Annotated in this window: 57 protein-coding genes, 3 tRNA genes and 1 riboswitch (1 of these 61 running past the window's edge); of the genes, 34 read left to right on the forward strand and 26 right to left on the reverse strand. The window is 69.3% G+C overall.

The window, feature by feature from the left end:
• Positions 1–915: methyl-accepting chemotaxis protein (locus AUL35_RS17540; RefSeq protein ID WP_156418055.1), on the reverse strand; the 915-nt coding region annotated here is incomplete at its 3' end.
• 243 nt (positions 916–1,158) lie between these two features.
• Between AUL35_RS17540 and AUL35_RS17545 the strand changes: the two genes are divergently transcribed.
• From AUL35_RS17545 to AUL35_RS17570, 6 genes are all read left to right on the forward strand, one after another.
• Positions 1,159–2,541 (forward strand): MFS transporter, encoded by a 1,383-nt coding sequence (locus tag AUL35_RS17545; RefSeq protein ID WP_062017115.1) that lies wholly within the window; start codon positions 1,159–1,161, stop codon positions 2,539–2,541.
• Positions 2,542–2,605: 64 nt separating this feature from the next.
• Complete coding sequence (locus tag AUL35_RS17550) at positions 2,606–4,531, forward strand: alpha-amylase family protein (RefSeq protein ID WP_062017118.1); 1,926 nt, start codon at positions 2,606–2,608, stop codon at positions 4,529–4,531.
• A gap of 254 nt (positions 4,532–4,785) precedes the next feature.
• Positions 4,786–5,715, forward strand: coding sequence for an enoyl-CoA hydratase-related protein (locus AUL35_RS17555; RefSeq protein ID WP_082666416.1), 930 nt, complete (start codon positions 4,786–4,788; stop codon positions 5,713–5,715).
• Positions 5,716–5,876: 161 nt separating this feature from the next.
• Positions 5,877–8,267, forward strand: a complete 2,391-nt coding sequence (locus tag AUL35_RS17560; protein ID WP_062017124.1) for a bifunctional diguanylate cyclase/phosphodiesterase — start codon at positions 5,877–5,879, stop codon at positions 8,265–8,267.
• An 85-nt stretch (positions 8,268–8,352) separates the two neighbouring features.
• Positions 8,353–8,428, forward strand: a tRNA-Phe gene (locus AUL35_RS17565).
• Positions 8,429–8,672: 244 nt separating this feature from the next.
• A complete protein-coding gene (locus tag AUL35_RS17570) occupies positions 8,673–9,932 on the forward strand; it encodes an MFS transporter (RefSeq protein ID WP_062017127.1) in 1,260 nt (419 codons plus the stop codon).
• Positions 9,933–9,941: 9 nt separating this feature from the next.
• Here AUL35_RS17570 and sthA read toward each other — a convergent pair whose 3' ends face one another.
• The 7 genes from sthA to hemC form a co-directional block, all read right to left on the reverse strand.
• On the reverse strand, positions 9,942–11,372 hold the full coding sequence (gene sthA / locus AUL35_RS17575) for a Si-specific NAD(P)(+) transhydrogenase (protein ID WP_062017130.1): 1,431 nt from the start codon (positions 11,370–11,372) through the stop codon (positions 9,942–9,944).
• 84 nt (positions 11,373–11,456) lie between these two features.
• Positions 11,457–12,179, reverse strand: coding sequence for a glutamine amidotransferase (locus AUL35_RS17580; RefSeq protein ID WP_062017269.1), 723 nt, complete (start codon positions 12,177–12,179; stop codon positions 11,457–11,459).
• A 61-nt stretch (positions 12,180–12,240) separates the two neighbouring features.
• Complete coding sequence (locus AUL35_RS17585) at positions 12,241–12,726, reverse strand: TerB family tellurite resistance protein (protein ID WP_062017133.1); 486 nt, start codon at positions 12,724–12,726, stop codon at positions 12,241–12,243.
• A 111-nt stretch (positions 12,727–12,837) separates the two neighbouring features.
• Positions 12,838–14,280 carry a heme biosynthesis protein HemY gene (locus tag AUL35_RS17590; RefSeq protein WP_082666419.1) on the reverse strand — a complete coding sequence of 481 codons (1,443 nt, stop codon included), beginning with the start codon at positions 14,278–14,280 and terminating at the stop codon, positions 12,838–12,840.
• 1 nt (position 14,281) lies between these two features.
• Positions 14,282–15,997 carry a COG4223 family protein gene (locus AUL35_RS17595; protein WP_062017136.1) on the reverse strand — a complete coding sequence of 572 codons (1,716 nt, stop codon included), beginning with the start codon at positions 15,995–15,997 and terminating at the stop codon, positions 14,282–14,284.
• A 98-nt stretch (positions 15,998–16,095) separates the two neighbouring features.
• Positions 16,096–16,806, reverse strand: a complete 711-nt coding sequence (locus AUL35_RS17600) for a uroporphyrinogen-III synthase (protein ID WP_062017139.1) — start codon at positions 16,804–16,806, stop codon at positions 16,096–16,098.
• A gap of 9 nt (positions 16,807–16,815) precedes the next feature.
• On the reverse strand, positions 16,816–17,742 hold the full coding sequence (hemC, locus tag AUL35_RS17605) for a hydroxymethylbilane synthase (protein ID WP_062017142.1): 927 nt from the start codon (positions 17,740–17,742) through the stop codon (positions 16,816–16,818).
• A 119-nt stretch (positions 17,743–17,861) separates the two neighbouring features.
• Between hemC and tsaD the strand changes: the two genes are divergently transcribed.
• The 6 genes from tsaD to AUL35_RS17635 all read left to right on the forward strand — a co-directional run bounded on the left by tsaD (position 17,862) and on the right by AUL35_RS17635 (position 21,896).
• A complete protein-coding gene (tsaD, locus tag AUL35_RS17610; RefSeq protein WP_244493814.1) occupies positions 17,862–18,968 on the forward strand; it encodes a tRNA (adenosine(37)-N6)-threonylcarbamoyltransferase complex transferase subunit TsaD in 1,107 nt (368 codons plus the stop codon).
• Complete coding sequence (locus AUL35_RS17615; RefSeq protein ID WP_062017145.1) at positions 18,965–19,945, forward strand: NAD(P)H-dependent glycerol-3-phosphate dehydrogenase; 981 nt, start codon at positions 18,965–18,967, stop codon at positions 19,943–19,945. Before tsaD ends, AUL35_RS17615 begins: the two co-directional genes overlap by 4 nt.
• A gap of 69 nt (positions 19,946–20,014) precedes the next feature.
• Entirely contained in the window at positions 20,015–20,305 is a 291-nt protein-coding gene (locus tag AUL35_RS17620; RefSeq protein WP_062017148.1) for a YciI family protein, read from the forward strand.
• Positions 20,305–20,730 (forward strand): EVE domain-containing protein, encoded by a 426-nt coding sequence (locus tag AUL35_RS17625; RefSeq protein WP_062017151.1) that lies wholly within the window; start codon positions 20,305–20,307, stop codon positions 20,728–20,730. Before AUL35_RS17620 ends, AUL35_RS17625 begins: the two co-directional genes overlap by 1 nt.
• 53 nt (positions 20,731–20,783) lie before the next feature.
• On the forward strand, positions 20,784–21,020 hold the full coding sequence (locus AUL35_RS17630) for a DUF3072 domain-containing protein (protein ID WP_062017154.1): 237 nt from the start codon (positions 20,784–20,786) through the stop codon (positions 21,018–21,020).
• Positions 21,021–21,209: 189 nt separating this feature from the next.
• Positions 21,210–21,896 (forward strand): methyltransferase, encoded by a 687-nt coding sequence (locus AUL35_RS17635; RefSeq protein ID WP_062017157.1) that lies wholly within the window; start codon positions 21,210–21,212, stop codon positions 21,894–21,896.
• Here the strand turns inward: AUL35_RS17635 and AUL35_RS17640 are convergent.
• Both AUL35_RS17640 and AUL35_RS17645 read right to left on the reverse strand, forming a co-directional pair.
• Positions 21,893–22,729, reverse strand: coding sequence for a type 1 glutamine amidotransferase (locus AUL35_RS17640; protein ID WP_062017161.1), 837 nt, complete (start codon positions 22,727–22,729; stop codon positions 21,893–21,895). The genes AUL35_RS17635 and AUL35_RS17640 overlap by 4 nt on opposite strands.
• Before the next feature lie 69 nt (positions 22,730–22,798).
• Positions 22,799–22,987, reverse strand: coding sequence for a hypothetical protein (locus AUL35_RS17645; protein ID WP_062017164.1), 189 nt, complete (start codon positions 22,985–22,987; stop codon positions 22,799–22,801).
• Positions 22,988–23,168: 181 nt separating this feature from the next.
• Here AUL35_RS17645 and AUL35_RS17650 point away from each other — a divergent pair, with 181 nt between their 5' ends.
• The gene (locus AUL35_RS17650) at positions 23,169–23,804 is read left to right on the forward strand and encodes a hypothetical protein (protein WP_062017167.1); all 636 of its coding nucleotides are present in this window, start codon (positions 23,169–23,171) and stop codon (positions 23,802–23,804) included.
• A gap of 4 nt (positions 23,805–23,808) precedes the next feature.
• On the opposite strand, the gene AUL35_RS17655 is transcribed toward AUL35_RS17650, so the two are convergent.
• The gene (locus AUL35_RS17655) at positions 23,809–24,990 is read right to left on the reverse strand and encodes a YihY/virulence factor BrkB family protein (RefSeq protein ID WP_062017170.1); all 1,182 of its coding nucleotides are present in this window, start codon (positions 24,988–24,990) and stop codon (positions 23,809–23,811) included.
• 127 nt (positions 24,991–25,117) lie between these two features.
• On the opposite strand from AUL35_RS17655, the gene AUL35_RS17660 reads away from it, so the two are divergent.
• Positions 25,118–25,540 (forward strand): metallopeptidase family protein, encoded by a 423-nt coding sequence (locus tag AUL35_RS17660; RefSeq protein WP_062017173.1) that lies wholly within the window; start codon positions 25,118–25,120, stop codon positions 25,538–25,540.
• 3 nt (positions 25,541–25,543) lie between these two features.
• Here AUL35_RS17660 and AUL35_RS17665 read toward each other — a convergent pair whose 3' ends face one another.
• Both AUL35_RS17665 and AUL35_RS17670 read right to left on the reverse strand, forming a co-directional pair.
• Positions 25,544–25,750, reverse strand: a complete 207-nt coding sequence (locus tag AUL35_RS17665) for a DUF1737 domain-containing protein (RefSeq protein WP_062017176.1) — start codon at positions 25,748–25,750, stop codon at positions 25,544–25,546.
• Positions 25,747–26,646 carry a CoA ester lyase gene (locus tag AUL35_RS17670; protein ID WP_062017275.1) on the reverse strand — a complete coding sequence of 300 codons (900 nt, stop codon included), beginning with the start codon at positions 26,644–26,646 and terminating at the stop codon, positions 25,747–25,749. Before AUL35_RS17670 ends, AUL35_RS17665 begins: the two co-directional genes overlap by 4 nt.
• Positions 26,647–26,781: 135 nt before the next feature.
• Between AUL35_RS17670 and leuD the strand changes: the two genes are divergently transcribed.
• Positions 26,782–27,387 carry a 3-isopropylmalate dehydratase small subunit gene (leuD, locus tag AUL35_RS17675; protein WP_062017179.1) on the forward strand — a complete coding sequence of 202 codons (606 nt, stop codon included), beginning with the start codon at positions 26,782–26,784 and terminating at the stop codon, positions 27,385–27,387.
• Positions 27,388–27,423: 36 nt separating this feature from the next.
• On the opposite strand, the gene AUL35_RS17680 is transcribed toward leuD, so the two are convergent.
• On the reverse strand, positions 27,424–29,481 hold the full coding sequence (locus tag AUL35_RS17680) for a methyl-accepting chemotaxis protein (RefSeq protein ID WP_062017182.1): 2,058 nt from the start codon (positions 29,479–29,481) through the stop codon (positions 27,424–27,426).
• A gap of 261 nt (positions 29,482–29,742) precedes the next feature.
• On the opposite strand from AUL35_RS17680, the gene leuB reads away from it, so the two are divergent.
• Positions 29,743–30,855: a 3-isopropylmalate dehydrogenase gene (leuB, locus tag AUL35_RS17685; RefSeq protein WP_062017185.1), complete on the forward strand. Its 1,113-nt coding sequence runs from the start codon at positions 29,743–29,745 to the stop codon at positions 30,853–30,855.
• Between the two features lie 82 nt (positions 30,856–30,937).
• Here leuB and AUL35_RS17690 read toward each other — a convergent pair whose 3' ends face one another.
• A complete protein-coding gene (locus tag AUL35_RS17690; RefSeq protein ID WP_062017187.1) occupies positions 30,938–32,593 on the reverse strand; it encodes an MFS transporter in 1,656 nt (551 codons plus the stop codon).
• A gap of 292 nt (positions 32,594–32,885) precedes the next feature.
• Between AUL35_RS17690 and AUL35_RS23075 the strand changes: the two genes are divergently transcribed.
• The 3 genes from AUL35_RS23075 (at position 32,886) to AUL35_RS17700 (ending at position 35,105) form a co-directional block, all read left to right on the forward strand.
• On the forward strand, positions 32,886–33,017 hold the full coding sequence (locus AUL35_RS23075) for a hypothetical protein (RefSeq protein ID WP_280137353.1): 132 nt from the start codon (positions 32,886–32,888) through the stop codon (positions 33,015–33,017).
• A gap of 256 nt (positions 33,018–33,273) precedes the next feature.
• Positions 33,274–34,305, forward strand: a complete 1,032-nt coding sequence (locus AUL35_RS17695) for an aspartate-semialdehyde dehydrogenase (protein ID WP_062017190.1) — start codon at positions 33,274–33,276, stop codon at positions 34,303–34,305.
• A 137-nt stretch (positions 34,306–34,442) separates the two neighbouring features.
• A complete protein-coding gene (locus AUL35_RS17700; RefSeq protein WP_062017193.1) occupies positions 34,443–35,105 on the forward strand; it encodes an OmpA family protein in 663 nt (220 codons plus the stop codon).
• A 30-nt stretch (positions 35,106–35,135) separates the two neighbouring features.
• Here the strand turns inward: AUL35_RS17700 and AUL35_RS17705 are convergent, their stop codons facing one another.
• A complete protein-coding gene (locus AUL35_RS17705; protein ID WP_082666422.1) occupies positions 35,136–36,347 on the reverse strand; it encodes an MFS transporter in 1,212 nt (403 codons plus the stop codon).
• Positions 36,348–36,456: 109 nt separating this feature from the next.
• Positions 36,457–36,810: a helix-turn-helix domain-containing protein gene (locus tag AUL35_RS17710; RefSeq protein WP_062017197.1), complete on the reverse strand. Its 354-nt coding sequence runs from the start codon at positions 36,808–36,810 to the stop codon at positions 36,457–36,459.
• 313 nt (positions 36,811–37,123) lie between these two features.
• Between AUL35_RS17710 and AUL35_RS17715 the strand changes: the two genes are divergently transcribed.
• Complete coding sequence (locus AUL35_RS17715) at positions 37,124–37,438, forward strand: hypothetical protein (protein WP_062017201.1); 315 nt, start codon at positions 37,124–37,126, stop codon at positions 37,436–37,438.
• A gap of 63 nt (positions 37,439–37,501) precedes the next feature.
• Here the strand turns inward: AUL35_RS17715 and AUL35_RS22640 are convergent, their stop codons facing one another.
• The 3 genes from AUL35_RS22640 to AUL35_RS17725 form a co-directional block, all read right to left on the reverse strand.
• Complete coding sequence (locus AUL35_RS22640) at positions 37,502–37,663, reverse strand: Thivi_2564 family membrane protein (protein ID WP_192847114.1); 162 nt, start codon at positions 37,661–37,663, stop codon at positions 37,502–37,504.
• Between the two features lie 156 nt (positions 37,664–37,819).
• Positions 37,820–37,896 (reverse strand) — tRNA-Met (locus AUL35_RS17720).
• Positions 37,897–38,006: 110 nt separating this feature from the next.
• Positions 38,007–39,665: an AMP-binding protein gene (locus tag AUL35_RS17725; RefSeq protein WP_062017204.1), complete on the reverse strand. Its 1,659-nt coding sequence runs from the start codon at positions 39,663–39,665 to the stop codon at positions 38,007–38,009.
• 273 nt (positions 39,666–39,938) lie between these two features.
• Here AUL35_RS17725 and AUL35_RS17730 point away from each other — a divergent pair, with 273 nt between their 5' ends.
• The 7 genes from AUL35_RS17730 to AUL35_RS17760 all read left to right on the forward strand — a co-directional run bounded on the left by AUL35_RS17730 (position 39,939) and on the right by AUL35_RS17760 (position 44,549).
• On the forward strand, positions 39,939–40,112 hold the full coding sequence (locus tag AUL35_RS17730; protein WP_244493815.1) for a DUF2934 domain-containing protein: 174 nt from the start codon (positions 39,939–39,941) through the stop codon (positions 40,110–40,112).
• A gap of 116 nt (positions 40,113–40,228) precedes the next feature.
• Positions 40,229–40,483 carry a DUF2171 domain-containing protein gene (locus AUL35_RS17735; RefSeq protein ID WP_062017210.1) on the forward strand — a complete coding sequence of 85 codons (255 nt, stop codon included), beginning with the start codon at positions 40,229–40,231 and terminating at the stop codon, positions 40,481–40,483.
• Positions 40,484–40,622: 139 nt separating this feature from the next.
• Positions 40,623–40,724: riboswitch (TPP riboswitch) on the forward strand.
• A gap of 186 nt (positions 40,725–40,910) precedes the next feature.
• The gene (locus AUL35_RS17740; RefSeq protein WP_082666425.1) at positions 40,911–41,585 is read left to right on the forward strand and encodes an ABC transporter permease; all 675 of its coding nucleotides are present in this window, start codon (positions 40,911–40,913) and stop codon (positions 41,583–41,585) included.
• A 14-nt stretch (positions 41,586–41,599) separates the two neighbouring features.
• Positions 41,600–42,550: an ABC transporter substrate-binding protein gene (locus tag AUL35_RS17745; protein WP_062017213.1), complete on the forward strand. Its 951-nt coding sequence runs from the start codon at positions 41,600–41,602 to the stop codon at positions 42,548–42,550.
• Positions 42,547–43,353: a bifunctional hydroxymethylpyrimidine kinase/phosphomethylpyrimidine kinase gene (gene thiD, locus AUL35_RS17750; protein WP_062017216.1), complete on the forward strand. Its 807-nt coding sequence runs from the start codon at positions 42,547–42,549 to the stop codon at positions 43,351–43,353. The genes AUL35_RS17745 and thiD overlap by 4 nt, the downstream gene beginning before the upstream one ends.
• Positions 43,354–43,434: 81 nt before the next feature.
• The gene (locus AUL35_RS17755) at positions 43,435–43,824 is read left to right on the forward strand and encodes a CidA/LrgA family protein (RefSeq protein ID WP_062017219.1); all 390 of its coding nucleotides are present in this window, start codon (positions 43,435–43,437) and stop codon (positions 43,822–43,824) included.
• A 5-nt stretch (positions 43,825–43,829) separates the two neighbouring features.
• Positions 43,830–44,549 carry an LrgB family protein gene (locus AUL35_RS17760; RefSeq protein WP_062017284.1) on the forward strand — a complete coding sequence of 240 codons (720 nt, stop codon included), beginning with the start codon at positions 43,830–43,832 and terminating at the stop codon, positions 44,547–44,549.
• 35 nt (positions 44,550–44,584) lie between these two features.
• Here AUL35_RS17760 and AUL35_RS22240 read toward each other — a convergent pair whose 3' ends face one another.
• The gene (locus AUL35_RS22240; RefSeq protein WP_156418056.1) at positions 44,585–44,731 is read right to left on the reverse strand and encodes a hypothetical protein; all 147 of its coding nucleotides are present in this window, start codon (positions 44,729–44,731) and stop codon (positions 44,585–44,587) included.
• Between the two features lie 237 nt (positions 44,732–44,968).
• Between AUL35_RS22240 and recQ the strand changes: the two genes are divergently transcribed.
• The 4 genes from recQ (at position 44,969) to AUL35_RS23080 (ending at position 47,700) form a co-directional block, all read left to right on the forward strand.
• Positions 44,969–46,816, forward strand: a complete 1,848-nt coding sequence (gene recQ / locus AUL35_RS17765) for a DNA helicase RecQ (protein WP_062017223.1) — start codon at positions 44,969–44,971, stop codon at positions 46,814–46,816.
• 83 nt (positions 46,817–46,899) lie between these two features.
• A tRNA-Arg gene (locus tag AUL35_RS17770) sits at positions 46,900–46,976 on the forward strand.
• A 132-nt stretch (positions 46,977–47,108) separates the two neighbouring features.
• On the forward strand, positions 47,109–47,471 hold the full coding sequence (locus AUL35_RS17775) for a hypothetical protein (RefSeq protein WP_192847115.1): 363 nt from the start codon (positions 47,109–47,111) through the stop codon (positions 47,469–47,471).
• A gap of 106 nt (positions 47,472–47,577) precedes the next feature.
• Positions 47,578–47,700, forward strand: a complete 123-nt coding sequence (locus tag AUL35_RS23080; RefSeq protein ID WP_280137354.1) for a hypothetical protein — start codon at positions 47,578–47,580, stop codon at positions 47,698–47,700.
• Positions 47,701–47,769: 69 nt separating this feature from the next.
• Here AUL35_RS23080 and AUL35_RS17780 read toward each other — a convergent pair whose 3' ends face one another.
• Positions 47,770–48,090 (reverse strand): hypothetical protein, encoded by a 321-nt coding sequence (locus AUL35_RS17780; protein ID WP_062017229.1) that lies wholly within the window; start codon positions 48,088–48,090, stop codon positions 47,770–47,772.
• Between the two features lie 83 nt (positions 48,091–48,173).
• On the opposite strand from AUL35_RS17780, the gene AUL35_RS17785 reads away from it, so the two are divergent.
• The 3 genes from AUL35_RS17785 to AUL35_RS22245 all read left to right on the forward strand — a co-directional run bounded on the left by AUL35_RS17785 (position 48,174) and on the right by AUL35_RS22245 (position 49,872).
• Positions 48,174–48,473: a hypothetical protein gene (locus AUL35_RS17785; protein WP_062017232.1), complete on the forward strand. Its 300-nt coding sequence runs from the start codon at positions 48,174–48,176 to the stop codon at positions 48,471–48,473.
• Between the two features lie 12 nt (positions 48,474–48,485).
• Positions 48,486–49,061: a hypothetical protein gene (locus AUL35_RS17790; RefSeq protein WP_062017235.1), complete on the forward strand. Its 576-nt coding sequence runs from the start codon at positions 48,486–48,488 to the stop codon at positions 49,059–49,061.
• A 481-nt stretch (positions 49,062–49,542) separates the two neighbouring features.
• Positions 49,543–49,872: a hypothetical protein gene (locus AUL35_RS22245; RefSeq protein ID WP_156418057.1), complete on the forward strand. Its 330-nt coding sequence runs from the start codon at positions 49,543–49,545 to the stop codon at positions 49,870–49,872.
• A 1,071-nt stretch (positions 49,873–50,943) separates the two neighbouring features.
• Here the strand turns inward: AUL35_RS22245 and AUL35_RS17795 are convergent.
• The 4 genes from AUL35_RS17795 to AUL35_RS17805 all read right to left on the reverse strand — a co-directional run.
• On the reverse strand, positions 50,944–51,480 hold the full coding sequence (locus AUL35_RS17795) for a hypothetical protein (protein WP_156418058.1): 537 nt from the start codon (positions 51,478–51,480) through the stop codon (positions 50,944–50,946).
• A 55-nt stretch (positions 51,481–51,535) separates the two neighbouring features.
• Complete coding sequence (locus tag AUL35_RS22250) at positions 51,536–52,084, reverse strand: hypothetical protein (RefSeq protein ID WP_156418059.1); 549 nt, start codon at positions 52,082–52,084, stop codon at positions 51,536–51,538.
• 201 nt (positions 52,085–52,285) lie between these two features.
• Positions 52,286–52,984, reverse strand: a complete 699-nt coding sequence (locus tag AUL35_RS17800) for a serine protease (RefSeq protein WP_062017240.1) — start codon at positions 52,982–52,984, stop codon at positions 52,286–52,288.
• 107 nt (positions 52,985–53,091) lie between these two features.
• A protein-coding gene (locus tag AUL35_RS17805) for an Ig-like domain-containing protein (protein ID WP_082666423.1) crosses the window boundary here: on the reverse strand, positions 53,092–53,897 show its final stretch. Its footprint extends 1,279 nt past the window's final position; only the last 806 of its 2,085 coding nucleotides appear in the window; the start codon falls outside the window, past its right edge — the gene reads right to left on this strand; it ends in the stop codon at positions 53,092–53,094.

The raw sequence follows: 53,897 nt of genomic DNA on the forward strand, positions 1-53,897 counted from the left end.
CGACGCCATCTCCTCGACCGCCGCCGACGCCTCCTCCGAGGCCGAGGCCTGCTCGCTCGAGCCGGACGACAGCTGCTCGGCGGTCGCCGCCGACTGCATGGAGCCGGCCGCGACCTGCGAGGACGAGGCGTTCACCTCGCTGACGATGGTGCGCAGGTGGCCGCGCATGGCGTTCATCGCGGCCAGGAGATCGCCGATCTCGTCGGCTCCGGCCCGGGCGTCGGCGCCCGACAGGTCGCCCCCGCCGATCTCGCGCGCCAGCGACACCGAGCGACCGAGACCCCGCCCGATCGTGATCGCGATCCAGACCGCCGTCGCCGCGCCCAGCGCGATCGCGCCGCCGATGATCGCCAGAAGCAGCTTCATCGCGCCGTCGTAGCGCGCCTTGGCCTCGGCCACCGTCGCCTGCGCCGCGCCGTCCTGGAGGGCGGACAGGGCGGCGATATCCCCGATCAGGTTCGCCATGTGCGGCGAGGCTTCCTTTTCCAGGACCGCGAGGGCCGCCTCTTCGGATCCGCCCGCATGCGCCTCGACCGCACGGCGCGTGGCGTCGCGATAGGATGTCATGCTGGTACCCAACGTCGCGACGCGGTCCAGCGCCAGCTGCGTGCGTCCCCGGTAGGTCTCGAGCTTGCGTACGCCCGCCTCCATGCTCGCCTCGGCCTCCTGGCGCAGCTGGGCGGCGCGCGCCGGGTCCGGGGTCAGGAGGGCCCGGTTCATCAGGCGCCCGCCGTTCATGACGTCGGACCGGATCTCGCCGAGCAGCTTGGCCTGCTGGAAAGGACGGTCAATGAAGGCCTCGAGGCGGGCCTGAGAGGCCTTGAGCTCCATCACGCCGAAATAGCCGACCAGTCCGGTCAGGGCGATCACCCCTGCGAAGCCGGCGATCAGTCGGGCCTTGATGGTGAAGCGCATCGCTCTCGTTCCACGGTTGGATATCGCCCGTACGATGCCACGGGTTTTGTTCTCCACACGTTAAGATTGCCGAACTTCGATATCCTCCCGAGGACGACTGTCCCGAAGCGCCGCGACAGCTGGGCATTTGCGCAGGCATCCATATATTCGGAGGCAGACGCGGATCGGCGGCGGGCCGGTCCGCCCTCCCCCTCGCCAGCCGAACCCGCTGGCGCCTTCCATCCCGCCGATCCGTGGCGCTTCATGTCCTCCACCTCCCATGACGGGCTGCCCCAGCCGGCCCGGTCCCTTGCCTTCGCGACGATCGCGCTCGCACTCTTCACCGCCGTGCTCGACGGGGCGATCGCCAACATTGCCCTCCCGCCCATCACGGCCCAGTTCGGCATCCATCCGGCCGACGCTGTGTGGGTCGTCAACGGCTACCAGCTCGCCATCACCATGGCGCTCCTGCCGCTGGCCTCGCTCGGCGAGATCCTCGGCTACAAGCGCGTCTACCTCAGCGGGCTCGCGCTCTTCACGCTGGGCTCGGGCCTTTGCGCGCTGGCGCCCGACCTCCATTGGCTGGTCGCCGCGCGCGCCATCCAGGGCCTCGGCGCCGCCGGCATCATGAGCATCAACATCGCGCTCGTACGGTTCGTCTTCCCGCAAAGCCAGCTCGGCCGGGCGGTGGGCAACGTGGCGGTCGTGGTGGGCGTCTCGGCGGCGGCCGGTCCGACGGTGGCGGGTCTCATCCTGGCGGTCGCGCCCTGGCGGGCCCTGTTCCTGGTCAACGTGCCGATCGGCGCGCTGGCGCTCTTCGTCGGCTGGCGCACCCTGCCCCAGACGCCGCGCTCGGGCGCGCGCTTCGACGTTCGCAGCGCGGTCCTGAGCGCGGCGACCTTCGGCCTCCTGATCTCGGGCATCAACGACATCGGCCACGCCGACGGCGCGGGTCGCGCCGCGCTCCTGATCGCGGCGGGCGTCGCGGTCGGCATCGTGTTCGTGCGCTCGCAGCTCAGCTTGGCCGTGCCGATGCTGCCGGTCGACCTTCTGCGGCGACCCGTCTTCGCGCTGTCGGCGGTCTGCTCCGTCGGCTCCTTCGCGGCCCAGGCCATCGCCTTCGTGTCGCTGCCCTTCCTGTTCCACGACACGCTCGGCCGCAGCGCCTCGGAGACCGGCCTCCTGCTGACGCCCTGGCCCATCTCGACCGCGATCGCGGCCTTCATCTCGGGGCGGCTGGCGGACCGCATGGCGCCGGGGCGGCTCGCGGCGGGCGGCCTGTTCCTGTTCTCGGCGGGCCTCGTCTCGCTCACCCTCATGCCCGCCTCGCCGGGCGATGCCGACCTCGTCTGGCGGCTGGCGCTGGCGGGCTTCGGCTTCGGCACGTTCCAAGCGCCCAACAACCGCCTCCTGATCACCAGCGCGCCGCGCGAGCGCGCGGGCGGGGCGAGCGGCATCCAGTCCACGGCACGCCTCGTCGGCCAGTCGCTCGGCGTCGCGATCCTCGCCAGCATCTTCGGCCTCGTGCCGGACGGCCCGATCCCGGTGGCACTCGGCCTGGCCGCGGCGCTCGCCGCGGCCGGCATCGTTCCAAGCGCCCTCCGGCAGGAGGAAGCCCGCCGCGAGGCGGCGCGCGTCGGGGCCTGACGCTCGCCCTCGCCCGTCGCCGTGCTATCGAGGCATCGGGAGAGGCACGGGGGAGCGGGCAGGCATGGACGAGACGACGCTGGGGCGCCTGCGCGCCGCGATCCGGGCCGCGGGCCACGTGCCGGACGCGGGCTTCGACCGGCGCCTCGCCCGGCATCTGCCGCAGCTCGCCCGCGAGTTCGACGCGGTCTACGGCGACCATCCGGCGCGCGAGGCCGAGCTCGAGGCGGCGGTTCTCCTGGCGGCGCGCGCCTCGCAGGCACGGCCGGACGAGCTGCGCGCTTTGGATCTGCAGCGCGAGGCCAATCCCGACTGGTTCCTGTCGAACCGCATGGTGGGCGGCGTCTGCTACGTCGATCGCTATGCCGGGACGCTGCGCGGACTTCGGGACCGCATTCCGGACTTTCGCGAACTCGGCCTCACCTATCTCCACCTCATGCCGCTGTTCCGCTGCCCGGAGGGCAACTCGGACGGGGGATATGCGGTGTCGTCTTATCGCGAGGTGGACCCGCGCCTCGGCACGATGGCCGATCTCGGCGCCCTGTGCGCGGCGCTGCGCGACAACGGCATCTCGCCGGTAGTCGACTTCATCTTCAACCATACGTCCGACGAGCACGAATGGGCGCGCCGGGCGATGGCGGGCGAGCGCGAGTTCGAGGACTACTACCGCATCTATCCCGACCGGCGCCTGCCGGACCTCTTCGAGGAGACGACGCGCGAGATCTTCCCGGACGACCACCCCGGCTCCTTCGTGCCCCTGCCGGACGGACGGTGGATCTGGGCGACCTTCTACCGCTTCCAGTGGGACCTGAACTACGCCAACCCGGCGGTCTTCCGCGCCATGGCCGGCGAGATGCTGTTTCTGGCCAACCAGGGCATCGAGATCCTGCGCATGGACGCGGTCGCCTTCATCTGGAAGCGGCTCGGCACGAGCTGCGAGAGCCTGCCCGAGGCGCACCGGCTCATCCGCGCCTTCAACGCGCTCTGCCGCATCGCGGCGCCCGCCCTCCTGTTCAAGTCGGAGGCCATCGTCCATCCCGACGAGGTCGTGTCCTATATCGACCCGGCCGAGTGCCCGATCTCCTACAACCCCCTTCTCATGGCGCTCGGGTGGGAGGCGCTCGCCACGCGCGACGCGCGCCTTCTCCAGCTCGCCCTCGACCGGCGCCAGCAGCTTCCCGCCGGCTGCGCCTTCGTGAACTACGTTCGCTCGCACGACGACATCGGCTGGACCTTCGACGACGCGGAGGCACGCGAGCTCGGCATCGATCCGGACGGGCACCGGCGCTTCCTGAACCGGGTCTATGTCGGGCGCTTTCCCGGCTCCTTCGCGCGCGGCGAGCCGTTTCAGGAGAACCCGCGCACCGGCGACTGCCGCATCGCGGGCACCACGGCCTCGCTGGCCGGCGTCGAGGCGAAGGACCCGCACGGGGTCGCCCGCGTCCTGCTTCTTCACGCGCTGGCCCTCGCCTCGGCGGGCATCCCGCTCCTTTATCTCGGCGACGAGGTCGGGCAGCTCAACGATCCGACCTACCGGACGCGCCCCGGCGAGGCGCAGGACAGCCGCTGGCTGCACCGGCCCATGGGCGTCGGGCGCTTCGACGCCGCCCGGCACGGCCCCGAAACGCCGGGCGGTGCGATCCACCATGGGCTGGCGGCCATGATCCGCATCCGCCGAGAGACCCCGGCCTTTGCCGGCAACCGCATTCACGGCTTCCGCACGCAGGTCGATCCGGTGGCCGGCTTCCTGCGGCCCGCCGATCGGGAATCGGTGCTGGTTCTCGCCCATTTCGGCGAAGGGACGGCTTGGGTCGCACCTGAGCGCTTCCGATCCCTCCCCCGGACGGCGCGGGACCTCCTGACGGGGCGGCGTCTGGACCTGCGACAGGAGCTCCAGCTGGGGCCCTACGAGGTCCTGTGGCTTCTTCTGGAAGACGAGGAGACGGCATGGGATGGCGACCGCCGCTATCCACATGCCGCTGCGGCATAGGATCACGTTTTGTTTCTCGACACGCGCAGCCGAGCGATCCCGCACGCATAACTTCCGGTAGCGGAATTCCGGCAATTTTCTAGCGAAATCAAGGCGGATTGAACCCTTGGCACGGCGCGCAGGCGGGTTCGTCGCTCGCCGGGGTCGCATGAAGGACGTCCTCCGATCTTAACCATTCGTTAAGCTTCCCATGTTCGAAGCTTAAGAAAGCTTTAACGTTTCTCCTGCCCCTCCCTCCGGCACAGAGATCCGCCATGAGCGACACGCTACAACGACCGGTTGTCGACCGTCCGACCCCCATGCTTGCCCCCGTCGGCGTCGCCGACGCGATCCGCGCCCTCGCCGGCGACCTTCCCCAGGTCGACATCAGCTTCGAGCCCGCCCTTTCCCTTCTGTGGATCGACCTAGCGCCGGAGCCCAAGCCCGTCTTCACGATGGAGTGCATCGCCAGCGTCGCCGCCGTGCAGGAAGCGGTGATGGCCCATAATCTGGGCGGGCCGCTCGAGCCCGTGCGCTTCCTCGCCTATCGCGCCAAGGGCGAGGTCTTCTCGCTCGGCGGCGATCTCGACTACTATCTCGGTTGCCTCGCCCGGGGCGACCGCCAGGGCCTGGAGCGCTACGCGCGCCTGGCCACGCAGGTCATCGAGCTGAACACCAACGGCCTGCGCGGGCAGGTCATCACGCTCAGCACGGTTCACGCCCGCGCGCTCGGCGGCGGCATCGATCCCGCGCGCGCCTGCAACGTCATGGTGGCCGAGGAGCGCGCGAGCTTCAGCTACCCGGAGGTTCACTACAACCACTTCCCGATCTCGGCCGTGCCCGTCCTGATACGGCGGGCGGGCGCGATCGAGGCCGAGCGCATCCTCACCTCGGGCGACGTCTACGCGCCCGAGGAGTTCCTGGCCAAGGGCGTGCTCGACGCCGTGGTGCCGGCGGGCGACGGCGAGGACTGGCTGCGCCGCTATGCGGAGAAGGCGGCCACCAGCCACCGCGCCCGCGTGATGCTGTTCGAGGCCTTCAACAGGCGGTTCGGCGATCTGCGCGCCGATCTCGCGGACGCCGCCGCCCTCTGGGTCGATCACATCATGAGCCTCAGCGCGGTGGAGGTGGCTAAGCTGCAGCGAATCGCCAACGCGCAGAACCGCATGCTGTCGCGCCGGGGCCGGGACGCCGCCGCGGCCTGACGCGGCCATGGCGAGATTGCGGCCGGTCGCTTCCAACTTCCCGTTTCGGTTAACCCGACGCTAGGAGTCAGCTGCGATCATCGGCTGCAAGGCAGACACAAAAGAGCGCCGTCCGGCATCTGGTGGGAGACATCCGGGCGGCGCCGATGAAAGAAGCGGCTATGAGGTTCACCGGTGCCTCCGCCCCGACGGTTCGCGCGGCCCAGGCCGTGCGGGCCGGGCGGCCCCCCAGGCGCAGACGGCCCCGCGATCTGGCCGCCTATCGCCACCTCGTGGGCACGCTCTTCTCCTCGCCCGCATCGCTTGCCATCTCGAACCTGATCGGCGTCTTCGTGCCGCTGTTCTGCTGGCACGTGACGAACGACGACGTGTTCCTGGCGCTCACCGTGCTGACGGGGCTGACCTTCGGCGCCCGCATGGTCACAGTCTTGCGCTATACGCGCCAGCCCCACGATCTCGACACGCTGGCCCGCACGCGGGCCTGGGACCGCGAATTCCTGGCCGGGACCACGGTCTTCGCCATCCTGGTCGGCGCGAACTGCTATCTGGCTCTCGCCGGCACCGACAGCGTTCCGGCGCACATCCTCACGATCGTCGCCGGCATCGCCTTCGCCTCCGGCTTCGTCGCGCGCAACGCCGCCCGCCCGTTCTTCGTGATCCTGCAGATCGCCTGCCTGGCCGGCCCGATGGCCGCCGGTCTCGTGGTGGCGGGTCATCCCTACTATGCTGGGATCGGGGCCTTCATCGTCTTCTACGGCCTCACCAACGTGGTGATCACCTTTTCGATCAACCGCAACCTCGTCGCCCTCGCCACGGCCCATCGCGAGGCGAACGAGCTCTCGCACCTCGCCAAGCGCGAGGCGGCCAAGCTGGATCTCGCCCTCAACGCCATGGTGCAGGGCCTGGCGATGTTCGACGAGGCGGGGCGGCTTGAGGTCTGCAACACGCGCCACCAGGTTCTCTACGGCTTCGGCGGCCCGGACACGGTGCCCGGCGCCTTCAACACCTTCCTGGAGGCGACCGTCCAGAACGGGATGCTGGCGCCCTCCACCGCCGAGCGGATCGGCGTGCTTGGCACCGAGGCGCTCACCACCCAGCGCCCGCAGGCCGCCGAGATCGAGACGCGGACCGGCGATGTGCTCGCGCTGTCGCTCGAGCCGACGCCCGAAGGGGGCGCCCTTCTCACCACGGAGAACATCACGACCCGCAAGCGCGTGGCGGCCACGATCGAGCGCATGGCCAATACCGACAGTCTGACGGGTCTGCGCAACCGGTTCAGCTTCAACCAGCGCCTGGTCGATGCCTGTCGTGAACCCGAAGGCCGGCCCTTCAGCCTCCTGTCGTTCGACATCGATAACTTCAAGTCCGTCAACGACAGCCTCGGGCACGGGGTCGGCGACGAGCTTCTGCTGCGCGTGGCCGAGCGGCTGCGGCGCCTCCTCGGCAGCGAGGGTATTATCGCGCGTTTCGGCGGCGACGAGTTCCTCGTCATCCTGCCCGAGGACGCCCCTGCGGCGCTGACCACGGCCCGGCGCCTGCTCGACGACTTCCGACTGCCCTTCGAGATCGACGGGCGCATCCTGCACGTCACGGTCAGCATCGGCGTCGCGAGCTGGCCGACCCATGGCTCCGTGGCCGCCGAGATGATGAGCGCGGCCGACATGGCGCTCTACGCGGCGAAGGGCGCGGGCCGCAACGCGGCCGTCGTCTTCACGCGCGAGATGGCCGAAAGCATCCATTCCCGGCGCGCGCTGGAAGAGAACCTGCGCCTGGCATGGCGCGACCGGCGCTTCGCGCTCCACTACCAGCCGATCGTCGAGCTCGCCACCGGGCGCGTCGTCGCCTGCGAGGCGCTGATGCGCTGGCCGGTCGAGACCGGGGGGTTCGTCTCGCCCGCCGACTTCATTCCCCTCGCCGAGCAGATGGGGCTCATCGTGCCCATGGGCGCCTGGGCGATCCGGCAGGCCTGCCTCGACGCCGCCGCCTGGCCGATCGAGGCCGACGTCGCGGTGAACGTCTCCGCGATCCAGTTCCGCGATCCCGACGATCTCGTGCGCAGCGTCGAGATCGCGCTGGCCGACAGCGGCCTTGCCCCCGCGCGCCTCGAGCTGGAGGTGACCGAATCGCTTCTGATCGACGATGCCGAGGAGACGCTGGCCGCCATGCGCCGCCTGCGCGCGCTCGGCGTGAAGTTGGCGCTCGACGACTTCGGCACGGGCTACGCCTCGATCGGCTATCTCGCGCGCTATCCCTTCACCAAGGTCAAGATCGACCGCTCCTTCGCGCAGCTGGTGGCAAGCGACGACACGTCCCGCGCCATCATCGAGACCATCTGCGCGCTCGCCCACCGCTTCGACCTGACCGTCGTGGTGGAAGGCATAGAGACCTGTACGCAGGCGAACGAGATCGCCCGCCTGGGCGCGGAACAGGCCCAAGGCTATCTCTTCGCCAAGCCGCTCGACATGACGGGACTGCATGCGTTGCTGGAGCGTCCGGGCCTTCGCTTGCCGCTCGCCACCACTGCGGAAGCGGATCGCGCTCTTCCCGCGTAGAAGGGGGTGGACAGCTCGAAAGGCTCTGCCTATAAGGCGCCCACTCCTCGCGGAAACGAAGCCTTCGGCGCTTTCCCGCAGAGGCGCCCGGGTAGCTCAGTTGGTAGAGCATGCGACTGAAAATCGCAGTGTCGGCGGTTCGACTCCGTCCCCGGGCACCACCGTTTTTTCCGTCACGTTCGCTTGCTCGGGCCTCAGCGCCTCCTAGCTGTCCCGGCTCGTTGCGCCTGCGGATGACGCGCTCCGATCGTCGGTTGCGCCTTGCGCGTCGGAACCAGACTGATACAGGAACCATCCGGCTACCTTACCGGTAGGCGGACCGCTCCGCTGGCTTGTCGTGCCCCGGCCGACTGGCGCCTTCCCTGCCGTTCGTGAGGCGGTCCGCCCGCCGGAAGTGCCGACGTCGTGACCGCATCCTCAGAGGCCGCCCAGTCCCCGCCCGCTCCCAGCGAGGACAAGTACGCCGCCTTCCGCAACAACCGCTTCCTGCGCTACTGGCTCGCGCGGCTTCTCGCCTCCTTCGCGGTTCAGATCGTGTCGGTCTCGGTCGGCTGGCAGATCTACGCGCTGACGCGCGATCCGCTCGATCTCGGCTTCGTTGGCCTCTGCCAGTTCCTGCCCGCCCTCGTCCTGGTGCTGGTGACGGGCGCGGCGGCCGACCGCTACTCGCGCCGCTGGATCATGGGACTGTCGATCCTGGTCGAGACCCTGGGCGCGGCCACGCTCCTCGCCCTCACCTATCTTGAGCTCGTCTCGCCGCTTCCCGTCTTCGCGATCCTCGTCGTCTTCGGCATCGCGCGTGCCTTCTTCGGCCCGGCGGCCTCCTCGCTGGTGGTCAACCTCGTGTCGCGCGACGAGCTTGCCAACGCCATCGCCTGGAACTCCTCGTCCTGGCAGATCGCCTCGATCGTCGGACCGGTGGCAGGCGGCCTCCTCTACGGCGTGTCCTCGCATCTCGCCTACGGCGTCGCGGTCGCGATGTTCGCGGTCGCCGCCGTGCTGATCCTGTCGATCCACGTCGCCGCGCACCGGCGCTCCGAGGAGCCAGCGAGCCTCGAGACGGTGGTGGCGGGCTTCCGCTACATATGGGGCGAGAAGGTGGTGCTCGGCGCGATCTCGCTCGACCTTTTCGCGGTGCTGCTCGGCGGCGCGGTGGCGCTGATGCCCGTCTTCGCGCACGACGTCCTCGACGTCGGGCCGTGGGGCCTTGGCCTCCTTCGCGCCGCGCCCGGCATCGGCGCACTCGCGGTCGCCGTGTTTCTCGCCACCCATCCGATCCGCGACCGGGCGGGCCTCGTGATGTTCCTGTTCGTGGCGCTCTTCGGCGCCTTCACGGTTCTGTTCGGCCTGTCGACGACGCCCTGGCTGTCGATCCTCGCGCTCATTCTCATGGGCGCCTCCGACATGATCTCCGTCTATATCCGCGAGATCCTGCTCCAGCTCTGGACGCCGGACGAGGTGCGCGGGCGCGTCAACGCCGTGAACCAGGTCTTCGTCGGCGCCTCCAACGAACTCGGCGAGTTCCGCGCCGGGCTCATGGCGTTCTGGATCGGGGCCGTTCCCGCCGTGGTGATCGGCGGCATGGCGACGGTCGCCATCGCCGGCATCTGGTCGGCGGCCTTCCCGCAGTTGCGCCAGGCGCGCAGCCTCGCCGCGCGCGACTGACCGGCGGCCTCAGGCGACCGGGGCGACGGGCACGGCCGAGGCCGCGGCCGGCGCGAAGGCCCGGTTCCAGGCGTCGAGGCTCGCGATCTTGTAGGCCTCGGCCAGGGTCGGGTAGTTGAACGTGTTCTCGATGAAGTAATCGATCGTTCCCTTCAGGTTCAGGACCGCCTGCCCGATGTGGACGAGCTCGGTCGCCCCCTCGCCCAGGATGTGGACGCCCAGCAGGCGTCGCGTCTTCTTGGAGAAGATCATCTTCATCATCCCGGTCTCGAGGCCCATGATGTGGCCGCGCGAGGTCTCGCGGAAGCGCGCGACGCCGACCTCGTAGGGAATGGCGCGGCGGCGCACCTCCTCCTCGCTCATCCCCACGGTCGACATCTCCGGCACGGAATAGATGCCGTAGGGAAAGAACTCTGGCTCGGGCGGCAGCGGCGCGCCGAAGGCGTGGCAAGCCGCGATGCGGCCCTGCTCCATCGAGGTGGAGGCGAGCGAGGGAAAACCGATCACGTCTCCGCTGGCATAGATGCGCGGGACCGCCGTCTGCAGCGTCTTCGGGTCCACAACGATGCGGCCGCGATGGTCGCTCGACAGGCCGGCGGCGGGCAGGTCCAGCCGGTCGGTCGCGCCCATGCGGCCGGCGGCGAACAGCAGGATCTCGCTCGCCACGTCCCGGCCCGACGACAGGCGGCAGACCGGGCGCCCGGCGCCGTCAAAATCGACGCTCTCGACCTTGGAGCCCAGGCGCAGCGCGACGTTGCGGTCGCGCAACTCATGGGTGAACTCGTCGATCAGCTCCTTGTCGATGAAGTCGAGGAAGGTCTCGCGCGGCTCGATCAGGGTGACCTGCACCTCGAGCGCCGAGAAGATCGTGGCGTATTCAACCCCGATCACGCCCGCGCCGATCACGGTCAGCGAGCGGGGCAGCTTCGGGATGGCGAGGATCTCGTCGGAGTCGAAGACGCTGGTGCCGTTGAAGGGCACGTAGCCGGGTCGGAAGGGCTGGGTGCCGACCGCGATCAGCGTCGCGCCGGGCCGGAAGCGCCGCTCCTCGCCGTCCGGCAGACGCACCGCGACCTCTTCGGTCGATACGAAGCGCGCCTCGCCCTGAAGCGTGCGTACGCCGTTGCGCGAGAACTGGTGCTCCAGAACGTCGACCTCGTGGGCCAGCGTCTTGGTCATCCGGTCCTGGACGTCGCTCGCGGTGATGTCCTGCTTCACGCGGTAGGACCGCCCGTAGAAGCCGCGTTCGCGCCAGCCGGACAGGTTCAGCACCGTCTCGCGCATGGTTTTGGAGGGGATCGTGCCGGTGTGAACCGAGACGCCGCCGACGCGCCGCCTGTCCTCGACGACCAGCACCGAGCGGCCGAGCTTGGCGGCCTGGATCGCGGCGCGCCGGCCGGACGGCCCGCTGCCGATCACGAGAAAGTCGGGGTTGCTCATGCTGGAGGTCTCGCAGCTGCGAAGGAACGTTCCGTCCCCATACAAGCCCAGCCTTTCGCAAACCACGCGCGGCAGGCGTCGAACCTAGCCCGCGTCGACGCGCTGCCCGAAGATCAGGCCGAGAAAGTCCGCCAACCAGCGCTTCACCGGCGCATCGTGTACCGCGCGGCCCGAGAAGTGGGCCGAGCGCCCCTGCGCGCCGGGCAGCGAGAGGCGGGCGTGGCCGTGCGTCGTCCAGCGATGCATCATGGCGAGCGTCAACTCGGCATGGAACTGCACCCCGTAGGCGTTGGGCCCGGCCCGGATGGCCTGGTTGGGGAAGCGCCCCTCGCCTTCGGCCAGAAGCTCGATGCCGCGCGGCAGGTCGAAGCCCTCGCGGTGCCACTGGTAGACCATGGGCGGCCAGTCCCGCAGGAGCGCGCGGCCGGCCTGGGTCGAGCGCAGCGGGTAATAGCCGACCTCGACCCAGCCCTCGGGGTGCGGCCCGACCGTGCCGCCGAGATGCTTCACCATCATCTGCGCGCCGAGGCAGATGCCCAGCAGCGGCCGGTCCTCGCGCAGCGGCACGTCGAGCCAGTCGATTTCGTGGCGCAGGTGCGGCTCCTCGTCGTTGGCGCTCGGCGGCCCGCCGAAGACGATGGCGCCCCGGTGCCGCTCCAGCGTCGCTGGCAGCTTCTCGCCGAGAACCGGGCGGCGGATGTCGAGGGGCACGCCCGCGGCCTCGAGGATCTGGCCGACGCGCCCGGGCGTCGAGGTTTCCTGATGCAGGACAACGAGAACCGGACGCGTCTCGCCCTCGACGCGCAGGGTATGACGCGGCGGTTCGGCTTTCAGGCTGTCGGCAATCGGCGGCGGCGCCTCGAAGCGGTCAGGCACCCGCTTCCTCCTGGCTGGACGCATCCTCGCGATAGCGGTCGGCGGCCTCGCGCTTGGTCAGCATCCGGTCGCGCGACGACACGCCGAGCAGTTCCGAGATGCGCCAGACGAGATTGTCCTCCAGCTCGTGCACCTCGCCGTCGACGTAGACCATCTCCCAGAGAAGCTCGACGAAGCGCACGCGCTGCTCGGCCGAAAGGTGGCGCATCAGGACATGCGTGAACTGGAAGAGATCGACGGAATCGGCATCCGCCGCCTGGCCGGCCGCGACCACGGCGCGCGCGGCCTCTGCGCCCAAGCCGTATTCGCGGCGCAGCAGCGTGCGCAGCGCATCGCGCTCCGTCGCGCTCGCCGCGCCATCGGCCTCGGCCACGTGGAACAGGAGCGCGGCGGCGGCCACCTGCGGGTCGTCGGAGCGGTGGTGCGCGTCACCCTCGCCCGAGAGCGTTCGCAGGAAGTCCTTCAGCGAGTCGAACATGGACGAAAGGGCCTTGGGCCGGGCTTGGGAAGGGCCGAAGCGATCCGGCCCGCGGAGGATGGGAGGCTTGGGCGCGCCCCTGCAGCTCCCGCCCCGAGCGCCGGTTCCGGCTCAGGCGAGGCTGGGCTGGTCGCGCCGCTCGGCGGTCTCAACGGACGTGGACGATACGGGTTCCGCGAGCGGCGCCAGGCTCTGCGCGTTGCGCGGATACAGGTCCGTCACGCGGCGCATCGGGTCGTCGCCGTTCACCACGCGCTGCCCGTGCTCGGCGGGCGCGGGCGTTCCCCAGCGGAAGGCGTCGAGCCGTCCCGTGGCCGGCGAAACCGGAAGCCACTGCGAGCTCGTCGAGCCGTCGGCCATCCAGGTCGGGTCCTTGGGCGCGGTGAGCGCGCGGCCCATCCACTGGCGGACCAGAGCCTCGTTTCCCGTCTCGGCCTCCTCGATGTCGGCGAGGAGCAGGTAGATCGACTCGCGCGGCCCCTTCTCCGCCGCCGCCAAGGCCTCGCGGCGGGCGAGCGCGAAGTCTCGCGCGTCGAGCGCGGCGTGGGCGACCGCCAGATGCGATTCGACATGCCCCGGCTGGAGCGCGGCGAGACTCTGGGCCCGCTTCAGGCGCTCGCTCACGCCGTCGCCCGGTCGGGCGTGGATGTAGAGCGCGGCGACCTCCGGGTGGGGCCCGGCCTTCCAGGAGGTCTCGAGGATGCGGGACGCCTTGCGGGCATCGCCGAGACGGATCAGGGCGCGCGCCGCGACGGTCGCGGCGGGCACGAGATCGGGCGCGAGCTTCTGCGCCTCGACCGCCGCTGCCTTGGAGCCGGCCGGATCGGCGTCCGCGAGGTTGGCGGCCTTCGCCGTGAGCAGCACCGCGCGCATGCGCCGGCTCTCGGTCTTGTCGACGAGGCGCGAGTCGCGCTGCGCTTCCAGGATGCCGAGCGCTCCGTCGAAGTCGCCCTGCGTCGCCTTGAGGTCGAGAACGGCACCCCCAGCCCACGAGACATGGGGCGCGATGCGCACCGCGCGCTCGGCATAGTGCCGTGCGGCGTTCTGGTCGCCGAGGCGCTCGGCCTCGAGGTAGAGGCCGCGGAGACCCACGAGACGGGTCTCGGGATCTCCCTCCAGCGTCTCGAAGATCGAGCGGGCGCGGGCATGGTCGCCCTCCACCAGCGCGGTCTGCGCGTCGAGGAAGCGCAGCATCGGGTCGGCGCGGCCCGACAGGAGCTTCTTCGCGCGGTCGGTGTAGCGGCGCGCCGTCAGCGCGTCGCCAGCGCCGGCCGCGATCATGCCGGCCGACAGGGCGCGATAGCCCTTCTCGCGGCGACGGTCGCCGAAGAAGCGCGCGACGCGGTCGGGCGCCTTGAAGAAGCCGCGCACCAGCCAGAACAGGATGACCGCCGCCGCGAGCAGCAGCAGTTCGATGATTACGAAGACCGTGAACGTGGTTCCGACCTCCTGGCCCTGCCAGACGAGCTGGACGGTGCCGGGATGGTCGGCGAGCCAGGCGAAGCCGAGACCGGCAGCGAGGACGACCAGGAAGAAGGCGAGGATACGCAGCATGTCAGCCCTGCGACGCGGGGGCGCCGATGGCGCTGTTGATGGTCTGGTCGATCAGGCGGTCGGTCTCGACCCGCGCGCGGACCTTGGCGGCGAAATCGCTCGAGGCGGTCTTGGCCGCCTCGGGCAGCGTCTCCCACTGGGTGAGCCATCCCGCGAAGTCGCCCGACGAGATGGCCGCGTCCATGCGCGCGACCGTGGCGCCCGGGCCCGGATCGGTCGGCGACACGCTGGACCCCGCCGGACGCACGGTCACCAGCGAGCGGAGCCCGGAAAGCACCTGGTCGCCGACGTCGCTGGCCGAGACCTTCGGGCGCACCGCGTCGAGGATCGCCGTCTCGGCGTCGTTCCACTGGCCGGCAAGGCTGGCGGGCGTCGGAACGCCGGCCGCCGCGTACTGGCGCAGCGAACCCACGGCCTGGCTCTCGGCCTCGCCGCCGCTGGTGGCGAAGCGCTCCAGCTCGCCCATGAAGGGCTGGCCCCGGTCGATCGCAGCCTTGAGGCCGGCGGCCGAGAGGGCGAGCGCGGCGCGGCGGTTGCCCTCTTCGATCGTGGCCAGACGCTCGCCGAAAGCCTGGACATCGCCGCGCACGGCTTCCACGGCCTGCTGCGCCGCGTTGGCGGTCTCGGTCGCCGAGCGCGCGGTGTCCACCGCCCCTTGCGCGGTCTGGTTGGCGGCCTGGGCGGCCCCTTGCGCCTCGCCGGCCGTGTTGCGCGCGGCGTCGGCGGCGGCCTGCGCGGCGCTGGCGGCCTCGCGCGCCTGGTCTGCCGTCGTCTGCGCGGCGCCGGCGGCCTGCGAGGCGCCCTGCGCGGCGGTCGAGGCGTCGCTCGACGAGGTGCCGCCGCTCTGGATGGCGCGCTCGGCCGCCGTGACGCGGTCGGTCAGCGCGGTGACGTCGGCCGGCGAGACGCCGCCCCCCGCCCCGCCTGCGGCCTGCGCGGACTGGAGCTGCTCCACGGTCTCGCGCAGCGTCTGGATATCACCCCGGGCCTGCTGCAACTCGCCGGCAGGGGCGAACTGCTGCGGATTGATGGTCTGGGCATTGCGATCGGGCAAGGTGATCGCACCGGTCGACAGGAGGGCGATGCCCCCCGCCCCGACGATCAGGCCGCCCAGGAGGCCGGCGCCGAGCAGCGACCCGAAGGAGGTGCCGCGCGGCTCGCTCTCGTGCGGAGCGACATAGGGCACGGCGGGCGGCGGCTCGGACTCGCGGGCCGCGTCGGACACGACTTCGTCGTCCTCGAACTCGCCGAGGTCGCGGCGCGCGGGCGCCTCCGACGCCGCGCCCTCACCACTCGCGTCGTGCTCGCCGGTCGGCCGTTCCGCATCGGCGAGCGTGCCGCCGCCGGCCAGGACCGCCTCGGGCACGAGCCCTTCCTCGCGGGCGAACTCCGTCTCGGCGCGGCCAGGCTCGGTGGGGTGCGCGTCGCGCGTCTCGTCCCGCTCGACCGGGGGCACGGGCGTATGGAGCACGCGGTCCTCCTCCCCGGGCGAGGTGGCTGGCACTTCGACGAGCGCCGGTGTCTCGGCGGGATGCTCGGCCGGGGGCTCCACGACGACCTCGGGCTCGCCCTCGCGCGCACCGCGCGCGGCCTCGCTCACCGGTCCGACCTCGCCCACCATGGCGCCGCCGGCGGTCGCCGGGGCCAGACGCTCCGCCTCTCCGTCGATCACGGTTTGAGGCTTGCCGCCGCTCGGACGACGCGGACGATTGGCCATGGAGGAACTCCTTCCTGTCGCGACATGTCGAGCGGTCCGGCGCCCCGCCGAGCATGCCGCCATGATCTAGCGTGGATCGCGCCCGCTGCAACACGGGATCACGGCATCCGGCGCGCTTCTTGCCCGGAGGCCGCGAGTTCGGCAAGGGCCGCGAGCGTCGGCGCGTTCGCCACCTCGGCCGCGGCGCGAAGCATCAGCGGCAGGGCGTCCCGTATGCGCGCCGACAGACAAAGAAGGCGAGCCGGACGGAGGAGGCCCGAGAATGCTGCAAAGCAGCATGCCTGCGCGAGCGACAGAAGAAGAACGCCGTCGATAGAGCCTTCGCGAAGCAGGGCTTCGACCTCCCTATCCCGCGGCGCGCGAAGGGGCGCGTCGTAGACCTCGACGGTTCGAAGCACGAGTCCGGCCGCCGCGAAAGCCGCCTCGGTCTCGGGCCTGCGGACCCGTCCCGCGGCGTAGAGAACGGGCAGCGCACGGCTGTTCACGATCTCGCGCGCAGGGTCGACCAGGGCGCCCGCCTCGCCCGCCCCAACGCGAACGTCGCGCCATCCCGCCCCCCGGAGCGCCGATGCGGTGCGCTCGCCCACGGCGAGCGCCGGCAGGTCGCACAGTTCGGGATGGCACCCGAGCCAGGGCGCGGCATGGGCGCTGGTCGCGAGCACGGCGGCGAAGGGTCCTTGCGGCAGGGCAGCCGGCAGCGTCACGACCTCCTGCAGCGGCAGGACCACCACCTCGTGCCCCCGCGCGGCGAAGAGATCGGCGAGACCCGAGGCGTCCTCCTTCCCACGCAGCGACAGGAAGCGCGCCAACCGGACCTCCTACCAGCCCTCGAAGAAGCGTTCCCCGGCCTCGGCGCGCAGCCGCCGCCCGGCCTCGCGGCCGAGGCGCTCGGCATCCGCGCCCTCGCCGGTCTCGCGCGTCTCGTGGACCTGCGTCCCGTCCGGGGTGAGGATCAGGCCATGAAACCGCAGGTGTTCGCCTTCGAAGCGGGCATGGCCCGCGATGGGCGTGCGGCACGAGCCGTCGAGAACGGCGAGAAAGGCGCGCTCGGCCAGAAGCGCCCGGTGCGTCGCGGCGTCGTCGATCGGCCGGAGCAGAGCGCGCGTGGCTTCGTCGTCGCGACGCGCTTCCACCGCGATCGCGCCCTGCCCGGGGGCCGGGGGAAACAGGTCGAGCGGCAGGATCTCGGTGGCCGCCCCTTCCGCCTCGAGGCGCTTCAGGCCGGCCAAGGCGAGCAGGGTGCCGTCGATATCGCCCGCTTCCAGCTTGGCGAGACGCGTCTGGACGTTGCCGCGCAGGATGCGAAGGGTCAGGTCCGGCCGCAGCCGGCGCAGGAGCGCCTGACGGCGGAGCGAGGCGGAGCCGACCACCGCCCCTTGCGGAAGATCGGCGATGCGCGGTCCCGCCCGCCCGACGAAGACGTCGCGCACGTCCTCGCGCGGCAGATAGGCCGCGATCTCGAGCCCCTCCGGCAGGCGCGTCGCCATGTCCTTGGCCGAATGCACCGCCAGATCGATGCGCCCGTCCAGAAGCGCCTCCTCGATCTCCTTGGTGAAGAGCCCCTTGCCGCCTACTTCCGAGAGCGGCCGGTCCTGGATGCGGTCGCCGCTCGTGGAGATGACGGTGACGGCGAAGTCGGTCTCGGGGCGGCCGGACGAGCGGCAGAGCCGGTCGCGCACCTCGTGCGCCTGCGCGAGGGCGAGGCGGCTGCCGCGCGTGCCGATGCGGATGGGGGTCGTGGTCATGACGCCCTCACTCGCCCATCGCGCCCGCAAGGGCAAGCGGGCTCGGGCGCCGCTGGCGCTTCGGCCCGCCGGGTCCTATGTCGGGCCCGACGATTCCAACGCCGCCCGAGGTCTCCCGCTTGTCCGAACCCGCCCCCCATCCCGCCGCCCTCGTGCTCGGCATCGAGACGAGCTGCGACGAGACGGCGGCGAGCGTGGTCGGCCGCGCCGCCGACGGGCGCGCGGTGATCCTGTCCAACATCGTGCTCAGCCAGATCGAGGAGCACGCGGCCTTCGGCGGCGTCGTGCCCGAGATCGCGGCGCGCGCCCATGCGGACGCGATCGAGGGCGTGATCGGCGCGGCGCTCCAGGAGGCGGGCGTCACGCTCGACCGGATCTCGGCGGTCGCGGCGACCAGCGGGCCGGGCCTTGTCGGCGGCCTGATCGTGGGCGCGCTGGCGGGCAAGGCCATCGCCGCCTCGCGCGGCCTGCCCTTCCTGGCGGTGAACCACCTGGAGGGTCATGCGCTGACGCCGCGCCTCACCGACGGCGTCCCCTATCCCTATCTCGTGCTCCTCGTCTCGGGTGGGCACACGCAGATCCTCCTCGTCTCGGGGCCGGGCGCCTTCGAGCGCTGGGGCTCGACGATCGACGACGCGCTCGGCGAGGCCTTCGACAAGACCGCCAAGCTGCTCGGACTGGGTAGTCCCGGCGGTCCGGCCGTCGAGCGGCGCGCCGCGAGCGGCGATCCCGCGCGCTTTCCCCTGCCCCGACCGATGCGCGGCGAGCGCCGGCTCGACTTCTCGTTTTCCGGCCTGAAGACCGCCGTGCGGCAGGTGGCCGAGCGGCATGCCCCCTTGACCGCGACGGACGTCGACGATCTCTGCGCGGCCTTTCAGGAGGCGGCGGCCGAGAGCGTCGCCGACCGCGTCCACCTCGCGCTGGAGCGCCTGCGCGAGTGCTTTCCGGCCGCCGCCGATCCCGTGCTCGCCGTGGCGGGCGGGGTCGCGGCCAACGGCGCGATCCGCCGCGCGCTGGAGCGGACCTGCGAGCGGCACGGCGTGCGCCTCGTCGCCCCGCCGTTGAAGCTGTGCACCGACAACGGCGCGATGATCGCCTATGCCGGGCTGGAGCGGCTGGAGATGGGCCGCTCCGATCCGCTGGACGCGCCGGTCCGCCCGCGCTGGCCGCTGGACGAGGCCGCCGTCCCGGTGATCGGCTCGGGCCGGCGCGGGGCCAAGGCATGAGCCGGACGGCGGTCGTGGGCGCGGGTGCCTGGGGCACGGCGCTGGCGATCCTGCGGGCGCGCGAGGGCGAGCGGGTACGGCTTCTGGCGCGCGACGGCGGCGCGGCGGAGTCCATCAACCGGACGCGGCGCAACCCGCGCTACCTGCCGGATATCGAGCTGCCCGAAACGTTGGCGGCCACCACCGATCCGGCCGAGGCGCTGGGCGGCGCGCGAACCGTTCTTCTCGTGACGCCCGCCCAGACGCTGCGCGAGGTCGTCGGCTCGCTCGCGCCCCACCTGTCGCCCGGAGTCCGCCTCGTCCTGTGTTGCAAGGGCATCGAGCGCGCGACAGGCCTCTTCGCCTCCGCCGTCGTGGCGGAGGCCGTGCCGGGCGCGGCGATCGCCGTCCTGTCGGGCCCGAGCTTTGCCGAGGACGTCGCGCGCGGGCTTCCGACCGCCGTGACTCTGGCCGCCGAGGACGAGACGCTGGCCGATGCGCTGGCGCAAGAGCTTTCCGGTCCGACCTTTCGCGTCTACGCCCATACCGACGTGCTCGGCGTCGAGGCGGGTGGCGCGCTCAAGAACGTCCTGGCGCTGGCGGCGGGCGCGGCAGCCGGCCTCGGCCTCGGCGCCTCGGCGGGTGCGGCGATCGTAACGCGGGGCTTCGTGGAACTGCGGCGCCTCGGCGAGGCGCTCGGCGCGCGGCCCGAGACGCTGATGGGGCTGTCGGGCCTCGGCGACCTCGTGCTCACCTGCTCGGGCACCCAGTCGCGCAACTTCCGCTACGGGCTCGCCCTGGGCCGGGGCGAACCACTGGCCGGCCTGCCGCTCGCCGAGGGCGTCCCCTCCGCCGCGATCGCCCGCAGGCTGGCGCGCGAGCGAGGCGTCGAGGCCCCCATCATCGAGGCGGTGGCGGCGATCCTGGACGAAGGCCTTCCCGTGCGCGAGGCGGTGGCCTCGCTCCTGGCGCGCCCGCTTCGACGTGAGTTCGACTAGGGGCGGATTGAACCCGTGCCCGCGGTCTTCTAGACGCGGGCATCGATCAACCAGCCACCGAGGTCCCCGATGCTGTTCGCCCTTCTCTGCGAGGATCGCACCGATGCCGGCAGCCTGCGCGCCGAAACGCGGGCCGAGCATCTCGCCCATCTCAAGGCGCTCGGGACGCGGCTGCGCTTTGCCGGCCCCTTCCTCGACGAGGGCGAGAAGCCAGTCGGCAGCCTCCTTGTCGTGGAGGCCGAAAGCCGCGAGGCGGCCGAGGCGCTGGCGGCCCAGGACCCCTACGCCCGTGCCGGCCTGTTCCGCTCCGTCACGGTGCGGCGCTGGAACTGGACGGTGAACAACCCGGACGCCGCCTGATGGCCTTCTGGCTGTTCAAGTCCGAGCCCTTCAAATGGTCGTTCGCCGACCAACTCGCCTGCGGCGAGGCGGGCACGGAGTGGTCGGGGGTGCGCAACTATCAGGCACGCAACTTCATGAGCGCGATGCGGATCGGCGAGCGCGGCTTCTTCTACCATTCCAACGAGGGCAAGGAGATCGTCGGGCTGGTCGAGGTGTCGAAGCTGGCCCATCCCGACTCGACCAGCGAGGATCCGCGCTGGACCTGCGTCGACGTCCGCGCGCTGCGCGCCCTGCCGAAGGCGGTGACGCTGGAGGAGGTGAAGCGGACGCCGGACCTCTCCGCGATGATGCTCGCCACCAACTCCCGCCTGTCGGTCCAGCCCGTGACCGAGGCGGAGTTTCGCGTCGTCTGCCGCATGGGCGGCCTCGACGAGATGCCGTGAGGGAACCGGGAGGGAACGAGAACGTTAAGGGAACAAACCAACGGAGAGTTCCCATGTCCACCGCCCATGCGTCCAACGCCAATCCCAAGGTCGAGGCCCCCTCCAACGCCGAGAAGGATCCCGATACCTGGACCACCGGCGGCGAGCCGATGACCGGCGCGCAGGCCTCCTATCTCCAGACGCTGTGCGAGGAGACGGACCACAAGTTCGACCCGGAAATGACCAAAGCCGACGCCTCGAAGCTGATCGACGAGCTTCAGGGACAGAGCAAACGGCTGAAGGACGCCTGAGAACCGGACGCCTGATGTTTCGGCCCGCCGCCTCGAACGTCGGCGGGCCGTCCTGTGTCAGGACAGGAAGCCGAGGAACCAGAGGATCAGGATGATAGGGATCGGGATTCCGATCAGCCAGAGAAGACCACCCTTGAGCATGCGACAGAACTCCGTGAACCTTATGGTTTTCGGCAACCGGACGGCGTGATGACCGGTTCCGCGCAAAATCCGGTCGCAGCTAACGGATCTGATCGGCACCGAGACTTCGTCCTTGCCAATACGTGCGCCGCCGCGCTGCCGAGCCTTCCCTCCATCCGCCTGCGACAGGCGGACGAGGCGCACGAACTCTGGCATCGCACCGAGCGCGAACTCGAGACGTCGGGCCTTCCCCCGCCCTTCTGGGCCTTTGCCTGGGTCGGCGGCCTCGGCCTCGCGCGCTTCGTGCTGGACGAGCCGCGCTTCGTGCGAGGAAAGCGGGTTCTCGACTTCGCGACGGGCTCGGGACTGGTGGCGATCGCCGCCGCGCAGGCCGGCGCTGCCGAGGTGACGGCCTGCGACACCGATCCGTTCGCGCTGGCGGCGGCGAAGCTGAACGCAGCCGGGAACGGCGTGGAGGTCGCGCTGGACGGCACGGACCGTATCGGCAGGCCGGTCGATGCCGACACGCTCCTTGCGGGCGACGTCTTCTACGACGCGGGTTTCGCCGCGCGCCTCGTTCCCTGGTTCGACGCTTTGGCGAGGGCGGGCAGCGAGGTGCTGGTGGGCGATCCGGGACGGGCCTACCTGCCGCGCGGGGCCGTCGAGCGCCTCGCCGAGCTTCGGGTGCCCGCCTCCGCCGCCTTGGAGGATGCGGAGGCGAAGACCGTCACGATCTGGCGCTGGAGAGGCAGCTAGGCGCCCGTCACGTGGTCGAGGAAGTTGCGGATTTCCCTCCGCCGCCGCTCCGTGTCGGTCACCTCCCGGTCGAGGCCGAGGCGCCAGGCAAGGTCGCGACGCTCCGGCTCGCGGCCGAGCGCCTCCACGAGGGCGGCATAGGCCGAGACATCGCCGGGCTCCTGCGCCAACCCCTCCTCCACGAGGTCGTCCGACTGGTCGCGCAAACTGGCGGCGATCTCCTCCAGCGACAGTTCGGGATGGTACTGCACGCCCCAGAATACGCCGTCCCCGTTTCGGATCTCAAGAGCCTCGACGGGGGTATCGACGGTTCCCGCCAGCACCCGTGCCCCGTCCGGCAGGCGCACGACCTCGCTGGAATGCATGGCCGGCGCGTCCCAGGACAAGGGCCGGCCGGCGATAAGCGGGTGGCCGCGCCCCGCGTCGGTCGGCGCGATGTGCCGCACGAAGGCGGCCTCCATGCGGGGCTTTCGCGGGCGCACCTGTCCGCCAGTCGCCACGGCGGCGATCTGCAGTCCCGCGCAGGAGCCGAAGGAGGGGAGCCCGGCCTCGAAGACGGCGAGCGCAAAGCGCGCCGCCGCACGCGTATCCTCGTCCTCCTCGTGCATCTGGATCGGCGAGCCCGCGAAGATCACGGCGTCGAAGGCACGGATTTCGTCACGCGCGGGCACCGGCTCGCCGGACAGGCAGGACACGAGCCGGCAGTCGATGCCGGGCACCATGGCGCGCAGCGTCTCGCGGTAGCTTTCGGCCGAAGACGCGCCGGAACGCTCGCGGCGTGCTTCGCGCTCGTCGCGCGTCTCGCTGCCGACCATCAGAATTCGGGGGGACATGGGCAGCGTTCCTGGACGTCTGTTGGAGCCGCCGGCCCGGGCCGGCGGCAGGAATCGAGCGACGAACGCTCAGGCCTCGTCGGCCTCCTCGGTCGCTTCCAGCATGCGGTCGATCTCGTCGGCGATGACGTCGAGCTGCTCGCGCGTCGCCTGCAGTTCCAGCATCCCGCCCTCGCTGTCGGAAATGTGGAGCGTGGCGGTCTCGCCGTCATCGGCGATCTTCACCTGGAATTCGGCAAGCGTCTTGGCCTTGGCCATGCGGGATGTCTCCGTCGCGGTTGAGCCAGCCCAACGTGCCGAGCACGGGTTGGCTCCCTTAGGATTCGAAAAGGTCGCAGGTCGGCGACGCATCCCTTGGGGACAAGTTGTCTTCGAGCGCTTGGCCGGAGGCGCCGGCGCCCGATCTACGCCGCGCGCCGCCGCTCCAGGAAAGGACAGCATGTTCGCCGAGATCGATCCCCCTCGCGTGCCGAGCCCCGGCCCCGCCCAGGTCGCCATCGTCGGCAACGCGCCGGAGGCGGGCGACCATGCGCGGGCGATCGACGCGGCCGACTGGGTGGTGCGCTTCAACAACGCGGTCGGCTTCGGCGGCCGGGCGGGGCGGCGCACGACGCATCTCGCGCTTGTCAATCGCGGTGGGCAGATGCGCGAGTGGCTGGAGGATGGCGCCTTCGCGCGGCGCCCGCTCGTGGCGGGGGCAGGCGCCTTCCTGCTGCCCTTCCCGCCGGACGCGGGCCGCGGCCACGCGGCATCCGCGGACGGGCGCGACTGGACGCGCGACGCGGCACGAGCCCTGCGGCCTCTCGGCCGGCCGATCCGTCTCCTTCCGCACGCCCTTCATCGCGAGGCGCGGCGCACGCTCGGCCACGAGTTCGGGGCGTGCGACCCCAACCCCTCCACCGGCTTTCTCGTCGCCTTCCACCTGCATCGGCAGCTTCGGGGGTCGGGCGCGCGTATCGCGGTCTACGGCTTCGGCTTCGCCGGCTGGCCCGGCCACCCCTGGGCGGCCGAGCGCGCCTGGTTCACCGAGCGCGAGCGCGAGGGCGCCCTTCGGCTCGTACCGCTCCGGGATTGAGGCCTCAGCCGCGCGTCTGGCCCAGCGTATCGGCCATCTGCGCTCCGCGCGCGCCCATGGGGCGGTTCGGCGGGCGGGTCGTGTCGCGGGCGGTCTGGTGCTCCAGCTCGGCGTTGAGCTCGGCACCCAGGAGAACGACGATCGTGGAGATCCAGATCCAGGTCATGAAGCCGATCGCCGCGCCGAGCGACCCGTAGGTCTCGTCGTAGGAGCCGAAGTTCTGGACGTACCAGGAGAAGAGAAGCGAGAAGGCGACCCAGAGAAGGGCGGCCAGTCCCGCGCCCGGCGAGATCCAGCGCCAGCGCGCCACCCGCCGGCTCGGCCCGTTGCGGTAGACGAGCGAGAGCCCGAGCGCGACGAGAACCAGAAGAACCGGCCAGCGCAGCCAGAGGAGCCATGTCTCGATCGAACCGAGATGCAGGAACTTCAGGACCACCGGCAGGACGACGACGGCGGCCAGGAGCAGGATCAGCACCGCGAGCGCTCCGAGCGTGAAGCCGAGCGTCACGAGCGTCAGGCGGACGAAGGAGCGCTTCTCCTCCTCCTCGTAGACGATGTTCATCGCGTCGAAGAGCGTCTTCATGCCGGCGTTCGCGCTCCACAGAGCGACGCCGAGGCCGAACACGAGGCCGAAGCCGAGCTTCTGGTCGGGCTGGCTGGTGAGCCGCGCGAGCTGCTCGCCTATGATGGCCGTGGCTCCGCCCGGCAGGAAGCCCGACAGGGTATTCACCTGATCCACGATGTCGGCCCGCGACGCGAACAGGCCGTAGATCGACACCAGCGCCGTGATGGCGGGAAACAGCGCGAGAAGGACGTAGAAGGTGACGCCGGCCGCGACCAGCATCAGCCGGTCGCGCGAGAATTCTCCGTAGGTACGCCACAAAATATCGAGCCAGCCGGCTGCCGGAACCTCGGTCGGGCTTCGTGCATCGCGCCCCCGGCCGGCGACGGTCACGCGATCGTCACCCGTCCGCTCTTCGGGCGCGGCCCCTTCGCCGATCGCGGGCGCCCGCGCGGAAGCCGAGCCGAAGGCGGCGTCCTCGTCGCCCTCGACGCGGCGCCGGATGCGCCCGGCCAGGAAGCTGGCCAGCGCGATTCCGCCTGCGGAAACAAGGCCGAGCGCGATGTCGCCCGCCTGGGACGGCTGGGTCCGGTTCCGGTCGTAACGTGGAAAGCGTGTGGTCATGCGCCTCGTGCCCGGTTGCCTGTCGTGACGGGCCGGGCGCGATCAAGGGCATGTGCAACGGCGGCCCTTGCCCGCCCGATGCCCGGCGGGGCAGAAGATGGTCCGACGCGACCGGAAGGAAACCGCCATGGGCCAGTTGGATCAGCGCAACGGCTGGGGCCGCAGGCTCGCGCCGAGCCTTGAGGAGATCGAGGCGCTGGCGCTCGAGGCCTATGCCCAGTTGCCGGCCGAGTTCCGCGCCCTGTCGGGCGAGATCCGCTTCCACGTCGCCGACTTTCCGGCCGACGACGTGGTGGAGGAGATGAACCTCGAGTCGCCCTTCGACATCCTGGGCCTCTTCGAGGGGCGGCCCGTCGCGGCGCTGGACACGCCCCAGACGGGCGAGTTTCCGAACCGCATCCTTCTCTATCGCCGCCCGATCCTGGACTACTGGGCCGAGCACGAGGAAAGCCTCGGCACCCTCGTCTCCCACGTCCTGATCCACGAGATCGGCCACCATTTCGGCCTGTCGGACGCCGACATGGAGGCGCTGGAGGATCAGACCGACTGAGCGCTACTGCTCACCGAGCTTCATGGACGGGTCGTAGTCGCGGCCCTCGACGACCTTGGTCACCGGCTGGGCGCATTTCATGACGCCTTCCCCGGCATCGAAGGCGTAGGCCGGCGAGCCCGCCAGCTCCCACCCCTTGGACAGGGCGAGCGAGACCTTGTGGCAGAAGGCGGCGTCGTCGACGCCGGTGAGAAGGCGGTAGAGCTTCAAGACGGGAACTCCTGGTCGGATTGGTCGGCCTCTCGGGCCAGCGCCGCGCGTGCCAGAAGCCGCTCGGCGCGCGCGAGGTGAAGGCGCTCCACCATGCGGCCGTCGAGGCGGATCACGCCGCGCCCGGCATGGACCGGATCGGCGAAGGCCGCGCGGATCGCCTCGGCCTGCGCCACCTCCGCCTCGCTCGGGCGGAACAGCTGGTTGGCCGGCTCGATCTGAGAGGGATGGATCAGCGTCTTGCCGGCAAAACCCATGGCGCGTCCCTGCGCGCACTCGGCGCGGAAACCCGCCTCGTCCTTGAAGTCGTTGAACACGCCGTCCAGCACCGGCACGCTGTAGGCGGCGCCCGCCAGGATCACGGGCCCCAGAAAGGGCATGAGCTCGGCGCGGCCGGGCGCGACGAGAAGGTCGGCCGAGAGCGCGAGGTCGTTCGGCCCCGGCGCCAGCGCCCCGGGCCGCCAGCGACCCGGAATGCCCGCGATGGCGGCGGAGGCCAGAACGCCCTGTGGCGTCTCGATCATCGCCCACAGGCGCATCGTCTCGGGCGCGTCGGCCTGGACCAGCGCTTCCCCGGCGTCCTCCAGGTCCTGCGGACCGGAGACCTTCGGCAGGAGAACCGCATCGGCACGCACGGCGCGCGCCATGAGAAGGTCCTCGGTGCCCTCGCGGGTGTGGAGCGGGTTGATGCGAACGACGCGAAGCGCCCGGCCCCGGGGCGTGCCGCCGAGATGGTCCCGAAGCCGCTCGCGCGCCGCCTCCTTCTCGCCCGGCGCGGCCGAATCCTCGAGGTCGAACAGGAGCGCATCGGCCTTCAGCGTGGCGGCGCGCGCGAGGGCGCGGGCGTTGCCGGCCGGCACGAAGAGGGCGGAGCGGAGAAGCGGAGCGTCAGGCATGGGCGCGCCTGTCTTGCCGCAGCGGCGGCCGCGCTTCAAGGTCTCCCCCTTCCCCGCAGGCTTCGGGCTTCCGCTGCCGGGACGGCGGGTGTAACGAGGCCCGATCCAGTGCCGAGACGGAGCTTCGGGAAACCCATGCAGAAGTTCGACCATCTGACGGGCGTGGCCGCGCCGCTGCCGATCCTCAACGTCGACACCGACATGATCATCCCGAAGGACTACCTGAAGACGATCCGGCGCACCGGGCTCGGCGTCGGCCTCTTCGCCAACATCCGCTACCGCGAGGACGGCTCCGAGGATCCCGACTTCGTCCTGAACAAGCCGGCCTACCGCCAGGCCGAGATTCTGGTGGCGGGCGACAACTTCGGCTGCGGGTCGAGCCGCGAGCACGCCCCCTGGGCGCTGCTCGACTTCGGCATCCGCTGCGTCATCTCGACCAGCTTCGCCGACATCTTCTACAACAACTGCTTCAAGAACGGCATCCTGCCGATCCGCGTCTCGCCCGAGGAGTTGCAGTCGCTCCTCGCTGACGCCGAGAAGGGCGCGAACGCCAAGCTGACGGTGGATCTCGCTGCCCAGGAGATCCGTCGTCCCGACGGCGGGGTGGTGCGCTTCGACATCGACCCCTTCCGCAAGCACTGCCTCCTCAACGGTCTCGACGACATCGGCCTCACGCTGGAGCGCGAGGCCGACATTGGCGCCTTCGAGGCGAAGAACGCGGCCGCCCGTCCCTGGGCCTGAGCCGGGAACGGGCGGACACCTTGATGCGGGGAAAGCTCAGGCGCTGAGACGCTCGAAGCCCGCATCGTCCGCGAGGTCGAGCGCGAAGCCATCGGCCGGGGCGGAGCGGCGGAAGCTCTGCGCGCGGGCCTGAAGCTCGCGAACGTCCGGCCTGGACGACGCGGCGACGGGCGTCGCGGGCTCGGCGGCCGGGCGCACCGCGGCCGGAGCCTCTGCCGTCTCGTCGGTCCGGAAGAAGCCGACCTGCTCGGACAGATGGCCGGCCTCGGCCGAGAGTTCGCCGGCGGTGGCCGCCATCTGGTTGGCCGCGCCGGCATTGGCCTGCGTCACCTGGTCGAGCTGGACGATGGCCTGGTTGATCTGCTCGATGCCGACCGACTGCTCGCGGCAGGCCGCCGAGATTTCCGAGATCAGCTCGTCCGTGCGCTGGATCGTGGGAACCAGCACCGACATCTTCTGTCCGGCCTCGGCCGTGAGGTCGAGGGTCGAGAGCGACAGGCGCTCGATCTCGATCGCCGCGCCCTGGACGCGCTCGGCAAGCTTCCGCACCTCGGAAGCCACCACGGCGAACCCCTTGCCGTGCGAGCCGGCGCGCGCCGCCTCGATCGCGGCGTTGAGGGCGAGGAGGTCGGTCTGGCGGGCGATCTCGCGGATGTCGCGCACCTTGCCCGCCACGCTTTCCATCGCGGTCGCGGCCTTGGAGGCGCTCTCGCCCACCTCGCTCGCCAGGACGCTCGCTTGCTTCGCCATCTTCTCGGTCTGCGAGGCATTGTCGGCGTTCTGGCGGATGTTGGCGGTCATCTCCTCCAGCGCGGCCGAGGCCTCCTCTGAGGCGGCGGCCTGCTCTGTCGAGCCCGACGAGAGCTGGTCGGCGGTCGCGGCCGATTGCGAGGAGCCCGAGGCGACCTGCGCCGCGGACTGGCGGACCGAGCCGACGATCTCGCCGAGGCGCGACGACATCTCGCCCATGGCGCGCTGGAGATCGCCGATCTCGTCGCGCGAGGTGCCGGTGGTGGTGGTGGCCGTGAGGTCGCCATTGCCGATCCGTTCGGCCAGCGCGGTGGTCCGGCGCAGGGCTCCCGAGAGCGAGCGGCCGAGTCCGTAGGCCACCGCGACGCCCAGAAGAACCGCGCCCGCGCCGAGCGCGATCATCCAGAAGCGCGTCTGCGCGTAGGCCGAAGCGGTCTCGGCGACGTAGGCGGTCGCGGTCTCGCGCTCGACCTCGGACTGCTTGTCAATCAGCGCCTCGAAGGCCAGGGTCGCGGGACGAACCTCCTTGGTGTTCTGCGTCACCGCCTGGCTGGACGTGTTGCGCGCCCCCAGCGCCACCCATCCGTCCATCATGTCGCGGAATGAGGCCCAGGTCGCCGCCATCTTCTCGACGCGCGGCTGGGTCGCCGCGTCGGCGGCGCTGCGGATCTGCGTGACATACGCGTCGAACTGGGTGCGGCGGGACTTGTAGCTCGCCTCCAGCGTCTTCAGCTTGTTGTCGTCGCTTTCCAGAAGGATCTGCGTCGAGACGAAGCGGGCCTCGGGGAACTTGGCCTGCATGTCGGCGAGCGTCGCCTGCGCGATCTGCGTCAGCGGGCTCGCCGGCAGGTTGCGGAACATGGCGCGAAGCTGGGTCAGCATCGTCTCGAGGCTCTTGCCGGTCGGCTCGGCCTTGGCCATCGCGTGGATCGCGTCGGAGCGGTCCGTCGCCCGTGCCGTGGGCAGCGTCGCGTCGATCGTCGACTGGACGGCGGCGAGCGAGGCCTGGAGTTCGGCGCCCTGCGCCTGCCGGTCCGCGGGGAGCGACTGGACATAGGCGTCCACCGCGCGAACGAGGTCCGCGCGCGTCTCGACCATGCGGGCCTCGATCTCGGCGATCTCCTGTGCGTCGTCGGAGGCGATCATGTCGAGAAGCGACAGGCGCGTGCGCGTTTCCAGCGTGCGGATGCCGTCGAGCGCCTGGACGCGCGTGAAGGAGCCCGAGGCGAAATCATCGGCCTCGCGGTTCGAGACCGAGAGCGTATGGATTCCAAGGGCGCTGGTGGCGCCCAGCATCGCGAGCACGACGGCAAAGCCCGCCGCCAGCTTCCAGCGTATGGTCAACCTCAAGACGGAACTCCCCCAAAGATTCCGGTCGGGCCGACGGCGGGGCCGCGCGGCACGACGCATGGGACCATCTGAGCCCCCTCCCCTTACCGACCGATTGCCGGTGGGGCGCGGCGCGCGGGTCAATTCCGACGTTTGGTCAAGAAACGGTTGCCGGGCGAACCTCGCTCGTTCTTGCCGCGTGGGGCGCGGACCGCTACGACCCGCCCGACCGGACCGGACAGCCGGCTCCGGCAGAGCGCAAGGGAACGATCCGCCATGGCCGCACGCAAGCTCCTCCTCCTTCCGGGCGACGGCATCGGCCCCGAGACCATGGCGGAAGTCGGCAAGGTCCTCGCCGTCCTCGGCCGCGCGGGCTCGCCCTTCGAGACGGAAACGGCGCTGGTCGGCGGCGCGGCGTACGACGCGCACGGCCAGTCGATCTCGGACGGCGACATGGCGCTCGCCATGGCGGCCGACGCGGTGCTCTTCGGCGCGGTCGGCGGCCCGAAATGGGACGGCGTTCCCTACGAGGTCCGGCCCGAGGCGGGCCTCCTGCGGCTGCGCAAGGACATGGCGCTGTTCGCCAACCTGCGGCCCGCGATCTGCTATCCGGCGCTGGCCGACGCCTCTTCGCTCAAGCGCGAGCTCGTCGACGGGCTCGACATCCTGATCGTGCGCGAGCTGACCGGCGGCGTCTATTTCGGCGAGCCCAAGGAGATCGTGGACCTCGGGCAAGGCCAGAAGCGCGGCGTCGACACGCAGGTCTACGAGACCTACGAGATCGAGCGCATCGCGCGCGTCGCCTTCGAGCTCGCGCGCACGCGGCACGGCAAGGTCACCTCCATGGAGAAGCGCAACGTCATGAAGACGGGCGTCCTGTGGAACGAGGTGGTGAGCCGCGTCGGGCGCGACGAGTATCGCGACGTGCGCCTCGAGCACATGCTGGCGGATGCGGGCGGCATGCAGCTCGTGCGCAATCCCAAGCAGTTCGACGTGATCGTCACCGACAACCTGTTCGGCGACATGCTCTCCGACATCGCCGCCATGCTCACCGGCTCGCTCGGCATGCTGCCCTCCGCGTCGCTAGGCGCCCCGGACAGCTCGACGGGACGCCGCCGCGCGCTCTACGAGCCGGTGCACGGCTCGGCGCCCGACATCGCGGGCACGGGCGTGGCCAACCCGATCGCCATGATCGCCTCGCTCGCCATGATGCTGCGCTACTCGTTCGAGATGACGCGCGAGGCCGAGGCGCTGGAGCGGGCGATCGCGGCCGTCCTGGAAGAGGGCACGCGCACCGCCGACATCATGGCGCCGGGCTGCCGGCAGGTCGGAACGGCGGAGATGGGCGATGCCGTCGCGGCGCGCTTCGAGCGCCTTCTGAACGCCTGACGCGCCCCTCGAGGCGCGGGACATGAAAGCGCCGCCCCGGAGGGATCCGGGGCGGCGCTTTTCGTTTCCGTCGTGGCGCGGATCAATCCGCCAGATCGACGTTCCGGCGCTCGCGCACGAACAGGACGCCGATCACGACCGTGAGGAGCGCGAAGAAGACCGGGTACCAGAGCCCCGCGAAGATATCGCCCGTAGAGGCGACGATCGCGAAGGAGGTAGCCGGCAGCAGGCCGCCGAACCAGCCGTTGCCGATATGGTAGGGCAAGGACATGGCGGTGTAGCGGATGCGGGTCGGGAAGAACTCCACCAGCGCGGCGGCGATCGGCCCGTAGACGATGGTGACGTAGATCACCATCACCGTCAGGATCAGGATGACCTTGAGCGCCTGGAGCGAGCCGAGCGCCGAGAAGAAGCCGTCGACCTTGACCTTGGCGGGATCCGTGGCGGCCGGGTAGCCGGCCGCGACCATGGCGGGACCGAGCGCGGCGGTGAAGCCGGCCGAGTCCGTGAAGGCGATCGGCGCGCCGCCATTGACGACGAGCTGGGTGGGCGAGCCCGCCGGCGCGTCGACCTGCGTGTAGCGATAGGCCTGCTGCGACAGCGTGCGGCGCACGACGTCGCAGGGGCTCGTGAAGGTGCGCACGCCCACCGGATCGAAGAGCGAGCCGCAGGTGGCGGGATCGGCCACGACCTCGGCGCGCACGGTCTCGATCGCGTTCGCATAGGTCGGGTTGGCGGCCGAGGTCAGCGCCTGGAACAGCGGGAAGTAGGTCGCCGCCGCCAGGAGGCAGCCCGCCAGGATCACCGGCTTGCGACCGATCCGGTCCGACAGCGAGCCGAACACGAGGAAGAAGGGCGTCGCGATGATCAGCGCCCAGGCGATCAGGACGTTCGCCGTCAGAAGGTCGACCTTCAAAACCGTCTGAAGAAAGAACAGCGAGTAGAACTGACCCGTGTACCAGACCACGGCCTGTCCGATCACGAGGCCGAACAGGGCGATCAGGACGATCTTGCCGTTGCGCCAGTTGCCGAAGGCCTCCGAGAGCGGCGCCTTGGACTGGGTGCCCTCCTCCTTCATCTTCTGGAAGATCGGCGACTCGTGCATCTGCAGGCGGATGTAGATCGAGACGATCAGAAGGATGATCGACAAGAGGAACGGCACGCGCCAGCCGCCCACGAGACCGAAGAACAGGGGCTGCGTCGAGGCGAAGGCCTCCTCGCCCATGTTGAGGCGCAGGGTGACGATGACGGCCAGCGACAGGAGAAGGCCCATCGTCGCCGTGGTCTGGATCCAGGCCGTGTAGAAGCCGCGCCGGTTGCGCGGCGAATGCTCGGCGACATAGACCACCGCGCCGCCGTACTCGCCGCCGAGCGCCAGCCCCTGCGCCATGCGCAGGAGCACGAGGATGATCGGCGCGGCGACGCCGATCTGCTCGTAGCCGGGCAGGAGGCCGACCGCGAAGGTCGACAGGCCCATGATGAGGATCGTCAGGAGGAAGGTATACTTGCGCCCGACGAGGTCGCCGAGACGCCCGAAGACCAGCGCGCCGAAGGGGCGCACGAGAAAGCCGGCGGCGAACGTGAGAAGCGCGAAGATGGCCTGCGTGGCCGGCGGGAACTGCGAGAAGAACTGCTTGCCGATGATCGCGGCGAGCGTTCCGTAGAGATAGAAGTCGTACCATTCGAAGACGGTGCCGAGCGAGGAGGCGATGATGACCTTCCGCTCGCGCTTCGTCATGGGGGTTCGGGCGGGAGCCACACCGGCCCCCGTAGGATATGTCGACACTGGCTTGTCCTCCCGCCGTCGATTGGTGACGGTCTCGCACGCTCTTTTTCGGCGCGCGGGGACACGGTAACCGCTTCGTAAACGATTGGAAGCGCCCTGCCCCATTTTCGCCCGTTTTCGCACGGGACAACCGTGGGCTCGTCTCGTCACCATTTCGTGCAATCGCTTCGAAACAAAGCCGCGACCGGAACCGGCGCCCGCGCATCACGTTGATCGCCCTGAAGAACGTCAACTGGAGCAGATCATGATTCGTGGGATCATCAAGGCCGTCCTCGTGGGCTGGATCAGCAAGAAGATCGCCGAGCGCGGCGCGCGTCGCGGCCTCGGCCCGCAGCCGGCCGGATACCCGGACCGTCGCGACTGGCGCCGGGGCTGAGGCCCCTCGCTGACGCGAGCACATCGGTTGAACACGACGGGGCGGCTCGCGAGGGCCGCCCCGTCGCATGTCGTCTTCATCGAACGTCGCTGTGGCGCCTCGGCGATTGACAGTCCACCGCGGGCGGGCGCATAGGCTCGGTTCGATGCCCACGCTCACGAAAACCACGATTACGATCTGACCGCCTCGTCCCGAACGCCCCCGGGACGGGTGGCGAGCGCATGGCCGGTTCCGGGGCGAGGCTGAAGGTCAGACGATGGGTTACAAGGTGGCGGTGGTCGGCGCGACGGGCAATGTCGGCCGCGAGATGCTCAACATCCTCGAGGAGCGCGGCTTCCCGGCGGACGAGGTCGTGGCCCTCGCCTCGCGCCGCAGCCAAGGAACCGAGGTCTCCTTCGGCGACAAGACGCTGAAGGTGAAGTCGCTCGATTCCTACGACTTCTCGGGAACCGACATCTGCCTCATGTCGGCGGGCGGATCGGTCGCCAAGGAATGGGCCCCTCGCATCGGCGCCAAGGGCTGCGTCGTGATCGATAACTCCTCGGCCTTCCGCTACGACGCCGACGTGCCGCTGGTGGTTCCCGAGGTGAACGCCGACGCGGTGAAGGGCTTCACCAACCGCTACATCATCGCCAACCCGAACTGCTCCACCGCGCAGCTCGTCGTGGCCCTCAAGCCGCTGCACGACCGCGCGACCATCAAGCGCGTCGTGGTCTCGACCTACCAGTCGGTCTCGGGCGCGGGCAAGGAAGGCATGGACGAGCTCTTCGAGCAGAGCCGCGCCGTGTTCGTGGCCGACCCGACGACCAACCGCAAGTTCACCAAGCGCATCGCCTTCAACGTCATCCCCCACATCGACGTCTTCATGGAGGACGGCTCCACCAAGGAGGAATGGAAGGTGATGGCCGAGACCAAGAAGATGCTCGACCCCAAGATCAAGGTGACCTGCACGGCGGTTCGCGTTCCGGTCTTCATCGGCCATTCGGAGGCCGTCAACATCGAGTTCGAGAAGCCGATCACGGCCGAAGAGGCGCGCGACATCCTGCGCGAGGCGCCCGGATGCCTCGTGATCGACAAGCACGAGGACGGCGGCTACGTCACGCCGATCGAGACTGCGGGCGAGGACGCGACCTACATCAGCCGCATCCGCGAGGATCAGACGCTCGAAAACGGGCTGAACATGTGGGTGGTGGCCGACAATCTGCGCAAGGGCGCGGCGCTGAACGCCATCCAGATTGCCGAACTCCTGGTCAACCGCAAGCTGCTGGGCGCCAAGGCCGCGGCCTGACCCCCGTGGCCCGGCGGCCACGCAGGCCCGCCAATCGCCGGACCAGCCCCAATCCAGCCCCGACTGTTGTCTAGCGCCGGAGCGCAGACAACACGGCGCCGCCCGGCGGGCGGCGCCATCGGCTGGATTTGGACGTCATGAAGAAGCTGCTTCTCGTTTTCGCCGCGACCTCGATGCTCGCGGGCTGCACCACAGACCCCTACACGGGCGAGCAGAAGATCTCGAACACGGCCGGCGGCCTCGGGATCGGCGCGGGCGCGGGCGCGCTCGGCGGCTACCTCGTGGGCCGCGCGACGGGCAGCGATCCCGGCAAGGCGGCCCTGATCGGCGCCGGCATCGGCGCGATCGGCGGCGGCGGCATCGGTGTCTACATGGACCGCCAGGAGGCGGACCTTCGGGCCCAGCTCCAGGGCACTGGCGTCTCGGTCACGCGCCAGGGCGACCGCATCATTCTCAACATGCCCTCCAACATCACCTTCGCCACGAACCAGGACCAGGTGCGCTCCGAGTTCTACCCGACGCTCCAGTCGGTCGCGATCGTGCTGAACAAGTATGACCGCTCGATCGTGGACGTGGCCGGCAACACCGACAATGTCGGCGGTGAGGGCTACAACTTCGCGCTCTCCCAGCGCCGCGCCCAGTCGGTTTCGCAGTTCCTGGCGAGCCAGGGCGTCAACCCGCGCCGCCTGAACACGCAGGGCTACGGCATGAGCCGCCCGATCGCCTCCAACTCGACCGAGGAAGGCCGCGCCGTGAACCGGCGCGTCGAGATTTCGATCTCGCCCCTCCAGGCGGGCTGAACGGAGAAAGTGGACCGCCCTCGCCTCGCGTCAGGCGTGGGCGGTCCGATCCAGGCGCCGGCTCCAGAGGACGGCGAGAAGGGCGAGCGCGGCGAACAGCGCGCCCGCCAGCGGCAGGTCGCGGAAGCCCGCCCCCGCGCCGATCAGCCCCGCACCCGCCCAGGCCCCCAGCGCGTTGCCGAGGTTGAAGGCGCTCTGGTTGAGCGTCGAGGCGAGGTTGCGCGCGCCCGCCGCCACCTGGACGATGCGCATCTGCATGGGCGCCACCACCCCGAAGACGAGCGCGCCCCAGACAAACAGCAGAGCCAGCATCGCGAGCGGCGTATCGGCCAGGAACCAGAGCGACAGAAGCACCGCGACGATGCCCGCGAAGAGGCCCATCAGCGCGACGAGGAGGAAGCGGTCCGCCGCCCGCCCGCCCAGGATGTTGCCGACCGTCATGCCGACGCCGAAGACGAGGAGAAGCGCCGGCACGTCGGCGGGCGCGACATGCGTGACGTCGGTCAGAAGCGGCGTGATGTAGGTGTAGACGGCGAAGAGCGAGGTCGAGGCGAGGACACTGATCGACATGGCGACGAGAACCGGTCGGCGCAGGAGGATGCGAAGCTCGTCGCGAAAGCCGACATCGGCGCGCGGCACGCTGCGCGGAACCGTGAGCGCCAACGCCAGGGCCTGAAGAAGCGCCAGCGCCGTCACGACGCCGAAGAGCGTGCGCCAGCCGAACGCCTGTCCGACCAGCGTCCCGAGCGGAACGCCCACGACGTTGGCGAGCGTCATGCCGACGAACATCATCGAGATGGCCTGCGCCTGGCGGCCGGGCCTTGCGACCTCGGCCGCCAGGACGGCGCCCACGCCGAAGAACGTGCCGTGAGCGAGCGCGGTGAAGAGGCGGGCAGCCATGAGAAGGGCGTAGCTCGGCGAGAGCGTGCAGGCGAGGTTGCCGAGGACGATGATGGCGGCCAGCGCCAGGAGCACCCTGCGGCGCTCCATGCGCGAAGTCACGACCGCCAGCAGCGGCGCGCCGAAGACGACGCCCAGCGCATAACCCGTGATCAGGAGCCCGGCCTGGGGGATCGTCGCGCCGAGGTCGCGCGCGACCTCCGGCAGGAGCCCCATGATGCCGAACTCGCCCGTGCCGATCACGAAGGAACCGAGCGAGAGCGCGGCGATGGCCCATCCGCCGCGGCGTCCGCCGGCGGCCTCGTCCCGGCCGGCGGGCTCATCGATCGAAGCGAGGATCATGGGGCAGCCTCCCGGTGCGATCGGTGTGAAGCCGTGACCAGATGCACGCACCCGCCGCCCGTGGCCAGTGCGGATTTGCCGACCCACCCATGCGACGGCCGCGGTGCCGCTAGTGGGGATCGCCCTCCTCGCCGGGCGGGAGTCGCAGGACACCGATCAGGGCGCGCAGGTGGCGGCGCACCTCGGGGTCGGGAATGCTCTCCAGCCCGTCATCCGCCGACGGTCGCGTCAGCGCGGACTCGGAGACGAGGCCCTGAAAGAAGGTCGACAGATCGACCTCGAGAATGTCGACCAGGGCGAGAAGCGTCGTCACGCTGATGCGGTTGCGACCGCTCTCGTACTTGCGGACCTGCTGGTAGCTGATGGAGAGTTCGCGCGCCACGCGCTCCAGCGTCATGCCGCGCTGCTGGCGAATATCCTGAAGACGGGCGCCGATGCGCACGTTCATGTCGTCGACGGTCACGGTTCCGCCCTTCCCTGACTCGGGCGCGATTCCGTAAGCCGCACCTTTCACCGGACGACATGCCCGCTTTTCTTCCCTAGGGGAAGACTATATCCATCACAAAATTATTTAGCATGCAAATCATTCACGTGACACAAAAAGCCGTGCGGATCGCCTGATCGATCCCCGCTCCCGTTCCAGGAAGGGCATTGGCTCGCAAAGTTTCGGTGACAAGGGTGTACGGAGCGGTGCGGGCGTTCAAGCCTCGTGATACCGCAGGAAACCGGTCCCGACTGCCGGCACCATCGACCCAGCCGGCCCGGACGACAACCCGATGAGAAGCCTCGTCTCAGCCATCGCCGTACTCGCCGCCTGCACCGCCGCGCAGGCCGCGAACATCAACTTCACCTTCAAGAACTCGACCAGCGTCGCGGTCCGGGAGTTCTACCTGTCGCCGCCCAGTGCCGACGACTGGGAGGAGAATCTCGTGCGCGCCCCGATCCAGCCCGGCGAACAGATCCCCGCCTCGATCGTCGACACCGGAAGCTGCGTCTTCGACGTTCGCACCGTGTTCGCGGATGGCGAGAGCACGGAGGATCGCGGCTGGAACTTCTGCGATGATCCCGATTACGAGATCACCGAGGAGTAGGACCGGCGAACGGGACACCTGCCCGCCAGCACCGGCAGGGCCGAGGGGCAGGCGTGGCTCCGGCTAGAAGACCCGCAGGTAGCCGAGCAGCGAGATAATGCCGATCACGATCACGATGATGCGGGCGATCTGCTTGATGCGCCCGTCCACCGGGAGAAGATTGACGAGGTAAAGGACGAGGGCGATCACCAGGATGGTGATCAGGATGCTGATCAGGATGCTCATGCTTCGGGTTCCCCGGCCGCGCACTCAGGCGGCAACTCGCGCCCGACCCTTTCGGGCGCCAAGGTGCGATGTAGCGTCGCGCAGCAAAGAGGCGAATCCGTAAGTCCCTCAAACGACAAAAGCCACTCCAATATCTTGGAATGGCTTTTGTCGACTTGGTTGCGGGGGCAAGATTTGAACTTGCGACCTTCAGGTTATGAGCCTGACGAGCTACCGGGCTGCTCCACCCCGCGTCATGGCCGGCGGCGTCTCCGTCGTCGGTGAGCGGGATATAGACGAGGATTTCGCGGATTGAAAGGGCCGTCCGCGATGTTTTTGTGACGAGCGGTCCGACCCGTCCGTTTCAGTCGCGGAGGGCGCGCCGCAGCACCTTTCCGACGCCCGTCTTGGGCAGTTCCTCGCGAAAGACGAGGTCGCGCGGGCGCTTGTAGCCGGTCAGCCGCTCGCGGCAGTAGGCGCGCACCGCCTCCTCGTTCACCGATGGATCGCTTCGCACCACGAAGAGGCGCACCGCCTCGCCTGACCCCTCGTCCGCCACCCCGATCGCGGCCGCCTCGGCGATGCCGGGCATGCGCGTCACCACGTCCTCGATCTCGTTGGGATAGACGTTGAAGCCCGAGACGTTGATCATGTCCTTCTTGCGGTCGACGATCCGCACGAAGCCCTCCGCGTCCATGATCCCGATGTCGCCGGTGCGGAAGAAGCCGTCGGCGGTGAAGGCGTTCCTCGTCTCGTCGGGCCGGTTCCAGTAGCCCTTCGTCACCTGCGGCCCCGAGATCGCGATCTCGCCCGGCTCGCCGAACGGCACCTCGCGGTCGGCGTCGTCGAGGATGCGGAAGACGGTGGAGGGCAGCGGCAGTCCGATCGTGCCGGTGAACTCGGCGGAGGTGACGAGGTTGCAGCTTGCCGAAGGCGAGGTCTCCGACAGGCCGTAGCCCTCGCAGATCGGGGAGCCCGTCACCTCGCGCCACAGGCGTGCCGTGGCGGCCTGCACGGCCATGCCGCCCCCCACCGACAGGCGCAGGTGCGACCAGTCCACGGTGCGCGCGTCGGGATGGCGCGCGATGGCGCCGAACAGCGTGTTGACCGCCGGGAAGAGATGGAAGCGGTTGCGCTTCAGCTCCTTGATGACGGCCGGGATATCGCGCGGGTTCGGGATCAGGATATTGCAGCCGCCCGAATGGATCGACAGCATCATGTTCACGGTGAAGCCGAAGATATGGTAGAGCGGGAGCGCGCAGACCGTCGTGACCTGCTCGCCCTCGGGGATGCGCTCGGTCGCCGGCCGATTCCAGAGTTCCGACTGCAGCGCGTTGGCAACGATGTTGCTATGACTGAGGACGGCGCCCTTGGCGGTGCCCGTCGTGCCGCCGGTATATTGCAGGGCGGCCGGATCCTCGAGCGTGACCTCGACGGGCCGGAAGTCGTGGTCGCGCCCCATCGCCTCGCGCCAGCGCACGGCGCCCGCCAGGTGGAAATGGGGTACCGCCTTCTTGACGTGGCGCAGCACGAAGTTGACGACATGCCCCTTCAGCCCGGGCAGCATGTCGCCGACGCCGGTCACCACCACGTGCTCGACCGGCACCTCGGCCCGGCATGCCTCGAGCGTGTGAGCCATGTTCTCGAGGATGACGATCGCCCGAGCGCCGGAATCCTTCAGCTGGTGGGCCAGCTCGCGGGGGGTGTAGAGCGGATTGGTGTTGACGCAGACGAGGCCCGCCCGCGCCACCGCCGCCACCGCGACAGGATACTGGAAGACGTTCGGCATCATCAGCGCGACACGGTCGCCCCGCCGCAGCCCCAGGCCCTGCAGATAGCCCGCAAAGCGCGCCGAGGCCCGGTCCAACTCGCGATAGGTCATCGCGGCGCCCATGAAGCGGAAGGCGGGGCGATCGGCGTAGCGGCGGAACGCCTCCTCCATCAGCGCGGCGAGCGACGCGTAGGGCAGAGGTCCCAGCTCGTGCGGCATGCCGGGTGGATAGTGGGCGAGCCAGGGATGCATCGATTCGGTCCTCCCGTCTTTTCTTGGCCTCATCGGTAGCGCAGCGGCGGGGGGAACGAAATAGTCTGCCGTTTACGTTCACGTCAGTCGCGTAGCCGACTCGCGCGCGCGTTGAGACAACGCGCAGCCGGCACCAGAAGAAGGTCGCGGGATGCTTTCCCTTCGCGCGGGGAGATTTATGTAGCCTTGAAATGCTCGCCTTGCCGTCGGCTTCCCGAAACCTGCGGCAAGCCCAAGGGCATGGAGCGAAGCGTCGAAGGGATGATGGCGGCGATGACACACGACCGGGACCAGGAGATCAGAAATCGCGCCTACTACCTCTGGGAGAAGGCGGGACGCCCCGCCGGGCACGAGCACGATTTCTGGGCGCAGGCCGCGCGCGAGATCGAGGGCGATCCGGCCGATCGGACCCCGGCCGAGGACGAGAACCGCTTCATCGCCCGCTGAGGGTTCGGGTCCTGCGGGCGCCGCCGATGCATCCAAGCGGTTGCTGACGCGTTCACGCCATGGATGCGGGGCGCCTTCCGGCCGCTCCCGCCACTCGATTGCAAGGAACGGAACAGATGAACTTCCCGATCAAGGAGCACACGGAGATCATCGGTGCGGACGGCGTGCATGTCGGCACCGTGGACCGCGTGGAAGGCGATCGCATCAAGCTGACCAAGAAGGATGGCGGACAGGGCCTGCCGCAGGGTGAGCACCATTTCATTTCGACCGCGCTCGTGGCGGGTGTCGAAGGTGACAAGGTGCGCCTCTCGGCCAACGGCGACGTGGCGGCCGAACTCTTCGAGGAAAGCGAAGGCGGCAAGGCCGCCTGAGATCCCGTCCCGCCGCCACGCGGCGGTTCAAGACAGCGACGTTTCGAAGGCCGGCGCTCCCAGGGGGAGCCGCCGGCCTTCTCATGTCCGGGCAGCGGAGCGATGGCTTGACAGCCGCCCGTATCTGCCGCCACCCTCCCGTTATTCCGAGGGGTGCGCCGCAGGGCGCTGAGATGGCGTGTGCCGAACCCTTGAACCTGATCCGGGTCATGCCGGCGTAGGAACGGGAAACGCGACGCTGCCCTTCTCCCCCTTCTCGTCCGCTTCGCGGGCCTGGACGCCGCCCGCCTATCGGCCCGGCGTCAAGGCGTCAGGTCGGCTCCTCGGCGGGCGCGCGGCGGCCGTTCTGTTCCAGACGCTGTTCGGTCTCCTGGCGGCGCTGGCCGTCTGGCAGCTCGCCGTTCTCGCGCTGCGACCGCCCCCTTACATGCTGCCGGCCCCTGCGAGCGTCGCGGAGGTCCTGTGGCGGCGGCGCGATCTCCTCCTGTGCGAAGGCACGACGACCGCCGCCGAGGCGCTGCTGGGGCTCCTTGCGGGAACGGCGGCGGGCGCGCTGGCGGGATTGGGGACGGTGGGCTGGCCGCGCCTTGGCGCCCTCGCCTGGCCGGTGCTCCTCGTGCTCCAGTCCCTGCCGGTCTTCGCCCTCGCCCCGCTTCTGGTCCTGTGGTTCGGGTTCGGCATGGCCTCGAAGGTCGCGATGAGCGCGATCGTCATCTTCTTTCCGGTGGCGTCCTTCCTGGCGGACGGGCTTCGCCGAACCGACCCCGACCTTCTGGATGCCACGGCGCTGACCGAGGCCACCCATTGGCGCGCCATCCGCCACGTCCGCCTGCCGCTCGCCATGCCGGCCTTCGTCTCGGGCCTCAGGGTCGCGGCGCCGCTCGCCCCGCTCGGCGCGGTGATCGGCGAATGGGTCGGGGCGTCGGGGGGCCTCGGCTTCCTGATGATCCAGGCCAATGCGCGACTCCAGACCGATCTCATGTTCGCGTGTCTGGCGCTTCTGGCGGCGATGACGCTGCTCCTGCGCGCCGCCGTCGACGCCATCGCGCCCCGGCTCGTGCCCTGGGCACCTGAAACCTCTCCCCTTCCCTCCCGCTCCTGAAGGCTGCCCCAAAGATGCTTCGTCAGCTGCTCCTGTCTCTTGCCGTGCTGGCGGGCCTTGCGGCCCCGCCCGCTTCCGCCGCCGAGCCCGAACGGCTGCGCGTACTTCTGGAATGGTTCGTCAATCCCGACCACGCGGCGCTCGTGGTCGCACGCGAGCGCGGGCTTTTCGCCGCCCGCGGCCTCGAGGTGGAACTCGTGCCGGCCACCGATCCCGCCGCCCCGCCCCGGCTGCTCGCCGCCGGCCAGGCCGACGTCGCGGTCCACTACCAGCCGAACCTGATGCTCGACGTCGCCGCCGGCCTGAAGCTCGTGCGCTTCGCGACGCTGGTCGAGACGCCGCTCAACACGTTGTTGGTGATGAAGGACGGCCCGATCCGCTCGCTCGGCGACCTCAAGGGGCGGCGCATCGGCTATTCCGTCGCGGGGCTCGAGGAGGCCGTCTTGTCTGGCATGCTCGCCGGTGCCGGGCTCAAGTTGTCGGACATGACCCTCGTCAACGTCAACTTCGCGCTTACGCCCTCGCTCCTGTCGGGCTCGGTGGACGCCACGATCGGAGCCTTCCGCAACTTCGAACTGACGCAGATGCGCATTGTGAAGCGGGAAGGACGGCCCTTCTACCCCGAGGAGCACGGCGTGCCGCCCTATGACGAGCTGATCCTCGTCACCCGCGCCGACCTTCTGGCCGACCCGCGCCTGCCCCGCTTCGTCGACGCCCTGGAAGAGGCCTCGCTGTTCATCGCCAACCATCCCGACGAGGCGCGCGACATCTTCCTGCGCGCCTATCCCGATCTCGACGACGCGCTGAACCGTCAGGCCTTCGCCGACACGGTGCCGCGTCTTGCCAAGCGCCCCGGCGCGCTGGACCGCGCCCGCACCGAACGCTTCTCGCGCTTCCTGAAGGACAGCGGCGTGATCGCCTCCGTTCCCCCGCTCGACACCTATGCCGTGGAGCTCGCGCGATGACGCGCATCGCCCTGACGATCGCAGGATCCGACTCCGGCGGCGGCGCCGGCATCCAGGCGGACCTCAAGACGTTTTCCGCCCTCGGCCTCTTCGGCACCAGCGTCGTGACCGCCGTGACGGCGCAGAACACGCGCGGCGTGCGCGCTGTCGAAACGCTCTCGCCCGACATCGTCGGCGCGCAGATCGACGCCGTCCTCGACGATCTCGCGGTGGACGCGATCAAGATCGGCATGGTCTCGCGCAGCGACGTCATCCGACGCATCGCCGAGCGGCTGCGCGCCCACGGGCGGCGCGCGGTGCTTGATCCGGTGATGGTCGCAACCTCCGGCGACCGTCTTCTGGCGGAAGAGGCGCTCGACGCGCTGCGCAGCGAGCTTCTGCCGCTCGCCCTTGTCGCGACGCCCAACCTGCCCGAGGCGGCGATCCTGGCGGGCGAGGCGCTGGCGGGCGACGAGGCGGCCATGCGCGCCCAGGGCGAGCGCATCCGCGCGCTCGGCGCCGAGGCGGTCCTCGTGAAGGGCGGTCATGGCACGGGAGCATCGAGTGTCGACATCCTCGTGACGCCGGAGGCGGTTTTTCGCTTCGCGGCGCCGCGCATCGAGACGACCTGCGACCACGGAACCGGCTGCACCCTGAGCGCGGCCATCGCCGCCCATCTCGCGCGCGGCCTGGCGCTGGACGACGCGGTGGAAGAAGCCCGCGCTTATCTTCAGGGGGCGCTGGCCGCAGCAGGCCGCCTGCGGGTCGGGCACGGACGAGGGCCGGTCCATCACTTCCATCGCTGGTGGGACGAACGCGACTGACGCGGACCGGGCGGTTGACGCACGGCGCCGACCGCCCGACAAGCCGGGAAACCAGACCCGCAGCCGCCCGGGAAGCGCCCCATGCTCAAGCCCATCGCCGTCCTCCTCCTGTGCCAACTGGTGGGTGAGAGCGCGGCGCGCGCGCTGGGGCTCGCGGTGCCGGGCCCGGTTCTGGGCTTCCTGCTTCTCTTCCTGATCCTCGTCTTGCGCGACAGCGGCTGGGCGCCACGGTGGCCCTCGCTCGGCGGCGCGCCGGACGAGCCGCTCGGGCGCGCCGCCGACGGCCTCCTCTCGGTTCTCGGCCTCCTCTTCGTGCCGGCCGGGGTCGGCGTCATCGACAATCTCGGTCTCCTGGCCGCGCACGGGCTCGGCCTCGTGGCGACGCTCGCCCTGTCGGCGCTGGCGACGCTCCTGTCGACGGTCGGCATCTTTCTTCTGGTCGCCGGCCGCCGCTCGGGGGACGACGCGTGATGGGCCTGCCGGCCGACTCCTTCGGGCTCTGGGCCTATCTTTCGGCCTCGCCGCTCTTCTGGCTCTCGGCGACGGTGGTCGCCTTCCTTCTCGGCCAGCGCCTCTCGCAGGCCGCGGGCCATCACCCGGCGGCCAACCCGGTCATGGCAGCGATTGTCGTGCTCTGCCTCGTGCTGGCGCTGACGGCGACGCCCTATGCGACCTACTTCGCGGGCGCGCAGTTCGTGCACTTCCTCCTGGGGCCGGCGACCGTCGCCCTCGCCGTGCCGCTCCATCGCCACCGCCGGCTGGTGCGCCTGCATCTCCTGCCGCTGGCGGTCGCCCTGCCCACCGGCTCGCTGGTTGCGGTGGCCTCCGCCGTCTGGCTGGCGCGGCTCTTTGCGATCCCGCCGGAAGCGATCGTCTCGCTCGCGCCCAAATCCGTAACCGCGGCGGTCGCGATGGGCCTGTCGGAAAAGCTCGGCGGCGATCCGGCGTTGACGGCGGTCCTATGCATCGCGACCGGCATCTTCGGCGCGGTGGTCGTCACGCCGCTCATGAACGCGCTGCGGATCCGCAACTACGCCGCGCGCGGCTTTGCGGTCGGCCTCACCTCCCACGGCATCGGGACGGCGCGCGCCTTCGCGGTCGATCCCGTGGCCGGAGCCTTCGCCGGCATCGCCATGGCGCTGAACGCGGTGGCGACGTCCCTGATCCTGCCGGCGCTTCTGCCCCGGCTTCTGTAGCGGCGGGCCGGCCGACCGTGGCCGGCCGGGGCGCGTCAGACGGCCTCGAAGCCGCCCGTCCAGGCGCGCCAGTCGGCGCTGCCGGGGCGGTAAGGGTTGTCCTTGCGGCTGCGGCGCGCGCGGGCCGCCGACTGGCCTTCCTGCCAGACGAACTGGTCACGGGTGATGGGAACTGCGCTCATGACAAGCCTCGTTCAGTTTGTTTCTCGAACCGGCCTCGAAACACTCTTGCCGGATAGGGGCGGTGCCCTAACGCCATGTGGACGCGAGTTCAACCCACTTCCGCACAACCCGGCCCTGCATCCGCTCGGCCGCAAGAATGACGCAGATGGTTGTCATGGGCATGACATTCCCCGATGACTGACGAGGACAGGGCGGCTCCCGCGCCGGAGACATTCCCTGTCCGATCGGAGTTTCGCATGTCCCGCCCCCTCGCCCGAACGGATGCCCTGTTCGACCTGGACCACTCCCGCCCGGACCCTTACGAGGTCCTGCGGCAGGTCTTCGGCCACGCGGCGTTTCGCGGGCACCAGGAACAGGTCGTGCGCCACGTGACGGGCGGCGGCGACGCGCTGGTCCTGTTTCCGACGGGGGCTGGCAAGTCGATCTGCTACCAGGTGCCCGCGCTCTGCCGCGAGGGCGTCGGCATCGTCGTCTCGCCGCTCATCGCGCTCATGCGCGACCAGGTGCAGGCCCTGCGCCAAGCCGGCGTGCGGGCCGCCGCGCTCAACTCCTCAATGGACGAGGAGGCGCGCGCCACGGTGCGCCGGCAACTGATGACGGGCGAGCTCGATCTCCTCTACGTGACGCCCGAGCGCATCGCCATGCCGGGCTTCCGGCAGGTGCTCTCGCGCATCCCGGTGAGCCTCTTCGCGATCGACGAGGCGCATTGCGTGAGTGCATGGGGCCATGACTTCCGCCCCGAATACCGGCTTTTGGAGAGCCTTGCCGACGACTATCCGAACGTGCCGCGCATCGCGCTGACCGCCACGGCCGATCCCGCGACCCGCGCCGACATCGCAGAGCGCCTGCGCCTCACCGAGGCGCCCGTCTTCATGACGAGTTTCGATCGGCCTAATATCCGCTACGCGATCGTGGAGCGCGACGAGCCGCGCCGCCAGCTTCTCCATTTCCTCAAGGACCACGACGGGGATTCGGGCATCGTCTACTGCCTGTCGCGCCGCAAGGTGGAGGAGACGGCCGACTGGCTGAACCGCGAGGGCATCCGCGCCCTGCCCTACCATGCCGGCATGGACAATCTTCTAAAGGCCGAGCACCAGGACGCCTTCCTGCGCGAGGAGGGCCTGATCCTCGTTGCGACGGTCGCCTTCGGCATGGGCATCGACAAGCCGGACGTGCGCTTCGTCGCGCATCTCGACCTGCCCTCTTCCGTCGAGGCCTACTACCAAGAGACGGGCCGCGCCGGCCGCGACGGGCAGCCGGCCGAAGCCTGGATGGCCTACGGCCTGCAGGACGTGGTGCAGCGCGGCCGCATGATCGACGAGGGCGCGGCCGACGAAGCCGTGAAGCGGGTCGAGCGCGCCAAGCTCGAGGCCCTGCTCGGCATCTGCGAGACGGCCCAGTGCCGCCGCGCCGTGCTGCTGCAGCATTTCGGCGAGACGCTTTCCGCCCCTTGCGGCAATTGCGACACCTGCCTCTCACCGGTCGAGACCTTCGACGGGACGGAGGATGCTGTGAAGCTGATGGCCGCGATCTACCGGACCGGCGAGCGCTTCGGTCTCGGCCACGTGATCGAGGTCCTGACCGGCAAGGCGAGCGACAAGGTTCGCCAGATGGGACACGACCAGATCCCGGTCTTCGGCAAGGGCTCGGGCCGCGATGCACGCGGCTGGCGCTCGATCGCGCGCCAGCTCACCGCCATGGGCCTGATCGAGGTCGATCACGCCGCCTACGGCGCGCTCGTCCTGCGCGAGGAAGCGCGCGCCGTCTTCCGCAAGGAGCGGGTCGTCACCCTGCGCCGCGACCGCGCCCGCCGCGCGACCGAGCTGAAGCGGGTCGGCAGCGGCGCGGCGGACCTTGCGCCCGCCGATGCCGAACTCTTCCAGGCGCTGCGCGCGGTGCGCACGCGGCTTGCCCGCGACAATGCGATCGCCCCCTACATGGTCTTCTCGGACGCGACACTGCGCGCCATGGCCGAGCGCCGCCCGCGTGACGAACGCTCGCTTCTGGCGGTCCCCGGCGTCGGGCAGCTCAAGCTCCAGACCTTCGGCGCGGACTTTCTTCACGTTCTGACCGAGAACGGCTGACCGCCGGCATCTCGCGCCCCGCCTTGTCCTACGCCCCGCCATCCTGTACCAAGGCGTCGGACCGTTCCCGCAACGGCTCCCCGGCACCCGTAGCTCAGCTGGATAGAGCGCTGCCCTCCGAAGGCAGAGGTCACAGGTTCGAATCCTGTCGGGTGCGCCAGTCTTTCCAATGACTTAGCTCAATCTGACGCCGACGTCCCACAGACGCTTCCCACATAGCGGCGTCCGGCGACGGCTTGCGCGTGCGCTCCCCTTCCCGCCTGTTCGCTTCGATCGCAGCGGAGGGACAGGCATGAAGCACAGGGGTTTGGGACGAATCATGAGCGGCACGGCGCTATTAGCACTAGCCGGCTGCCAGACGGGCGCGCAGATCGAAGAGGCGCAGAGCGCACGGCTTCGTGCGTATCACGGCCAGACAGTCGCGGCCTTCAACATGGAAACCGGCCTCGTGCCCGTGTCCTTCTACCCGGTCGCGACGGGACGTGTCTTTGTGTTCGAGGGACCGACCGTCGTCACGAGCGCGCCGGGCGTCTCGAACGCGACGGCCTGTCGGCTTCTGGTCGAGACGATCGACAACGGGCACGGCGCGACCGCCGACGGCTGGACGATCGTCGGCTCGACGCGCACCGGACCGTGCCAGCTCCTTCCGATCTAGCGGGGTGTCCCACACAGTCCGGTGTGTGGGGCGCGAGTGAAGAAAGGATGGGGCCGCTCGGTCGGAAGCGTGCAAGGCTGCAAGGCAACTTTTGGAGGACCGATCGATGGGTGAGAAGCGCAACGGATCGAAGGAGGGGCGCAAGCCCAAAAAGGCCGTCGAGAAGACGATCGCCGCAGCTCCAAGCACGAAGGGCCTGGAGCCGTCGGCAGGCAAGAAGAAGGGCTGACGCCCGGCCGAATGTGAAAAGGACCGCACGAAGCGGCCCTTTGTCGTTTCAACATGTTGCTGGAGCCCGTCAGGCGTCGAGCTGCCGGCGGTGCGCGTAGTCCAGGACGGCTCTCATGAGCGCGTCGTGGATGGCGCTCTCGGCGTACTGGTCGCGCTCGCGGGCGATCAGCGCCAGCGCTGCGAAGGCGCCCTCATCCGACGTACACACGGGCGTGCGGTCGACGATCTCGTCCAGGACGGCGCCGAGCTGCGCGTCGGCCGTTCGTTCCGCGGCCCTGCCGGTGGCGGCGTTCAGTCGGACGACCGCGGCCCGGTGGGCTCGGACGATCGCTAAGAGCGGGTCGACCGGTGCGGGGACGGCGCGCGGGATGGAGTGAAGGGCGTTCATTGTGGCTTAACTCCTGTTGTGATACCTGAGGAGTTAATCGGTGCCTGAGGCACTGTCAATACCTGAGGTATTACGAGGTCGTCGTGAGCGCCATTACGAGCGAACAAGTCCGCGCGGCTCGCGCCCTGATCCGATGGGAGCAGAAGGAGCTCGCCGCCGCCTCCTCCATCTCGCTCCCGTCCATCAAGCGGTTGGAGACCTCACCCGGCCCCCTGGCAGCGCAGACGCGCACCGTCGATGCGATCCGGGCCGCCCTGGAAGCGGCTGGCGTCGAGTTCATCCCGGAGAACGGCGGCGGGGCCGGCGTGCGGCTGCGGGACCGGGCGGGCGCGCCCGACGAGGGGCTCCGGCCCGACGAGCTGGACGCCACGAACGACGATTGAGAAGCGGTCCCCATGCCGAAGACTGAAATCGAGGTCGAGGAGCTCGTCCGGGACATCCGTTACCGGATCGACCTCATTTGGCCGATGATCCTGCGCGAGGCGACTGAGAAGCGGGCCTCAATTGATCCTGGCAACTCACGTCATGAGATGGAAGAGTTTCGCGTGATCCGGGAGGCCACGCTGCGCGCGATCGATCACGTCTGGAGCTATGTGCTCGGGATCTGCAAGGCGCGCCAGGTTCGCCCCGCCCAGCTCGTGCCGCCGACCGAACGGGCGCTCGACTACTTCCGCCAAGCTCTCGGCGAATATGCGGGACGCCGTTCGACCGGCACCGCACCATTCGGCGACAGCCATAGGGTCGACGAACGGGCGCGGGAAGCACAAACTGCGATCGCGAAGCACATCGAGGTGACGGCGCGCGAGGCGCTCGTCGGCTATGCTGGCGGCGCTCCGATCTTCCCGCAATCGGAATGGCCAGCGACGTGGTTCGAGATGAGCAAGCGCAAGGCGATTGCCGCGGCGATCTTCGTGCTGGGTGTGGTTGTCACGCTTCTAGCGGAGAAGCTGACCGACGTGTTGTGGCCGTGAGCAACACACGCAACGCCCTCTTTTGGTGCCGACTTTGTTTACGGCGACGCGATTTAGATCGCAGACTCGGATTGCGTTTAAACGCAAGCGTCGGAACAGACATGCAATGCAATTGTTGAAGCGTCTGTGCAAAACGGGGATAGCGTGGACGGGAGTGATCCGTTAACGCTCCCTATGCGGCGCATGCGCATGCTGAATACGAACGCGCGACACGGTGACAATCTGCCGGCCGTAGCACGAAACGGGGATCCTTGTTTCGGAGCGCTTTGTGGGGTTCAAGGCAGGCCCCATCGCGTTCAACTTGGTGGGCGACCTACGCCAGGTCGCCCACCGCCTCCTGCAAACTACCGCAAAGCACCGTGCCCCGACGAAGGATCGATCGTGTTTGCCTCGGGGCAACTCGATGGAACGTACCGATATACGTCTCGTGGCCGGCACCAACCGCTTTGATCGCAGCTTTGAAGCGTAGATCCCGCAACGGATGATCGTAGAGCACGCAAGCCTCTCGGGGGCGATCTGCAATCCAGAGTCCTGTTCGCACCATGTCCGGGAGGCAGACGAGGTCGATCAATTCCACGTCGGAATGATCCCGCAAAATGTGTCGGATCGATTGCGCCGATATGTATGCGAGGCCAAGCGTGCATCCGATGTGCTCGGCGACCGGAAGGGGAAGATGCGCAACCGCGATCGCACCGGTTCCTTTGCACCGCAAATTGTCGAGTTGAGAAAGTTCGATCCCCATGCATTCGATGAACCAGTGCCGCAAGGGGCTGTCAAACGGAACAACCGTCCGGCGATGAGTGAAGGGTGAATATAGCAAGAACGCTCGCTGCCATGCGCCCGGCGTTGCCCGCATCTCGACTCCGTCGTTAGGGCGGCGAAACACGAGCCGGACGCAACACGCCGTCGATCAACCTGATCACAGCGTCAGCGCGACCGGATCGTGACATTTTTCGTGCACGCGTTGAGTTTTTTGTGGGAACCAGGGAGAACATCTCGACAAGAACTGACAACGCGTCCGACATCAACCCGAGAGTGTGTCGGAGGGGCGGATGCGAAGCCGTTGGCTAGTTGGACTGCTTGGCTGCCTCGCGTTCGGAGGTTGTGCAACGCCGACAAGTAGCGGAGGGGGCGGCTTCGATCGGAGCGCGGCGAACCTTTCGTCGCTGGTGATGATCAACCAGCAACGCGCTGTCCGTTGCAGTGGCGAGTATGAGGACGCTGGACAGTTTTCGACCCTTAGCGTGCCCGTCAGTTGCACGGACGGAAGGTCGGGTCTTGCGTTGTATCGGAGAGGTCTCGAACCCTCCACCGGCTATGCGACAGTCGAGTTCTCCGACGGTGCAAGCACCTTCGTTGAGTTCGGACGATCGAACTCCCGAGAGGCCACAGCGGCTCTAAGCGACACGGCATTCGTTGGTGGTTCTGTCTCGCAGGGATACGCGGCTGCAAGCTCAACGCAAACCGGCTCTTTTGGATCATACAGCGGAAACTGCCCCACGCCTGAGAGTTTGGATGCTGCGGGCCGACGTTGTGGATTGCGCAGCGCGGCATCCCGCCCCGGCGGATACTCTGGCTATGGCACCTACTCATCAGGAAGCAGCGGAGGAAGCACCTACGTCCGCGGTTACTATCGCAAGAATGGCACCTACGTGCGCGGGCATACGAGGCGGCGCTAGAACAGCGAAGTTCCTCCGCTTGGAGCGTAGTGGGGGATGTTCTGAGGCACAGACATGCACGAGACGTTAGTGCACTGGCCTGAGCCTCCGGTCTACAACTCCGCACCACTTCATAGGACACAACGCCCGACCCGAGCCGGTGCGGTCCTCCTGACCGTGTGATGAGGGCGACGCGAGCTACGCTTACCAGCGCACCGATTGCATCATCTGCCACGATCGCTGAGTGAACCGTCGGCACCGAGCCAGACCCCGTCCGAGAGATAGACGTCGCCTGCGTCCTCGGACGGCGCGATCGCCGCATACAGATCGTTGAGATCCGTCTTGGTATAACTCAGCTCCATGTGATCGTACGCTTTGAAGAACTGTCGAATTGCTTCAATCAATAGGGCGTCGAGTGTCTCCCCCTCGTACTCACGCTTGATACGACACATTTTCACGTAGCGCCTGCCTGCGTGATCGTGCGCCATCTGAGGTGTGAACCCTCTTTGCCGTGAGAACGCCTCAGCTGCTCGTAGGAGGCGCGGGACATCACGGCACACGAGGATCTCGCCGTCGTCCTCGTCAGCCGTCATGGTCATCATCTGCCATTCCGGCTCCTGGCCCAGAATGCGCAGGTAACCGACAGAACCACGAGTGACTACCCTGTTGGCGAGGCCTTCAAGGCCTTCTTTTTCTGATTGGAAAACTTGGAAGTTGCCATCGTCGAACAGCGGATGGTTCGGGAGGGTAGTTGTGGTCATGGTGCGCGATTCCAAGTAGATAGCGTGATCTGCAGAAAGACTGGAATGGTGTTGATCAAGTTCGACTAGTTGGGAGAAGGCTCTCGTCCAGCGCTGTCGCTCCCCACGCTCGACATGCCGCTTGTTGCGCATCGAGGAATGCCTGCTCATCCTGAACGATATGGCCAAGTGATCGCGCCGCTGTCGCGAATCCTTTCTTCGTCCCGTCGTCCATGCTGCCGGTTTCGACGTTCGCCTTATTGACGATCAGCGCACTCAGCATGGGCCACCCTGCCCGGCGGGCAAAGTCAACGAGGGCCCAAAGGTGGGTGTTCATAGGATATCGGACGTCGTTCCAGTCGCGCCCGTTCGCCTCGGCGACTTGACCGTACGATACGTACCGGCCGTCGGATGCGGCGCGATGCAAGAAGCGGATCGTGATCGCGAGGTCGAGATTGCCGGCGCCACGTCGGTGCAACTCAGCAACAATATTGCTATAACGTGGATCGGCGGTCGCACCCTTCCGTCGATAGTTCGCGACGAGCGTGCTGAGTTCCTTATCGGTGTACGCCGACAACGGACGCGGATTGGCTGTTTGCTTGGCTGTGGTCGCTGAATGCGTCATCGTTGCCCCTGTCGATCGTGACCCTCACGCTTTTTCGAGCACAAACCACACGCATCGCGCGAGAAGAACGTGAAGAAAGGGTAAATGCACGAAGGGTCTTGAAGCTGATCGCTACAGGAGTGGATACTAGATTGTCCGGGTGATAGAGCGCGCTCGCAACCCAGTTGACCGGTTCGCGCTAGGTGGTGCGAGGTTGTAACACTACAGCCCCACCGCCGCCCGCCATGCGCCGCTCGCAACCGCCAGCGCGACGTCGCCGTCCCGGGTCTTCGTGCCGGCGACGGTGATGCCGACGAGCTCGCCGGCTCCATTCAGGACCGGCCCGCCCGAGTAGCCTTGGATGACCGGGCACCGCATTGCTAGGAGGTCAGGAGCTGTCAGTCCCATACTCCGGCAGTCGTGCGCGACGGTGAGGGCATAGGCCCGATCCCGTCCAAAGCCGGCCGCTGATAGCTCGGCTCCCGTCTCCGGCTCGACGTCGGCCACCGGCAAGGGCGTGATCGAGATCGGTGCCGCGTCGGCCAGCACCAGCACGGCCCAATCGCGCGGCGCGGCGACGAGTGTGCGCGTCCCGTCTTGCGCCGGGTCCATACGGATTTCGCTGGCGACCGTCTGGAAGGCATAGGCGCCCCGATCGTAGCCGAGAACGAAGTGGACCGACGAAGGAGCAAGGAACCGTCCCGCTGCACGATTGAACAGGCAGTGCGCGGCGGTCACGGCCATCTGCCGGCTGATCAGGATGCCGGTGCACCGACTGTATGCGGCCGTATTGACCTGACCAACTGCGTTCCAAGGCGGCGCGCTGATGTCGACGCGGTGGCGGGTTCCGTTATCGACCTCCTGCGCGTGGGAAGGCGTTGCGGCGGCGAGAATGGATAGGAGGGCGATCACGATGCGCATGGGTGATCCTTGATAGCCCGTTGCCAGCTTTAACGCGTGTCAAAACGTAGAAGGCCCGCCCGGCGCGAACCGGGCGGGCCTCCTCGTTTATCGTCGGCCTGGTCGCTTCAGGCGACGTAGCTGTCCGAGAACTGCGCCTGCGTGACACCCTGCAGGATGATCACGCCGCCATCCGCGAACACCAGAGCCGCCGACCCGTCGCTCGCCGTCGTCACGCTGTAGGCCTGCCCGCCGACGTTGAGACGGTCGCCCTGGGCGAAGCTGAAGTCGGTGATGATGTCGCGGCTGCCAGCCGTGAACACGAACGTATCCGAGCCCGCACCGCCCGTGTAGACGTTGTCGCCCGGACCGCCCACGAACACGTCACTGCCGGAGCCGCCCGTCATGGTGTCATTGCCGACACCGGCATACACCGTGTTGTTGCCCGTGCCCGAGAAGACGATCACGTCATCGCCGCCGTTGGCGTAGACAAGGTTGTTGCCGTTGCCAGAGATGGTGATCTGGTCGGCCCCATCGTTGGGATCGGTGATCTGAGATCCGCCCAGCACCTGGTTGTTGCCGTTGCCCGTGATCTGGATCACATCGGCGCCCGGGCCGGCCGTCACCTGGTTGGCAGCGTCGTTGCGGATCGTCACTTGATCGTCGCCGACGCCACCGAAGACGCTGGCCGCACCGGTCGAGGTGACGACGATCTGATCGTCGCCGCCGTTGCCATAGACAACCGCCGAGCCAGCCCCCGACACCGAGATCGTGTCACCTGCGTCGTTGGGGTCGAGGAAGCCTGAACCGCCGTAGAGTTGTGCGGTGGTGCCGGCAGAAGGCGTTGCCGTGATCTGGTCGGCGCCAGCCCCGCCGAAGACAGGCGTCGTCGAGGTTCCGACAGCGATGTTGTCGTTGCCCGGGGTGCCCTGCG

The sequence above is a fragment of the Aureimonas sp. AU4 genome (genome assembly GCF_001463765.1).
Classification (GTDB): Bacteria; Pseudomonadota; Alphaproteobacteria; order Rhizobiales; family Rhizobiaceae; genus Aureimonas.

What these genes read in the sequence shown, in the direction of transcription:
- AUL35_RS17775 (WP_192847115.1), top strand. Translation starts at nt 47,109, where the DNA reads ATGAAGCACAGGGGTTTGGGACGAATCATGAGCGGCACGGCGCTATTA.
- AUL35_RS17790 (WP_062017235.1), top strand. Translation starts at nt 48,486, where the DNA reads ATGCCGAAGACTGAAATCGAGGTCGAGGAGCTCGTCCGGGACATCCGT.
- AUL35_RS17715 (WP_062017201.1), top strand. Translation starts at nt 37,124, where the DNA reads ATGAGAAGCCTCGTCTCAGCCATCGCCGTACTCGCCGCCTGCACCGCC.
- AUL35_RS23080 (WP_280137354.1), top strand. Translation starts at nt 47,578, where the DNA reads ATGGGTGAGAAGCGCAACGGATCGAAGGAGGGGCGCAAGCCCAAAAAG.
- AUL35_RS17735 (WP_062017210.1), top strand. Translation starts at nt 40,229, where the DNA reads ATGAACTTCCCGATCAAGGAGCACACGGAGATCATCGGTGCGGACGGC.
- AUL35_RS17585 (WP_062017133.1), bottom strand. Translation starts at nt 12,726, where the DNA reads ATGTTCGACTCGCTGAAGGACTTCCTGCGAACGCTCTCGGGCGAGGGT.
- AUL35_RS17660 (WP_062017173.1), top strand. Translation starts at nt 25,118, where the DNA reads ATGGGCCAGTTGGATCAGCGCAACGGCTGGGGCCGCAGGCTCGCGCCG.
- AUL35_RS17590 (WP_082666419.1), bottom strand. Translation starts at nt 14,280, where the DNA reads ATGCTGCGTATCCTCGCCTTCTTCCTGGTCGTCCTCGCTGCCGGTCTC.
- AUL35_RS17755 (WP_062017219.1), top strand. Translation starts at nt 43,435, where the DNA reads ATGCTCAAGCCCATCGCCGTCCTCCTCCTGTGCCAACTGGTGGGTGAG.
- AUL35_RS23075 (WP_280137353.1), top strand. Translation starts at nt 32,886, where the DNA reads ATGATTCGTGGGATCATCAAGGCCGTCCTCGTGGGCTGGATCAGCAAG.
- AUL35_RS17690 (WP_062017187.1), bottom strand. Translation starts at nt 32,593, where the DNA reads ATGACGAAGCGCGAGCGGAAGGTCATCATCGCCTCCTCGCTCGGCACC.
- hemC (WP_062017142.1), bottom strand. Translation starts at nt 17,742, where the DNA reads ATGACCACGACCCCCATCCGCATCGGCACGCGCGGCAGCCGCCTCGCC.
- AUL35_RS17620 (WP_062017148.1), top strand. Translation starts at nt 20,015, where the DNA reads ATGCTGTTCGCCCTTCTCTGCGAGGATCGCACCGATGCCGGCAGCCTG.
- thiD (WP_062017216.1), top strand. Translation starts at nt 42,547, where the DNA reads ATGACGCGCATCGCCCTGACGATCGCAGGATCCGACTCCGGCGGCGGC.
- AUL35_RS17550 (WP_062017118.1), top strand. Translation starts at nt 2,606, where the DNA reads ATGGACGAGACGACGCTGGGGCGCCTGCGCGCCGCGATCCGGGCCGCG.
- AUL35_RS17630 (WP_062017154.1), top strand. Translation starts at nt 20,784, where the DNA reads ATGTCCACCGCCCATGCGTCCAACGCCAATCCCAAGGTCGAGGCCCCC.
- AUL35_RS17795 (WP_156418058.1), bottom strand. Translation starts at nt 51,480, where the DNA reads ATGACCACAACTACCCTCCCGAACCATCCGCTGTTCGACGATGGCAAC.
- AUL35_RS22245 (WP_156418057.1), top strand. Translation starts at nt 49,543, where the DNA reads ATGATCGTAGAGCACGCAAGCCTCTCGGGGGCGATCTGCAATCCAGAG.
- AUL35_RS17800 (WP_062017240.1), bottom strand. Translation starts at nt 52,984, where the DNA reads ATGCGCATCGTGATCGCCCTCCTATCCATTCTCGCCGCCGCAACGCCT.
- leuB (WP_062017185.1), top strand. Translation starts at nt 29,743, where the DNA reads ATGGCCGCACGCAAGCTCCTCCTCCTTCCGGGCGACGGCATCGGCCCC.
- AUL35_RS17730 (WP_244493815.1), top strand. Translation starts at nt 39,939, where the DNA reads ATGACACACGACCGGGACCAGGAGATCAGAAATCGCGCCTACTACCTC.
- AUL35_RS17705 (WP_082666422.1), bottom strand. Translation starts at nt 36,347, where the DNA reads ATGATCCTCGCTTCGATCGATGAGCCCGCCGGCCGGGACGAGGCCGCC.
- AUL35_RS17740 (WP_082666425.1), top strand. Translation starts at nt 40,911, where the DNA reads ATGCTGCCGGCCCCTGCGAGCGTCGCGGAGGTCCTGTGGCGGCGGCGC.
- AUL35_RS17645 (WP_062017164.1), bottom strand. Translation starts at nt 22,987, where the DNA reads ATGGCCAAGGCCAAGACGCTTGCCGAATTCCAGGTGAAGATCGCCGAT.
- recQ (WP_062017223.1), top strand. Translation starts at nt 44,969, where the DNA reads ATGTCCCGCCCCCTCGCCCGAACGGATGCCCTGTTCGACCTGGACCAC.
- AUL35_RS17595 (WP_062017136.1), bottom strand. Translation starts at nt 15,997, where the DNA reads ATGGCCAATCGTCCGCGTCGTCCGAGCGGCGGCAAGCCTCAAACCGTG.
- AUL35_RS17700 (WP_062017193.1), top strand. Translation starts at nt 34,443, where the DNA reads ATGAAGAAGCTGCTTCTCGTTTTCGCCGCGACCTCGATGCTCGCGGGC.
- AUL35_RS17640 (WP_062017161.1), bottom strand. Translation starts at nt 22,729, where the DNA reads ATGTCCCCCCGAATTCTGATGGTCGGCAGCGAGACGCGCGACGAGCGC.
- AUL35_RS17670 (WP_062017275.1), bottom strand. Translation starts at nt 26,646, where the DNA reads ATGCCTGACGCTCCGCTTCTCCGCTCCGCCCTCTTCGTGCCGGCCGGC.
- AUL35_RS22640 (WP_192847114.1), bottom strand. Translation starts at nt 37,663, where the DNA reads ATGAGCATCCTGATCAGCATCCTGATCACCATCCTGGTGATCGCCCTC.
- AUL35_RS17560 (WP_062017124.1), top strand. Translation starts at nt 5,877, where the DNA reads ATGAGGTTCACCGGTGCCTCCGCCCCGACGGTTCGCGCGGCCCAGGCC.
- AUL35_RS22250 (WP_156418059.1), bottom strand. Translation starts at nt 52,084, where the DNA reads ATGACGCATTCAGCGACCACAGCCAAGCAAACAGCCAATCCGCGTCCG.
- AUL35_RS17555 (WP_082666416.1), top strand. Translation starts at nt 4,786, where the DNA reads ATGAGCGACACGCTACAACGACCGGTTGTCGACCGTCCGACCCCCATG.
- AUL35_RS17780 (WP_062017229.1), bottom strand. Translation starts at nt 48,090, where the DNA reads ATGAACGCCCTTCACTCCATCCCGCGCGCCGTCCCCGCACCGGTCGAC.
- AUL35_RS22240 (WP_156418056.1), bottom strand. Translation starts at nt 44,731, where the DNA reads ATGAGCGCAGTTCCCATCACCCGTGACCAGTTCGTCTGGCAGGAAGGC.
- AUL35_RS17745 (WP_062017213.1), top strand. Translation starts at nt 41,600, where the DNA reads ATGCTTCGTCAGCTGCTCCTGTCTCTTGCCGTGCTGGCGGGCCTTGCG.
- AUL35_RS17625 (WP_062017151.1), top strand. Translation starts at nt 20,305, where the DNA reads ATGGCCTTCTGGCTGTTCAAGTCCGAGCCCTTCAAATGGTCGTTCGCC.
- leuD (WP_062017179.1), top strand. Translation starts at nt 26,782, where the DNA reads ATGCAGAAGTTCGACCATCTGACGGGCGTGGCCGCGCCGCTGCCGATC.
- sthA (WP_062017130.1), bottom strand. Translation starts at nt 11,372, where the DNA reads ATGAGCAACCCCGACTTTCTCGTGATCGGCAGCGGGCCGTCCGGCCGG.
- AUL35_RS17545 (WP_062017115.1), top strand. Translation starts at nt 1,159, where the DNA reads ATGTCCTCCACCTCCCATGACGGGCTGCCCCAGCCGGCCCGGTCCCTT.
- AUL35_RS17650 (WP_062017167.1), top strand. Translation starts at nt 23,169, where the DNA reads ATGTTCGCCGAGATCGATCCCCCTCGCGTGCCGAGCCCCGGCCCCGCC.
- AUL35_RS17725 (WP_062017204.1), bottom strand. Translation starts at nt 39,665, where the DNA reads ATGCATCCCTGGCTCGCCCACTATCCACCCGGCATGCCGCACGAGCTG.
- AUL35_RS17655 (WP_062017170.1), bottom strand. Translation starts at nt 24,990, where the DNA reads ATGACCACACGCTTTCCACGTTACGACCGGAACCGGACCCAGCCGTCC.
- AUL35_RS17635 (WP_062017157.1), top strand. Translation starts at nt 21,210, where the DNA reads ATGACCGGTTCCGCGCAAAATCCGGTCGCAGCTAACGGATCTGATCGG.
- AUL35_RS17615 (WP_062017145.1), top strand. Translation starts at nt 18,965, where the DNA reads ATGAGCCGGACGGCGGTCGTGGGCGCGGGTGCCTGGGGCACGGCGCTG.
- AUL35_RS17695 (WP_062017190.1), top strand. Translation starts at nt 33,274, where the DNA reads ATGGGTTACAAGGTGGCGGTGGTCGGCGCGACGGGCAATGTCGGCCGC.